The 57,671-nt window shown below is 61.6% G+C and carries 46 protein-coding genes, 1 other RNA gene and 4 pseudogenes (1 of these 51 cut by a window edge); 18 read left to right on the top strand and 33 right to left on the bottom strand.

The window, feature by feature from the left end; all coding sequences use genetic code 11:
- The 3 genes from ligA to ffs form a co-directional block, all read left to right on the top strand.
- Nucleotides 1–1,043 carry the 3' portion of an NAD-dependent DNA ligase LigA gene (gene ligA / locus PSH80_RS18760; RefSeq protein WP_305417892.1) on the top strand. It extends 1,315 nt beyond the left edge of the window, so 1,043 of the gene's 2,358 nt are visible here — the last part of the coding sequence; the start codon falls outside the window, past its left edge; the stop codon is at nt 1,041–1,043.
- Nucleotides 1,044–1,198: 155 nt separating this feature from the next.
- A complete protein-coding gene (locus PSH80_RS18755; RefSeq protein WP_120733837.1) occupies nt 1,199–2,365 on the top strand; it encodes a putative zinc-binding metallopeptidase in 1,167 nt (388 codons plus the stop codon).
- Between the two features lie 144 nt (nt 2,366–2,509).
- Nucleotides 2,510–2,606, top strand: an RNA gene (ffs, locus tag PSH80_RS18750) — signal recognition particle sRNA small type.
- A gap of 147 nt (nt 2,607–2,753) precedes the next feature.
- On the opposite strand, the gene PSH80_RS18745 is transcribed toward ffs, so the two are convergent.
- Nucleotides 2,754–3,656 (bottom strand): DUF2167 domain-containing protein, encoded by a 903-nt coding sequence (locus tag PSH80_RS18745; protein ID WP_057960327.1) that lies wholly within the window; start codon nt 3,654–3,656, stop codon nt 2,754–2,756.
- 191 nt (nt 3,657–3,847) lie between these two features.
- On the bottom strand, nt 3,848–4,162 hold the full coding sequence (locus PSH80_RS18740; RefSeq protein ID WP_029298195.1) for a helix-turn-helix domain-containing protein: 315 nt from the start codon (nt 4,160–4,162) through the stop codon (nt 3,848–3,850).
- Nucleotides 4,163–4,620: 458 nt separating this feature from the next.
- On the opposite strand from PSH80_RS18740, the pseudogene PSH80_RS27435 reads away from it, so the two are divergent.
- From PSH80_RS27435 to PSH80_RS18730, 3 genes and pseudogenes are all read left to right on the top strand, one after another.
- A pseudogene (locus PSH80_RS27435) lies at nt 4,621–4,902 on the top strand (PAS domain-containing protein); the annotation flags it as partial.
- Nucleotides 4,903–5,118: 216 nt separating this feature from the next.
- Nucleotides 5,119–6,186 (top strand): methyl-accepting chemotaxis protein, encoded by a 1,068-nt coding sequence (locus tag PSH80_RS18735; protein WP_370693745.1) that lies wholly within the window; start codon nt 5,119–5,121, stop codon nt 6,184–6,186.
- An 18-nt stretch (nt 6,187–6,204) separates the two neighbouring features.
- Nucleotides 6,205–7,900 (top strand): annotated as a pseudogene (locus PSH80_RS18730) (putative bifunctional diguanylate cyclase/phosphodiesterase).
- On the opposite strand, the pseudogene PSH80_RS18725 reads toward PSH80_RS18730, so the two are convergent.
- Nucleotides 7,879–8,645 (bottom strand): annotated as a pseudogene (locus PSH80_RS18725) (substrate-binding periplasmic protein). The pseudogenes PSH80_RS18730 and PSH80_RS18725 sit on opposite strands and share 22 nt — an antisense overlap.
- 134 nt (nt 8,646–8,779) lie before the next feature.
- Between PSH80_RS18725 and dnaX the strand changes: the two are divergent.
- The 5 genes from dnaX (at nt 8,780) to PSH80_RS18700 (ending at nt 14,401) form a co-directional block, all read left to right on the top strand.
- On the top strand, nt 8,780–10,831 hold the full coding sequence (gene dnaX, locus PSH80_RS18720; protein ID WP_198799607.1) for a DNA polymerase III subunit gamma/tau: 2,052 nt from the start codon (nt 8,780–8,782) through the stop codon (nt 10,829–10,831).
- 66 nt (nt 10,832–10,897) lie between these two features.
- Entirely contained in the window at nt 10,898–11,236 is a 339-nt protein-coding gene (locus PSH80_RS18715; RefSeq protein WP_057439500.1) for a YbaB/EbfC family nucleoid-associated protein, read from the top strand.
- A gap of 141 nt (nt 11,237–11,377) precedes the next feature.
- A complete protein-coding gene (locus PSH80_RS18710) occupies nt 11,378–12,403 on the top strand; it encodes an NADP-dependent oxidoreductase (RefSeq protein ID WP_057439499.1) in 1,026 nt (341 codons plus the stop codon).
- 58 nt (nt 12,404–12,461) lie between these two features.
- Nucleotides 12,462–13,064, top strand: coding sequence for a recombination mediator RecR (gene recR / locus PSH80_RS18705; protein ID WP_057439498.1), 603 nt, complete (start codon nt 12,462–12,464; stop codon nt 13,062–13,064).
- A gap of 188 nt (nt 13,065–13,252) precedes the next feature.
- Entirely contained in the window at nt 13,253–14,401 is a 1,149-nt protein-coding gene (locus PSH80_RS18700) for an acyl-CoA dehydrogenase family protein (RefSeq protein ID WP_057439497.1), read from the top strand.
- A gap of 82 nt (nt 14,402–14,483) precedes the next feature.
- On the opposite strand, the gene PSH80_RS18695 is transcribed toward PSH80_RS18700, so the two are convergent.
- Together PSH80_RS18695 and fnr are read right to left on the bottom strand one after the other, a co-directional pair.
- Nucleotides 14,484–15,032, bottom strand: coding sequence for an adenine phosphoribosyltransferase (locus PSH80_RS18695; protein WP_057439496.1), 549 nt, complete (start codon nt 15,030–15,032; stop codon nt 14,484–14,486).
- Nucleotides 15,033–15,122: 90 nt separating this feature from the next.
- Complete coding sequence (gene fnr / locus PSH80_RS18690; protein WP_032863348.1) at nt 15,123–15,857, bottom strand: fumarate/nitrate reduction transcriptional regulator Fnr; 735 nt, start codon at nt 15,855–15,857, stop codon at nt 15,123–15,125.
- Between the two features lie 154 nt (nt 15,858–16,011).
- On the opposite strand from fnr, the gene PSH80_RS18685 reads away from it, so the two are divergent.
- Nucleotides 16,012–16,482, top strand: coding sequence for a hypothetical protein (locus PSH80_RS18685; protein WP_057960322.1), 471 nt, complete (start codon nt 16,012–16,014; stop codon nt 16,480–16,482).
- A 6-nt stretch (nt 16,483–16,488) separates the two neighbouring features.
- Here PSH80_RS18685 and hemN read toward each other — a convergent pair whose 3' ends face one another.
- The 16 genes and pseudogenes from hemN to ccoN (PSH80_RS18605) form a co-directional block, all read right to left on the bottom strand.
- Nucleotides 16,489–17,871 carry an oxygen-independent coproporphyrinogen III oxidase gene (hemN, locus tag PSH80_RS18680; protein WP_057960321.1) on the bottom strand — a complete coding sequence of 461 codons (1,383 nt, stop codon included), beginning with the start codon at nt 17,869–17,871 and terminating at the stop codon, nt 16,489–16,491.
- Nucleotides 17,872–17,973: 102 nt separating this feature from the next.
- On the bottom strand, nt 17,974–18,657 hold the full coding sequence (locus tag PSH80_RS18675; RefSeq protein ID WP_057439492.1) for a sulfite exporter TauE/SafE family protein: 684 nt from the start codon (nt 18,655–18,657) through the stop codon (nt 17,974–17,976).
- Nucleotides 18,650–18,877 carry a cbb3-type cytochrome oxidase assembly protein CcoS gene (gene ccoS / locus PSH80_RS18670; RefSeq protein ID WP_305417884.1) on the bottom strand — a complete coding sequence of 76 codons (228 nt, stop codon included), beginning with the start codon at nt 18,875–18,877 and terminating at the stop codon, nt 18,650–18,652. Before ccoS ends, PSH80_RS18675 begins: the two co-directional genes overlap by 8 nt.
- Nucleotides 18,878–18,899: 22 nt before the next feature.
- On the bottom strand, nt 18,900–21,350 hold the full coding sequence (locus PSH80_RS18665) for a heavy metal translocating P-type ATPase (protein WP_120733826.1): 2,451 nt from the start codon (nt 21,348–21,350) through the stop codon (nt 18,900–18,902).
- A 96-nt stretch (nt 21,351–21,446) separates the two neighbouring features.
- Nucleotides 21,447–21,986: a FixH family protein gene (locus PSH80_RS18660; RefSeq protein WP_057960318.1), complete on the bottom strand. Its 540-nt coding sequence runs from the start codon at nt 21,984–21,986 to the stop codon at nt 21,447–21,449.
- A gap of 14 nt (nt 21,987–22,000) precedes the next feature.
- Nucleotides 22,001–23,418: pseudogene (gene ccoG / locus PSH80_RS18655) on the bottom strand (cytochrome c oxidase accessory protein CcoG).
- A gap of 207 nt (nt 23,419–23,625) precedes the next feature.
- Complete coding sequence (locus PSH80_RS18650; protein ID WP_057439489.1) at nt 23,626–24,036, bottom strand: type II toxin-antitoxin system VapC family toxin; 411 nt, start codon at nt 24,034–24,036, stop codon at nt 23,626–23,628.
- On the bottom strand, nt 24,036–24,290 hold the full coding sequence (locus tag PSH80_RS18645; protein ID WP_029300038.1) for a type II toxin-antitoxin system Phd/YefM family antitoxin: 255 nt from the start codon (nt 24,288–24,290) through the stop codon (nt 24,036–24,038). The genes PSH80_RS18650 and PSH80_RS18645 overlap by 1 nt, the downstream gene beginning before the upstream one ends.
- 142 nt (nt 24,291–24,432) lie before the next feature.
- On the bottom strand, nt 24,433–25,416 hold the full coding sequence (gene ccoP, locus PSH80_RS18640) for a cytochrome-c oxidase, cbb3-type subunit III (protein ID WP_186625609.1): 984 nt from the start codon (nt 25,414–25,416) through the stop codon (nt 24,433–24,435).
- The gene (locus tag PSH80_RS18635; RefSeq protein ID WP_003175465.1) at nt 25,413–25,598 is read right to left on the bottom strand and encodes a CcoQ/FixQ family Cbb3-type cytochrome c oxidase assembly chaperone; all 186 of its coding nucleotides are present in this window, start codon (nt 25,596–25,598) and stop codon (nt 25,413–25,415) included. The genes ccoP (PSH80_RS18640) and PSH80_RS18635 overlap by 4 nt, the downstream gene beginning before the upstream one ends.
- Before the next feature lie 5 nt (nt 25,599–25,603).
- Nucleotides 25,604–26,212 carry a cytochrome-c oxidase, cbb3-type subunit II gene (ccoO, locus tag PSH80_RS18630; RefSeq protein ID WP_029300047.1) on the bottom strand — a complete coding sequence of 203 codons (609 nt, stop codon included), beginning with the start codon at nt 26,210–26,212 and terminating at the stop codon, nt 25,604–25,606.
- The gene (gene ccoN, locus PSH80_RS18625) at nt 26,212–27,654 is read right to left on the bottom strand and encodes a cytochrome-c oxidase, cbb3-type subunit I (RefSeq protein WP_305417879.1); all 1,443 of its coding nucleotides are present in this window, start codon (nt 27,652–27,654) and stop codon (nt 26,212–26,214) included. The genes ccoO (PSH80_RS18630) and ccoN (PSH80_RS18625) overlap by 1 nt, the downstream gene beginning before the upstream one ends.
- A gap of 526 nt (nt 27,655–28,180) precedes the next feature.
- Nucleotides 28,181–29,104 carry a cytochrome-c oxidase, cbb3-type subunit III gene (ccoP, locus tag PSH80_RS18620; protein ID WP_128592861.1) on the bottom strand — a complete coding sequence of 308 codons (924 nt, stop codon included), beginning with the start codon at nt 29,102–29,104 and terminating at the stop codon, nt 28,181–28,183.
- On the bottom strand, nt 29,101–29,319 hold the full coding sequence (locus PSH80_RS18615; protein ID WP_057439484.1) for a cbb3-type cytochrome c oxidase subunit 3: 219 nt from the start codon (nt 29,317–29,319) through the stop codon (nt 29,101–29,103). Before PSH80_RS18615 ends, ccoP (PSH80_RS18620) begins: the two co-directional genes overlap by 4 nt.
- 3 nt (nt 29,320–29,322) lie before the next feature.
- Nucleotides 29,323–29,931, bottom strand: coding sequence for a cytochrome-c oxidase, cbb3-type subunit II (gene ccoO / locus PSH80_RS18610; protein WP_029300055.1), 609 nt, complete (start codon nt 29,929–29,931; stop codon nt 29,323–29,325).
- 10 nt (nt 29,932–29,941) lie between these two features.
- Nucleotides 29,942–31,366 carry a cytochrome-c oxidase, cbb3-type subunit I gene (gene ccoN, locus PSH80_RS18605; protein WP_070994710.1) on the bottom strand — a complete coding sequence of 475 codons (1,425 nt, stop codon included), beginning with the start codon at nt 31,364–31,366 and terminating at the stop codon, nt 29,942–29,944.
- A gap of 79 nt (nt 31,367–31,445) precedes the next feature.
- On the opposite strand from ccoN (PSH80_RS18605), the gene PSH80_RS18600 reads away from it, so the two are divergent.
- Nucleotides 31,446–32,138, top strand: coding sequence for an alpha/beta family hydrolase (locus PSH80_RS18600; RefSeq protein ID WP_057960313.1), 693 nt, complete (start codon nt 31,446–31,448; stop codon nt 32,136–32,138).
- A 103-nt stretch (nt 32,139–32,241) separates the two neighbouring features.
- Here PSH80_RS18600 and PSH80_RS18595 read toward each other — a convergent pair whose 3' ends face one another.
- From PSH80_RS18595 to acnA, 9 genes are all read right to left on the bottom strand, one after another.
- Entirely contained in the window at nt 32,242–33,807 is a 1,566-nt protein-coding gene (locus PSH80_RS18595) for a PAS domain-containing methyl-accepting chemotaxis protein (RefSeq protein ID WP_057960312.1), read from the bottom strand.
- A gap of 84 nt (nt 33,808–33,891) precedes the next feature.
- Nucleotides 33,892–35,064, bottom strand: a complete 1,173-nt coding sequence (locus tag PSH80_RS18590) for a glycosyltransferase family 4 protein (RefSeq protein ID WP_305417875.1) — start codon at nt 35,062–35,064, stop codon at nt 33,892–33,894.
- Nucleotides 35,061–36,269 carry a glycosyltransferase family 4 protein gene (locus PSH80_RS18585; protein WP_262152995.1) on the bottom strand — a complete coding sequence of 403 codons (1,209 nt, stop codon included), beginning with the start codon at nt 36,267–36,269 and terminating at the stop codon, nt 35,061–35,063. The genes PSH80_RS18590 and PSH80_RS18585 overlap by 4 nt, the downstream gene beginning before the upstream one ends.
- Before the next feature lie 31 nt (nt 36,270–36,300).
- A complete protein-coding gene (locus PSH80_RS18580; protein ID WP_128592863.1) occupies nt 36,301–37,113 on the bottom strand; it encodes a hypothetical protein in 813 nt (270 codons plus the stop codon).
- Complete coding sequence (locus PSH80_RS18575; RefSeq protein WP_305417868.1) at nt 37,037–40,708, bottom strand: glycosyltransferase; 3,672 nt, start codon at nt 40,706–40,708, stop codon at nt 37,037–37,039. The genes PSH80_RS18580 and PSH80_RS18575 overlap by 77 nt, the downstream gene beginning before the upstream one ends.
- A gap of 22 nt (nt 40,709–40,730) precedes the next feature.
- Complete coding sequence (wecC, locus tag PSH80_RS18570) at nt 40,731–41,993, bottom strand: UDP-N-acetyl-D-mannosamine dehydrogenase (RefSeq protein ID WP_305417866.1); 1,263 nt, start codon at nt 41,991–41,993, stop codon at nt 40,731–40,733.
- Nucleotides 41,990–43,129, bottom strand: a complete 1,140-nt coding sequence (wecB, locus tag PSH80_RS18565) for a non-hydrolyzing UDP-N-acetylglucosamine 2-epimerase (RefSeq protein ID WP_057444914.1) — start codon at nt 43,127–43,129, stop codon at nt 41,990–41,992. Before wecB ends, wecC begins: the two co-directional genes overlap by 4 nt.
- 219 nt (nt 43,130–43,348) lie before the next feature.
- Nucleotides 43,349–44,140 (bottom strand): CPBP family intramembrane glutamic endopeptidase, encoded by a 792-nt coding sequence (locus PSH80_RS18560; RefSeq protein WP_271043562.1) that lies wholly within the window; start codon nt 44,138–44,140, stop codon nt 43,349–43,351.
- 149 nt (nt 44,141–44,289) lie between these two features.
- The gene (gene acnA, locus PSH80_RS18555) at nt 44,290–47,031 is read right to left on the bottom strand and encodes an aconitate hydratase AcnA (RefSeq protein ID WP_169989648.1); all 2,742 of its coding nucleotides are present in this window, start codon (nt 47,029–47,031) and stop codon (nt 44,290–44,292) included.
- A 190-nt stretch (nt 47,032–47,221) separates the two neighbouring features.
- Here acnA and rlmM point away from each other — a divergent pair, with 190 nt between their 5' ends.
- Entirely contained in the window at nt 47,222–48,295 is a 1,074-nt protein-coding gene (gene rlmM, locus PSH80_RS18550) for a 23S rRNA (cytidine(2498)-2'-O)-methyltransferase RlmM (RefSeq protein ID WP_057960304.1), read from the top strand.
- Nucleotides 48,296–48,318: 23 nt separating this feature from the next.
- A complete protein-coding gene (gene tusA / locus PSH80_RS18545) occupies nt 48,319–48,570 on the top strand; it encodes a sulfurtransferase TusA (RefSeq protein WP_057438513.1) in 252 nt (83 codons plus the stop codon).
- On the opposite strand, the gene PSH80_RS18540 is transcribed toward tusA, so the two are convergent.
- Nucleotides 48,567–49,952: an MATE family efflux transporter gene (locus PSH80_RS18540; RefSeq protein ID WP_057438638.1), complete on the bottom strand. Its 1,386-nt coding sequence runs from the start codon at nt 49,950–49,952 to the stop codon at nt 48,567–48,569. The genes tusA and PSH80_RS18540 overlap by 4 nt on opposite strands.
- A 142-nt stretch (nt 49,953–50,094) precedes the next feature.
- On the opposite strand from PSH80_RS18540, the gene pdxB reads away from it, so the two are divergent.
- Nucleotides 50,095–51,237 (top strand): 4-phosphoerythronate dehydrogenase PdxB, encoded by a 1,143-nt coding sequence (gene pdxB, locus PSH80_RS18535; RefSeq protein WP_057438514.1) that lies wholly within the window; start codon nt 50,095–50,097, stop codon nt 51,235–51,237.
- A 63-nt stretch (nt 51,238–51,300) separates the two neighbouring features.
- On the opposite strand, the gene PSH80_RS18530 is transcribed toward pdxB, so the two are convergent.
- The gene (locus PSH80_RS18530) at nt 51,301–51,474 is read right to left on the bottom strand and encodes a PA1571 family protein (protein WP_032863322.1); all 174 of its coding nucleotides are present in this window, start codon (nt 51,472–51,474) and stop codon (nt 51,301–51,303) included.
- A gap of 245 nt (nt 51,475–51,719) precedes the next feature.
- Here PSH80_RS18530 and PSH80_RS18525 point away from each other — a divergent pair, with 245 nt between their 5' ends.
- Entirely contained in the window at nt 51,720–53,495 is a 1,776-nt protein-coding gene (locus PSH80_RS18525; RefSeq protein ID WP_289138987.1) for an ABC transporter transmembrane domain-containing protein, read from the top strand.
- A gap of 63 nt (nt 53,496–53,558) precedes the next feature.
- Here the strand turns inward: PSH80_RS18525 and PSH80_RS18520 are convergent, their stop codons facing one another.
- Entirely contained in the window at nt 53,559–55,487 is a 1,929-nt protein-coding gene (locus PSH80_RS18520) for a transglycosylase SLT domain-containing protein (protein ID WP_169989650.1), read from the bottom strand.
- Between the two features lie 212 nt (nt 55,488–55,699).
- Between PSH80_RS18520 and PSH80_RS18515 the strand changes: the two genes are divergently transcribed.
- A complete protein-coding gene (locus tag PSH80_RS18515; RefSeq protein WP_057960300.1) occupies nt 55,700–57,616 on the top strand; it encodes an ATP-binding cassette domain-containing protein in 1,917 nt (638 codons plus the stop codon).
- Nucleotides 57,617–57,671: the final 55 nt, after the last annotated feature.

Below are 57,671 nucleotides of genomic sequence, written 5' to 3'. Positions count from 1 at the left end.
TGTATCGCTGTGTCGGGCGCCTGGCCTGTGGTGCGCAGCTCAAGCAGGCGATTATCCATTTTGTCTCGCGCCGGGCCATGGATATCGACGGCCTGGGCGACAAGACCATCGAGCAGTTGGTCGATGAGAAACTCATCGGCTCGCCGGCGGACCTGTACAAGCTCAAGTACGAACAGATCATCGACCTGGAAGGCTTCGCCGATGTCTCCAGCAAAAAACTGATCGCCGCCATCGAAAACAGCAAGACCCCAACCCTGGCGCGGTTCATCTACGCCCTGGGTATTCCCGATGTGGGCGAGGAAACCGCCAAGGTCCTGGCGCGTTCCCTGGCGTCCCTGGAGCGTGTGCAGCGGGCGTTGCCGGAAGTGCTGACGTACTTGCCGGATGTGGGCCTGGAAGTGGCGCACGAGATCCACAGCTTCTTTGAAGACGGGCACAACCAGCAGGTGATCGGCGCGCTGCTGTCGCCGGACGAGTGCGCGCTGGTCTTGCAGGACCAGGGTGAGCTGAGTGCCGAGTTCGCTGCCAGTACCACCCTGGGCGGCCTGCTCGACAAGTTGCATGTACCTTCCGTGGGGCCGGGAGCCGCGCAGAAACTGGCGGACAAGTTTGGCTCCCTGGAGGGTGTTATCCAGGCCGATTGGCTGGATATGCGCCAGGCGCTGCCGGAGAAGCAGGCCAAGGCCGTGCGTGAGTTCTTCGATAATCCGGACAATGCCCATCATGCGCTGGCCATCGAGCAGCAGCTCAAGGACTTCGGCATGCACTGGCAGAGTGAGAAGAAGGTGGTTGAAGGCTTGCCCGAGGCGGGGCATACCTGGGTGCTGACCGGCTCCCTGGAACTGATGAGTCGCGACGTGGCCAAGGCAAAGCTCGAAAGCCTGGGGGCCAAGGTGGCGGGTTCGGTCTCGGCGAAGACCCATTGCGTGGTCGCCGGGCCGGGTGCCGGCTCGAAACTGGCCAAGGCCAGCGAGCTGGGGCTGAAGGTCCTGGACGAAGAGGCTTTTGTCGCATTCCTGGCCAGCCACAACATTCCCCTCTGATGATCGTTCCCACGCTCTGCGTGGGAATGCATTCCAGCACGTTCCGCGACCCAACAGCGGACGCAGAGGCCCATGGCGTCATTGCCAGGCAGAACGTGGGAACGATCTTGCGCGGTAAATGATCTAGTCTTGGGCACGCCCCTGGAGAGATCGCCATGTACCGCTTCTTCGAACAGCTCAGTTCGCGCATCGCCGCGCCATTCATGGGCGGGGGTTCGCGCAACAGCAAGGTCTGGCAGTGCCGTTGCGGGCAATCCCTGTTTTTTCGCAACAGCCAATGCCTGGCCTGTTCGGCGCTGTTGGGTTACCTGCCCGAGCAAAGCCGGCTGGCGTCCCTGCAACCGGGGCCGGTGGTCGATACCTGGCTGCAGGACGACAACCTCGACGCCGGCGCCTGGCGCCGCTGCGCCAACCTCGATACCCCAGCGGCCTGCAACTGGCTGATCCCGGCCTACAGCACCGCGCCGCTGTGTGTGGCGTGCAGCCTTAATCGCACCATTCCCGACCTGTCGATTCCGGAAAACCCCGAGCGCTGGCGCAAGGTGGAAACCGCCAAACGCCGGCTGGTGGCGCAATTGATCAGCCTGGGGCTGCAGGTGATCCCCAAAACAGTCGACGAGACCAATGGCCTGGCTTTTGACTTCGTGGGTATCGACCTGGCAGGCAAGGCCCCCACCACGGGCCATGCCAATGGCTTGATCACCCTGGATATCAAGGAGGCCGACGACGAGCACCGCGAGAAAATCCGCGTGCAGATGCGCGAGCCGTACCGCACCTTGCTCGGTCACTTCCGCCATGAGGTCGGCCACTACTATTGGGATCGCCTGATCGCCGGCAGTCATTGGTTGCAGCCGTTTCGCAACCTGTTCGGCGACGAACGCGCCAGTTATACCGACGCCCTCGACCAGCACTACCAGAACGGCCCGCGCCCGGACTGGCAGCAAACCTGCGTCAGCGCCTACGCCACCATGCATCCTTGGGAAGACTGGGCAGAAACCTGGGCCCATTACCTGCACATGATGGACGCGGTCGACACCGCCCTGGGGTTTGGCATGAGCGCACGGGAGATGGACCTGGACTACCAGCCATTTCCCCTCACCACCCTCTATGACCCGCAGCACCCTGGCGGCCCGGCGTTCCTGTCGTTCGTCAACGCCTGGATCGAGCTGGCCGGCATGCTCAATGAACTGTCCCGCAGCATGGGGCAGCCGGATTTCTATCCCTTCGTGCTGCCGCCGGCAGTGATTGCCAAGTTGCACTTCATCCACTTGGTGATCCAGGAAGAGGGCGGCCGTGCGGATGAGGTATTGAAAGCCCAATGATCAAAAGATGCGAGGGTGTTCTTGAGGGCTATGGCAAGTACTTGAACCTCTTGGCTTTTTAATCCTGCGCCAACGGTTGTAACTTCCGATGAGATCGGTACAATGGCCCCGCTTGCCGAGAGGCCAGCGTCGTTATGGTGACCCCATCGGTCCCCCCGCAACGATTACCCGTGAACCTGGTCAGATCCGGAAGGAAGCAGCCACAGCGGGAACATTGTGTGCCGGGGTGTGGCTGGTGGGGTTGCCTCCATAACGCCCCCTCGCAACAACCCTCTTGTTTATTCCGCTATCCAATTCATCAGAATTTTTCACTTGCCCAGGCCTGATTGCGCCCGAGGCCAAGCTATTTGTACGCCGCGATTGCTCGCGGCGTTTTCGTGTGTGGCGATCAGCCTTTGTTGCGGTTGAAGAACTTGCGTGCGCCTGCCAGCAACGCCACCACGCCAATCACCAGAAACTTCTTGGCGGCCAGCAGGAAGATGCCGATCTTGGCAAATAGCCCGGCCTTGCCGGCAATCCCGCCAGCGACCAGTGCGGCCAGGCCATAAGAGGCCAGCTTGTCGGTGCTCGGGTTGTAGTCGGTGTAGAGGTTGCCGTCGGTGAAGTTGGTGAAGGCCAGGACCTTGGGCAGTTCCTGCTTGATGGTGGGCAGGTCGGCCATGGCGGCGACGGCGTTGAGTTCCAGCACGCCCTCGCGGCCCAGCACGCGGATGCTGTAGTTGAGGGTGTTCTGCTCGGCGTCGTCGGCTTTCAGTTCCCGGGCCCAGTACATCTTGTGGGACGGTTGATCGTAGTGCGGCGGTTCGGCCCAGCCCAGCAGGTGCAGGCCGGCATAGCCTTGCTTCTGGCGTTCCTTGTTGTCCTCGGCATCGTCTTCCTGCATTTGCTTGAGCAGCTCGGTGTAGTCGATTTTTGCCGCATCTTCGTCGGAAATATGCCCGTCGTCCTTGTAGCTGACAATCACGCCCCAGCCGCGTGCCGACAGTGGGCTGACGGCCTTGGGCACGATCATGCCCAGGGTGTTGAAGCCCGGCGGGTTGCCCCAGCCGTCGGTGAGCAGACGTTCGGTGTCGTTGGGATCCAGATAGTAGAACTCGTCGTTGAGCTTGAGCGTAGCGATGCCGCCGGGCAGGGTGACGGTGCCGGTTTGCTGCTTGAGGGAGGCGAGGAAGTGCTCGGCGGTTTCGGCGGGTGCGCTGGCTTCGACTGGCGCCGGGGCTGCGGTGGCATAGACCGGTGCGGCAGGCAGGCTCAAGGCGGCTGCCGCCACCAGCAGGCGGAGGTAGTTCATGGTAGTCCCTTACATTTTGAAATAACTTCGCGAGAGGATACGCGAATCTGCCTGGGCCGCGCGAGTATGCTGGCAAAAGGCGTGGCCCAGCGCCTGCCAGGAGAGGGGCTGTCCGGTCGGATCATGTCAGTAGGCAAAGAGCAAAGAACAGGCGACGTCAGTGGCCTGCTCTTTTTTATGTCGTACGAGCTCTAAGGCTTGGACAAGGCCTGGTCTACCGCCGCTATCAGCTTTCCCAGATCCTTCGGGGTGGCTTTATGAATGACACCGAACAGATAAGCGCGCTGTTCTTCCTCATCGCCCAGATCGGCAAAAAAGACTTTCAGCTTCACTCCCAAGGCCTCCGCAAACAAGAACAGAGCGTCAACGCTGGGTGTATAGGTGCCGGTTTCGAAGCGGCTAATGGTTTTAGGGTCAAAACCGGTTTTCTCACCTAGTTCAGCCTGAGTAAGCCCCGCTACCTTTCGGTAGCGTCTGATGGCTGGACCCAAACTTGAAATTTGCATCGCTCAATTCCCATTTAGAATCAAGAACTTAACGATAAATATTGGCATTAGACAACGGCACGCACCATCACCTTTTCTTGCAAAATGTGATGTAATTCGTAGAATCGGCGTTTAGGACAAGTATTTGGCGGTGTCGTTTCACAGGGCACCTTTATGAAACAGGAAATCATTGCTTTCTCCTCACTTTCATAAAGGTAGTTGCAAAACAGTTGCTTGGCCGCAGCGCCAAGCTCGCTCTTGCGCGCCCACGCAACCCTCGCCTTTCACACCAGACGCTCGAATTAAAGCCTAGTTGATCTTCGCTAAACCGAAGGTCAGGTGCTGGGCAAAACCTGGTTTGGCTGCCCAATGGCGCCAGCCAGCCCATTGACGGTTTACCCGTCTGGAAATACCCCTCCATCTGCAGGATCTATCCGATCCTGAGCAGGTGGATCGAATGCTGTCCATGGAGCTTTAAAGTGCGCGTCAATTTGCCGGTCACCACAGTTGAACAGACTTTCGGGGAGCAGCAACGGCTCATTTCCGCAACTGACATCAATAGCCACATTACTTACTGCAACGACGAGTTTGCCGCCATGAGCGGCTTCACCCAGGCTGAACTGATAGGCAGTACCCACAATCTGGTGCGCCACCCGGACATGCCGCCCGCGGTCTTTGAGCTGATGTGGCGCTACCTCAAGGCCGGCCAGAGCTGGATGGGCGTGGTCAAGAACCGTTGCAAAAACGGCAACTTCTATTGGGTCAGCGCCTATGTGACGCCGATCCTCGAAGACGGTCGCCTGGTAGGTTATGAGTCGGTGCGGGTCAAGCCGACGCGCGAGCAGGTGCGGCGTGCCGAAGCGCTCTACGCACGTTTGCGTGCCGGGCGTTCGGCGGTTTCGCCGTTGCAGCGCCTGGGCCAGGTCGGCAATGCCCTGGCCGTTCCCGCCCTGGCGGCAGTGCTCGCTGGCGGGGCGATGCAATGGTTGCCGGGCGGGTGGGCGCAGGCCTCTGTCGCGCTGCTGTTTCTTGGCCTCGGCGCCTGGGCGCACCTGCGTCTGGGGCAGCAGCTCAAGCAGATTGTCGAGCACACGCCCAATACCTTTTCCGACCCTATCAGCGCCATGACCTACAGCGATGCGCTGGGCCCGGCTGCGCAACTGGAAATGATCCTGATCAGCGAAGAGGCGCGCTTGAAAACCGCGCTCACGCGTCTGAGCGACCTGGCCACCCAGATGGCCGAGGCTGCTGCTCATTCCAGCATGTTATCGGGCACCACCGAGTCGGCGCTGCTGGAGCAACGCGCGGAAACCGATATGACCGCCGCCGCCATGACCGAAATGGCCGCCTCCATCGCTGAAGTGGCAACCCACGTCCAGCAGACCGCCAGCGAAGCCCGCACCGCCAATGACCTGGCTGAGCAGGGCAGTCATGTTGTCGGCACCACACGCGAGGCGATTCAGCTACTGGCTAGCACTGTCACCCAGATCAACCAGGCGGTGGGCCATCTGGCCGACCAGACCCAGGAAATCCGCGTGGCCGCGAGCATGATCCAGGCCATCGCCGACCAGACCAACCTGCTGGCCCTGAATGCTGCTATCGAAGCGGCGCGGGCCGGCGAGCAAGGCCGTGGCTTTGCTGTGGTGGCCGATGAAGTGCGGGCGCTGGCGGGCAAGACCCGACAGTCGACCGAGCAGATCCAGGGCATCATCCAGAGCTTGCGTGCCGGGGCCGATCAGGCGGTGGACATTGCCAGCACCGGTATTCAAGAGGCCGAGCAAGGCGTGCAGCAGGTACTGCAAGCGCAACAGGCACTGCTGGGCATTCGCCAGGCGGTGGAACGCATTACCGGCATGAGTCAGCAAATGGCTGCAGCCTCACAGGAACAATCCCACGTCGCAGAGGATGTTTCACAACAGATCAATAACGTCGCGGCCACGGTACAAAAGACAGCGGGCAACGCCAACGCTGCAGTCACCCGGGGCCGGGAACTTGAAAGCATCTCTTCCGGGTTGCGTGCCCTGGTCGAGCGGTTCAACCGCTAGCCACCTAGAGCCACATTCATGGATGAGAAATACCGCAGGGCCGTGGATGCCGCCGCCATTTTCTCCGAGACAGACCTCACCGGCCGCATCACCTACGTCAACGACCAATTCTGCGACATGTCCGGCTACAGCCGCGACGAGTTGCTGGGGCGTAACCACCGGATCCTCAGCTCCGGATTGCACCCTGCCGGGTTTTTCCAGGGCATGTGGCGCACCATCACTGAAGGCCGGGTCTGGCGCGGGGAAATCTGTAACCGCGCCAAGGATGGCTCGTTGTACTGGGTCGATAGCACCATGGTGCCGCTGGTCGATCAGCGTACCGGGAAGGTGCAGAAGTACGTGTCGATTCGTTTTGACGTCAGCGAAAAGCGTCAGTTGCTGCAGACCCTGCAATGGCGGGTCGGTCACGATGTGCTGACCGGGCTGCCCAATCGCGCTTACCTCTCCGAATTGCTCGTGCAGTCCCTGGAGTTTTCCCGCAACGAGCAAATCCCCCTGGCGGTGTGCATGCTCGACCTGGATGGCTTCAAGGCCGTCAACGACGGCTATGGGCATGCCAGTGGCGACTTGTTGCTGGTGGAGGTTGCGCGCCGTCTGCGTGAGATTATTCGTGGCGAAGATGTGGTCGCCAGGCTGGCCGGTGACGAGTTTGTACTGATCCTGCGCTACGTGCGCGATGCCGATGAGCTTAACGGCGCGCTGCGGCGGATCCTCACGGCCATCTCCGAGCCGTATTCGATCCAGGGCGCGCAGATCAACGTGTTTGCCAGTATCGGGTGTGACCTTGTTCCCCCTGGACGATGAGGACGCCGATACGTTGCTGCGCCATGCCGACCAGGCCATGTATGTGGCCAAGCAAAGTGGGCGCAACCGCTACCAGCTGTTTGACGTGTCCCTGGAGCAGGAGGTCAAGGCCACCCACCAGACGGTCCAGCAGATTCGCCAGGCCCTGGCGGCGGGGGAGTTGTGCCTGCACTTCCACCCCAAGATCAACCTGCGCCACGGCCAGGTGGTGGGGTTTGAAGCGTTGCTGCGCTGGCAGCATCCGATGCGCGGGTTGGTGGCGCCCAAGGATTTCCTGTCGTTGATCGAGCAGACCGACCTGATCGTGGATGTCGGCGAGTGGGTGATGGATCAGGTGTGCTGGCGCAGATGCGTCAGTGGCAGGAGGCTGGGCACTGCTGGCCGGTCAGCGTGAACATCGCGGCCCGGCATTTCCAGCGTGCGGATTTTGTCGAGCGCCTGCAGCAACTGCTGGCCCAGCATCCCGATGTCGCGCCACACATGCTTGATCTGGAAATTGCCGAATCGGTGGCCATCGACCATATCCAACGGGTCACCGAGCACCTGGCGGCGTGCCAGGCGCTGGGGGTGCGGTTTTCCCTGGATGATTTCGGCACCGGCTATTCCTCCCTCAGCTACCTCAAGCGCCTGCCGACCCAGACCATCAAGATCGACAAGTCGTTTGTGCGTGACATCCTGCACGACAAGGACGACCTGGCCTTTGACCCAGGCGGTGATCGGCCTGGCCCGGGCATTTGGCCGCGAAGTGATCGCCGAGGGCCTGGAAACTCTTGAACATGGCCAGTTGCTGCTGCGCATGGGCTGCGAAGTGGCCCAGGGTTATTACTTCGCCCAGCCCATGCCGGCTGACGAGGTGCCGGCCTGGGCCGCCGGGTTTGACCTGCTCAACTATGGTGCGGGCGACGATTGAGGCGGGCGCTCGCGGTCACCGGTGTAGAGCCTGATGATGCCGTCAATCTCCCCCGACATCTTCATGCGCAGCAATGTGCGCAAAATGTGCTGCACGGGCAGGGCTGGGTCGTTACGCACGTAGCAGCCCAGGCTCTGCTCCTCGATCACGGCCACTACGTGCAGCCTGCGGTCCACGGGTAGCCGCTGATTGAAGCGCTCCAGGGCCCATTCGTTGGTGACGGCATACCTGAAGCGTCCCGCCACCAGCTTGTGCAGCACTTGCTCTTCGCTGCGGGCGTCGTCGCGCTGCAGCTGGCCGTTGGCGAACAGCGGCTCGAGACGGGTAGCTGTAGTTGAGCACGGTGCCGATATTCTGCGCAGCCAGCTTCGCCACATTCACCGACAACGGCGGGGCGTGGACGCTGACCAGCACATTACGCTGCACCAGCAAGGGGATGCTCCAGACATAATCGCCGGACAGGTTGCTCAGCCACGCCTGTGCGACGTAGCAGCGCACATCAATTTCGCCATGCTCCATGGCTGGGGCGATGCGGGCTCGGGCCAATACCTGGAACTGCGCCCGGATGGCCAACCTGGGTGGCCAGGCTTAACATCAGGTCATACAAAATGCCCTGGGTCGGCTGGCCGGCCTCGATCTGCACCAGGGGCATGGCCCAGCTGTCGGAAATGGCGAAGCGCAACGGGGCGGGTGCCGCCAGGCTCAGTGTGGTGATCATCCATAAAGCGCCCAGGACTACGCGCATAAACTCTCCGAGATCAGCCCTTGGGAGGGGAGGCCACTACCAGCTTAGTCAGATTAGGCGAGCGTGCCGGATGCAATTTCGCCCCTGCTCCGCTAGCATTACCGGCTTCCGCTTCCCAGTTGCGACGGTTTTCGATGAGTTATCAGGTTCTTGCACGTAAATGGCGTCCGCGCTCGTTCCGCGAAATGGTCGGCCAGACCCATGTGCTCAAGGCTCTGATCAATGCCTTGGACAGCCAGCGGCTGCACCACGCCTACCTGTTCACCGGCACTCGCGGGGTGGGCAAGACCACCATTGCGCGGATCATTGCCAAGTGCCTGAACTGTGAGACAGGCATCACCTCCACCCCCTGCGGCACCTGCTCGGTGTGCCGGGAGATCGACGAGGGGCGCTTTGTCGACCTGATCGAGATCGACGCCGCGAGCCGCACCAAGGTCGAGGACACCCGCGAACTGCTCGACAACGTGCAGTACGCCCCCAGCCGTGGCCGCTTCAAGGTCTACCTGATCGACGAAGTGCACATGCTTTCCAGCCACTCCTTCAACGCCCTGTTGAAAACCCTGGAGGAGCCGCCGCCCTACGTTAAATTCATCCTGGCCACCACCGACCCGCAGAAACTTCCTGCAACGATTTTGTCGCGGTGCCTGCAGTTCTCCCTGAAGAACATGACCCCCGAGCGGGTGGTCGAGCATTTGACCCACGTGCTGGGGGTGGAGAACGTGCCGTTCGAAGACGACGCGCTGTGGCTGCTGGGCCGCGCCGCCGATGGTTCGATGCGCGACGCCATGAGCCTGACCGACCAGGCCATTGCCTTCGGTGAAGGCAAAGTGATGGCCGCTGATGTGCGCGCCATGCTCGGCACCCTCGATCACGGGCAAGTGTTTGACGTACTGCATGCGTTGATCGAAGGCGATGCCAAGGCGCTGCTCGAAGCCGTGCGCCATTTGTCGGAGCAAGGCCCGGACTGGAATGGCGTGCTCTCGGAAATTCTCAACGTGCTGCACCGCGTCGCTATCGCCCAGGCGCTGCCTGAAGGGGTCGATAACGGCCACGGCGACCGCGACCGCGTGTTGGCCCTGGCCCAGGCGTTGCCGGCCGAAGATGTGCAGTTCTACTACCAGATGGGCCTGATCGGGCGCCGAGACCTGCCCTTGGCCCCGGACCCGCGCGGCGGCTTTGAAATGGTCATGCTGCGCATGCTGGCGTTCCGCCCGGCGGACACCGCCGATGCGCCGAGACAGCCGCTAAAGCCAGTGGGGATCAGCCAGGCCACAGTTGATTCCGCCAAACCAGTGGCTGGCGCGGCGGTCGTCGCGCCAGTGATCGCGCCGGAACCTGTGGCAGTCACTGCCGCCCCGGTCGCGGTTGAGCCGGTGGCGCCTGTAGCGGTGCCGGAGCCGGTTGCCGAGCCTGAGCCCGCGCCTGTGGTCGATCTGCCCTGGAACGACCCGGTAGAGGCCGTGGCCGAGCAGGAGCCTGCAGTCGAGGCCGTGCTGGAAACCACCAGCGAGCAGCCCGAGCTCACGCCCATGCCCACGCCGACCCCCGACAGCGCAGTGCCGGACGCGCCGGAATGGGTCGCCGCCCCCGTGCCCGAGCCGACCATCGCCGAAGTGGACGCCGCTACCCCCGGCATCGACCTGGATGACGAACCGCCGCTGGACGAAGATTACATCGAGCCGGACATGGATTCGGCCTACAGCTACCTGGACGACCTGGCCAGCGAACACACCGCCGAGCCCGCGCCGGAGCCCGAGGCAGAACCTGCCGCGATGCCGGCCACCGGCCTCGCCCTGCAATGGCTGGAGCTGTTCCCGAAATTGCCGATCTCCGGCATGACCGGGAGCATCGCCGCCAACTGCACGCTGATTGCCGTCGATGGCGATCACTGGCTGTTGCACCTGGACCCGGCCCACAGTGCCCTGTTCAACGCGACCCAGCAGCGCCGCCTCAACGACGCCCTGAATCAGTTCCACGAACGCACCCTGACGGTGACCATCGAGCTGATCAAGCCCGAGCAGGAAACCCCGGCCCAGGCCGCCACCCGTCGCCGGCTCAACCGCCAGCGCGAGGCCGAGGAGTCGATCCAGGCCGATCCGCTGATCCAGCAGATGATGGAGCAGTTTGGCGCGGTGGTGCGACACGATACTATTGAACCTGTCGAAGCCCAGGCTGCAGCGGGCTGATAATTGCAGGCGCCGTGCCTTGAGGCTCGGCGCCGTATTGATCCACGTACTTTTGAGGTGATTCCCATGATGAAAGGTGGCATGGCCGGCCTGATGAAGCAGGCGCAGCAGATGCAGGAAAAAATGGCCAAGATGCAGGAAGAACTGGCCAACGCCGAAGTCACCGGTAAAGCCGGTGGCGATATGGTCAGCGTGGTGATGACCGGTCGTCACGACATCAAGCGTGTGAGCATCGACCCAAGCGTATTGCCGGGCATTGGCGAAGACGACCTGGAAATGCTCGAAGCCTTGTTCGCTGCGGCCGTCAACGACGCCGTGCGCAAGATCGAAGCCAACAGCCAGGACAAAATGTCCGGCGTGACCGCGGGCATGCAACTGCCGCCGGGCATGAAGCTGCCGTTCTGATCGACTCGCGCGACTGCAAAAATGCCAGGCATCGTGCCTGGCATTTTTGTTTGTGTCGGGCACAATCGAACGTCAGCCTTGCAATGGCTGTCTGCACTCTATACCGCTGAATTCAATCACCGATATAAAGGAGCCCCGCTGATGACCGAAGCCATGACCCTTAACCAGCGCATCGTCCTGGTATCCCGCCCGCAGGGTGCGCCCGTGCCGGAAAACTTCCGCCTGGAGCGCGTAGCGCTGCCAGACCTCGCAGACGGCCAGGTTCTGCTCAAGACCCTGTTCCTGTCCCTTGACCCCTACATGCGTGGGCGCATGAGTGACGCGCCGTCCTACGCCGCGCCGGTAGAAATCGGCGAGGTGATGACTGGCGGTGCTGTGAGCCGCATCGAGCAGTCGCGCAACCCCAAGTTCGAGGTGGGCGACCTGGTGGTCGGCGCCACCGGCTGGCAAAGCCATAGCATCAGCGACGGACGCAACCTGATGCCGGTGCCCAAGGGCCTGCCGAGCCCGTCCATGGCCCTGGGTGTGCTGGGCATGCCCGGCATGACGGCCTACATGGGCCTGATGGATATCGGCCAACCCAAGGCCGGGGAAACCCTGGTGGTGGCGGCGGCCTCCGGTGCGGTGGGCTCGGTGGTCGGCCAGGTGGCCAAGCTCAAGGGCCTGCGGGTGGTCGGCGTGGCCGGCGGTGCGGACAAGTGCCGTTATGTGGTGGAGGAGCTGGGGTTTGACGCGTGCATCGACCACAAGAGCGCGGACTTTGCCGAAGAGCTGGCCCAGGCCTGCGACAAAGGGGTGGATATCTATTATGAAAACGTCGGCGGCAAGGTCTTCGACGCTGTGCTGCCCTTGCTCAATCCCAAGGCACGGATCCCCCTGTGTGGCCTGATTGCCGGCTACAACGCCCATGAGGCGCCCACCGGCCCTGATCGCCTGCCAGCGCTGCAACGCACCCTGTTGACCAAGCGCGTGCGTATCCAGGGGTTTATCGTGTTCGACGACTATGGCGACCGCCACCCGGAATTTATCAGCGCCATGGCGCCCTGGGTGCGGGACGGCAAGGTCAAGTTCCGCGAAGACGTGGTCGATGGTCTGGAGCAGGCTCCCGAGGCCTTTATCGGCCTGTTGGAAGGGCGCAACTTCGGCAAGTTGGTCGTGCGTATTTGACGCTTATCCGAGGCGCGGGTATAAACCGCGTCTCGTTGTTTTGTCGGACCTTTGCCCCATGAGCTTCAGCCCTCTGATTCGTCAACTGATCGACGCCCTGCGCACCTTGCCGGGCGTGGGCCAGAAAACCGCCCAGCGCATGGCGCTGCAACTGCTGGAGCGTGACCGCAGCGGTGGCTCGCGACTGGCCCAGGCCTTGAGCCAGGCCATGGACGGTGTGGGCCATTGCCGCCAGTGCCGCACCCTCACCGAAGAAGAACTGTGCCCGCAATGCGCCGACCCCCGTCGCGACGATACGCTGCTGTGCGTGGTCGAAGGGCCGATGGACGTCTACGCGGTGGAGCAGACCGGCTATCGCGGGCGCTACTTCGTGCTCAAGGGCCACCTGTCGCCGCTCGACGGCCTGGGGCCGGAGGCCATTGGTATCCCGCAGTTGGTGGCGCGCATTGAAGGGCAGGGCACCTTTACCGAGGTGATTCTGGCCACCAACCCGACGGTGGAAGGGGAAGCCACGGCGCATTACATCGCCCAACTGCTGACCAACAAAGGCTTGATCACCTCGCGCATCGCCCATGGCGTGCCGTTGGGTGGCGAGCTGGAACTGGTGGACGGCGGCACCCTGGCGCACTCGTTTGCCGGGCGTAAACCTATCGCGCTCTAAGCCCAATATCCTCTGGCACGCTGGCTTGTGTGGGAGCTGGCTTGCCTGCGATGGCATCGCCTCGGTCCTCCTGATACACCGCAGTGCCTGCATCGCAGGCAAGCCCGCTCCTACATGGGTTCTGCGTTCGGCTTGATAACCAAGCAAGCGCTTGGTAAGTTCGCTCCATCTCTGCATGGAGCTTGCCGATGTCTGCCTACCAGGAATATTTCGACCCCAGTCACCAATTGGTCCGCGACAGCGTGCGCCGTTTTGTCGAGCGCGAGATTCTGCCGGGCATCGAGCAATGGGAGGAGGCCGAACACTTCCCCCGCGAGCTGTACCTCAAGGCCGGCGCGGCGGGGATTCTCGGCATTGGCTACCCTGAAGCCCTGGGCGGCAGCCATGAGGGCGACCTGTTCGCCAAGGTCGCCGCCAGCGAAGAGCTGATGCGTTGTGGCTCCGGTGGTGTAGTGGCGGGGCTGGGCTCGCTGGATATCGGCCTGCCGCCCGTCGTCAAATGGGCGCGCCCCGCAGTGCGCGAGCGCGTGGCCCCGCAGGTGCTGTCCGGTGAGAAGATCATGGCCCTGGCCGTCACCGAGCCCGGTGGCGGCTCCGACGTGGCCAGCCTGCAAACCCGTGCGGTGCGCGATGGCGATTGTTATCGGGTCAGTGGCAGCAAGACTTTTATCACCAGTGGCGCACGCGCCGACTACTACACCGTCGCCGTGCGTACCGGCGGGCCTGGCTTTGCCGGCATCAGCCTGTTATTGATCGAGAAAGACACGCCTGGCTTCACCGTCGGCCAGCCGCTGAAGAAGATGGGCTGGTGGGCGTCGGACACTGCCGAGCTGTTCTTCGATGATTGCCAGGTGCCGGTGGGTAATCTGATCGGCGGCGAAAACATGGGCTTTGCCTGCATCATGGGCAACTTCCAGAGCGAGCGCCTGGCCCTGGCATTAATGGCCAATATGACCGCGCAGATGGCCCTGGAAGAGAGCCTGAAATGGGCTGCGCAGCGGCAGGCCTTTGGCAAGCCGATTGGCAAGTTCCAGGTGCTCAAGCACCGCCTGGCGGAGATGGCCACGGCGGTCGAGGTTTCCCGTGAGTTCACTTACCGCCAGGCGGCGAAGATGGCGGCGGGCAAGAGCGTGATCAAGGAGATCTCCATGGCCAAGAACCTGGCCACCGACACCGCCGACCGCGTGACGTATGACGCGGTGCAGATCCTGGGTGGCCTGGGCTATATGCGCGGCAGCCTGGTGGAGCGGCTATACCGCGACAATCGGATTTTGTCGATTGGCGGCGGGACCCGGGAGGTGATGAATGAAATCATCAGTAAGCAGATGGGCTTGTGATTGAGGGGGCTCCCACCTTTGAATGGGTTCGCAAATCAAAATGTGGGCTTGCCCGCGATGAAGCCCACAAGACCCGCGCAAATTACCGCTCAGTCAACCCAAACTGCGTCAAACAGAACGTAGGGATCCCCATATCCTCCAGACGCTGCGAGCCGCCCAACTCCGGCAGGTCAATAATCGCCGCCGCCTCAAAAATCCGCGCGCCCATGCGCCGCGTCAGGTTCGCTGCAGCAATCAAGGTGCCACCGGTGGCGATCAAGTCATCGAACATCAACACCGAATCCCCTTCACACAGGCTGTCGGCGTGCACTTCGAGGAAGGCTTCGCCGTATTCGGTCTGATAGCCCTCGGACAGCACGTCCGCTGGCAGCTTGCCTTGCTTGCGGAAGAGGATCAGCGGCTTGTTCAGTTGGTAGGCAATCACCGAACCGATCAAAAAGCCCCGGGCGTCCATCGCGCCGATATGGCTGAACTCGGCTTCGACGTAGCGGTGGATAAAGGTGTCGGCCACCAGGCGCATGGCCTTGGGCGACTGGAACAGCGGCGTGATATCACGAAAGATCACCCCAGGCTTGGGGAAGTCGATGACGGGGCGAATCAGGGATTTGATGTCGAAGGCGTCGAAAGTCATCGTCGGGAGTCCTGGGCGCAAAGACCCAGCAGTATACCTGCGGCCTCGCCGGTTGGCTTGGCCACAAGTGTCGCGCCCCTCGTGCGCCGATCAGCCGTCGAGGGAGCCGCCGGCCAGCGCGCAGAGCTGGATCGGGTCGAGGATGTGCACTTCCTTGCCCTCGGCGGCAATCAGTTCGTTCTGCTGGAAGCGCGTGAACACCCGGGACACGGTTTCTACCGCCAGGCCCAGGTAATTGCCGATTTCGTTGCGCGACATGCTCAGGCGGAACTGATTGGCCGAGAAACCACGGGCGCGGAAGCGCGCCGACAGGTTGACCAGGAAGGTGGCAATCCGTTCGTCGGCGGTTTTCTTCGACAGCAACAGCATCATTTGCTGGTCGTCCCGGATTTCCCGGCTCATCACTCGCATCAACTGGCGGCGCAACTGCGGCAATTGCAGGGCCAGTTCATCCAGGCGTTCGAAGGGAATCTCGCACACCGACGTGGTTTCCAGGGCCTGGGCCGACACCGGGTGGATCTCGGTGTCCATGCCCGATAGGCCGACCAGCTCGCTGGGCAGGTGGAAACCGGTGATTTGCTCTTCGCCACTATCGCTCAGGCTGAACGTCTTCAAGGCGCCCGAGCGTACTGCATAGACGGAATCGAACTTGTCGCCCTGGCGAAACAGAAACTCGCCTTTCTTCAGTGGGCGACCACGTTTAACGATTTCGTCCAGCGCATCCATGTCTTCCAGATTCAGCGAAAGTGGCAAGCAGAGGGGAGCCAGGCTGCAATCCTTGCAGTGAGCCTGGCTATGAGCGCGCAGTTTAACTGGCTCGGACATTTCTTAAATCCTTGTGGGAAAACACACATAAGACGTAAGGGTACCGCACTGAGGGACTATCAAGCCAGCCTGTACAAAAAACCGGCAGAGATATAAAGATTTTTACCCGGTGGCCGATGAACTGCTAACGACCAAGAGCTTGGAGGCTCACGATATGCTTTCCATCGACGGCAATCTTCCGTCCCGCACCACTGTGCCGACGCTGCTTGAACCGAAAAAAACCAGCACCGTGGGCGCCGGTACCGAATCAACGGCGCTGGGTGAAACCCAGCCTGCCGAAGGCGTGAGCGTGACCTTTTCCGGTGCGTCGCTGAAGGCTGCCAGCGCCGAGAAGACGGCCAACGATGATATCGAAGAAAGCGGGCTGGACGAGAACGTGCAGAAACTGCTGAAAATGATTCGCCAGTTGAAGCAGCAGATCGCGGAAAAGATGGCAGAGATGTCGGCGATCATGTCCGACAAGCGCCTCAGCCCGGAGCAGGTCCTGGCGAAACTGAGCGGCGTGCAATCGGCGCTGGGCGGCTTGCAAGCCTCGCTGACCGGCGCCTATGCGTCGTTGAGCGAAGCGATGAAGAACCTGAGCGCCGAAGACGCGGTGAAGGCCGCCTCGTTGATGGCCAAGTAACCCGGCTCAGATCACCCGTGAAAAGCGCTGCCTATTCTGTTGCTCCAGATAGGCATCGAACACCATGCACACCGAGCGCACCAACAGGCGCCCGGCTGGCAGCACCCGGATTCCCTTGGCGTTGAGTTCGATCAGGCCGTCTCCGGCCATTACTTCGAGTTGCGGCCAGAGCTCGGCGAAATAACCGCGAAAATCCACGGTGAAGGCCTGCTCGATGCTGTCGAAGTCCAGGCTGAAGTGACAGATCAGCTGTTGGATCACCGCCCCTCGTAAACGATCGTCCGCCTTGCACAGCAGGCCGCGACTGGTGGCCAGTTGCGCGCCGGCCAGGGCATTCTGGTAATGACTCAGGTCGCTGCTGTTCTGGCAGTACAAGTCACCAATCTGACTGATGGCCGAAACGCCGAGCCCGATCAAATCGCAATGACCGTGGGTGGTGTAGCCCTGGAAATTGCGTTGCAGGGTGCCCTCTTCCTGGGCGATGGCCAGTTCGTCGTCGGGCAGGGCGAAGTGGTCCATGCCGATGTAGGTGTAGCCGGCGGCTGTCAGCTGCTCGATGGTTTCCTGCAGCATCTGCAACTTGACGGCGGGAGCCGGCAGGTCTTCGCTGTTGATCCGTCGCTGGGGCAGGAAGCGTTCCGGCAGGTGGGCATAGTTGAATACGGACAGGCGGTCGGGTTGCAGGCTGATGACTTCGGCCACCGTGTGGGCGAAATGCTCGGGGGTCTGCTTGGGCAGGCCGTAGATCAGGTCAATGTTGATCGAGCGAAACTGCAGGGTGCGCGCGGCGTCAATCACCGCGCGGGTCTCTTCCAGGCTTTGCAGGCGATTGACCGCCCGTTGCACCTCGGGGTCCAGGTCCTGCACGCCGATGCTCACACGGTTAAAGCCCAGTTCACGCAACAGGCCCATGGTGGCCCAGTCGGCTTCCCGTGGGTCGATCTCAATGCCGTAGTCGCCGGAATCGTCATCCAGCAGGTTGAAGTGTTGGCGCAGTTGCGCCATCAGTTGGCGCAATTCGTCGTGGCTGAGAAAGGTCGGGGTGCCGCCGCCAAAATGCAGCTGTTGCACCTGTTGGTGGGGGTCCAGGTGGCAGGCCACCAGTTGAATCTCTTGCTCCAGGCGCTGCAGGTAGGCCTGGGCGCGACCACGGTCCTTGGTAATGACTTTGTTGCAGGCGCAGTAGTAGCAGATGTTCGCGCAGAACGGCACGTGCACATACAGCGACAGCGGGCGCACGGCCTTGCGGCTGTCGCGCAGGGCGTGCAGCAGGTCAAAGGTGCCGACCTGGCTGGTGAATTGTACGGCGGTGGGGTAGGAGGTGTAGCGCGGTCCTGCCAGGTCGTAGCGATGAATCAGATCAGTGTCCCAACGAATGGCGTCGAGCATGCGGGCGTTCCCCGGATTGGCTAGTGGGCCGAGTCTAGGGGCATGGCTGGGCGGTCATCTTGATTTGTATCAACGGGGAGCGGCGCTATGCCACATGGCCTTTTAGTGGCCCATCAGCCAGTGCTGATGGGGCCCGGGTAGGGTCCAGATACCGAACACAATCACCAGCAGGCCGCCGGCCATGCGCACACTGCGCTTGCGTAACAGCGCGGTGACGCGCTCCGCCGCCAGCCCGGTGGCGAGCAGTACCGGCCAGGTGCCGAGGCCAAAAGCGAGCATCAGCAACCCGCTGTCCACGGCGTTGCCCTGGCTGGCCGCCCACAACAAGGTGCTGTAGACCAGGCCGCACGGCAACCAGCCCCACAGCGCGCCCAGCAGCAGGGCGCGGGGCAGGCTGGACACCGGTAGCAAACGGTTGGCAAACGGCTGGATATGCCGCCACAGGCCGCGCCCGAGGCTTTCGATACGGGTCAGGCCGCTCCACCAGCCGGCCAGGTACAAGCCCATGCTGATCAGTAGCAGGCCGGCCAGGATGCGCATGAACATCGCCGCCGGGCTGTTGGCCACGGCCCAGCCGGCCAGGCCGATCAATACGCCGGCGGCGGCATAGCTGAGGATGCGTCCCAGGTTGTACGCCAGCAGCAGGCGAAACCGCCGGCTGCGCTGTTCCGGGGGGATGGCCAGGGTCAATGCGCCCATCAGGCCACCGCACATCCCCAGGCAATGGCCGCCGCCCAGCAGGCCGAGGATCAGCGCGGAAACCAGCAGCGGCGCGAGGTCAAGCATGGGGCGGCACCGGCTCGTCAGGCTTGGCCGGTGGCTGCGGGTGGCTGCTGGCCTCGTCGACAGCGGCCAGGTGCTTGGGATCCTGGTCGTCGAACAGCACGCTGTGGGCCGGCCCGTCGAGGTCGTCATACTGGCCGCTGTCCACCGCCCAGAAGAAGATGTAGATGGCGATGGCGACGATCAGCAGCGCCGCAGGAATCATTACGTAAAGAGCTGGCATCGCTACTCCATGCCCGCGCGGCTCAAGCCGGCAGCGGACGGGGCTGTGGGGTGGTGCTCGCGGCACTGGCGCGCGGCAGGCGCGTCAGGCGCAGGGCGTTGAGCACCACGGTCAACGAACTGAGGGACATGCCGATCGCGGCCCAGATCGGCGTGATCCAACCGAGGGCGGCGAACGGCAACATCAGGCCATTGTACAGCCCGGCCCACAGCAGGTTTTCAATGATTACCCGGCGCGTACGCCGCGCCAGGCTGAACGCTTGCACCAGGGCATCCAGGCGGTTGGACAGCAGCACCGCGTCGGCGCTGGTTTTTGCCAGGTCAGTGGCCGAGCCCATGGCCACGCTGATATCCGCCGCGGCCAATACCGGCACGTCATTCACGCCGTCACCGAGCATCAACACCTTGCGGCCTTCCTTGTGCAACTGTTGCAGCACTTGCAGCTTGTCATCCGGGCGCAGGCCGCCACGGGCTTCATCAATCCCCAATTCGGCGGCGACGCTGGCGACCATCGGCGAGCTGTCGCCCGATAGCAGCAAGGTGCGCCAGCCCCGCGCCTTGCACGCGGCCAGCAGTGCCGGCGCATCGCTGCGCAGGCGATCATCCAGGACAAACCAGGCCAGGGCGCCGCCAGTATCGCCCAGCAGCAGCCATTGGCCAGCGTCTTGCGGCGAATCGGGTATCGCGCAGCCGCTTAATTCACAGACGAAACCGGGCTGGCCGATCCGCAGCAGGCGTTCACCGACCCGACCTTCGAGCCCCAGGCCGGGGGTGCTGAGCACTTCATCAGCCGCCAGCGGGGCGCGGCCGAAGGCCCGGGCAATCGGGTGTTCGGAGCGGTTTTCGAGGGCGGCGGCCAGGGCCAGGGCCAAGTCGCTGCTTATGCTGCCCAGTGGCCGGATGGCGCGCAGGGCCAGGCGGCCCTCGGTGAGGGTGCCGGTCTTGTCGAAAATCACTGTGTCGATCTGGTTCAAGCCTTCCAGCACATGGCCTCGGGTCAGCAACAGGCCGAGTTTGTGCAGGGTGCCGGTGGCGGCAGTCAAGGCGGTGGGGGTTGCCAGGGACAAGGCGCATGGGCAAGTCGCCACCAGCATTGCCAGGACAATCCAGAACGCCCGCGAGGGGTCCAGTTCCCACCACAGCAGGCCAATCACGGCGGCGGCGATCAGCGAGCAAAGCAGGAACCATTGCGCGGCGCGGTCGGCGATCTCGGCCAGGCGTGGCTTTTCGGCCTGGGCCCGCTCCAGCAGGCGCACGATGGCCGACAAGCGGGTGTCATGGCCCAGGGCGCGCACTTCCACGGTCAGCGCGCCTTCGACGTTGAGAGTGCCGGCGGTGACGCTATCGCCGGCTTGTCGCGGTTGTGGCAGGTATTCGCCGGTGAGCAGGGATTCATCAATGCTCGACTGGCCCTCCAGGATCACCCCGTCAGCCGGCAGGATCGCACCCGGATGCACCAGCACCCGGTCGCCCAGGGCCAATTCGGTGAGCAGGATGCGTTCGCTCTGGCCATCGCCTTTGAGGCGCAGGCACGAGGCCGGCAGCAGGTTGACCAGTTGGGCAGTGGCGGCGGCGGTGCGTTCTCGGGCGCGGCGCTCCAGGTAGCGCCCGGCCAGCAGGAACAGGGCGAACATGCCTACGGCATCGAAATACAACTCGCCCACCCCCGTGATGGCGGTCCAGATGCCCGCCAGGTAAGCGCCGCCAATGGCCAATGACACCGAGACATCCATGGTCAGGTGGCGGGTGCGCAGGTCGCGCATGGCGCCCTTGAAAAACGGTGCGCAGCTGTAGAACACAATGGGGGTGGTCAGAAACAGCGCGACCCAGCGCAGGATCACGTGCAGCTCGGGGCTCAGGTCGATATTGAATTCCGGCCAGGTGGCCATGGTCGCCATCATCGCCTGGAACCACAGCAAGCCGGCGACCCCGAGTTGGCGCAGGGCCAGGCGGTTTTCGCTGGCCAGTTGTTCGGCGGCGCGGTCGGCCTGATACGGGTGAGCGGCGTAGCCAATCTGGCGCAGCTCGCTGAGCACCTGGCTCAACGGCAATTGCGCGTCGGCCCAGCGCACATGCAGGCGATGGTTGGACAGGTTCAGCCGCGCCTCGGCCACGGCCGGCAGGCTGCGCAGGTGTTTTTCGATCAGCCAGCCACAGGCGGCGCAACTGATGCCTTCCATCAACAGGGTGGCTTCGGCCAGGTCGCCGTCGTGGCGCACGAAGGGCTTTTGCACATCGGCGCGGTCGTACAGCGCCAATTCGTCGACCAGTTGCACCGGCAAGGCTTCGGGGTTGGCCGAGGCTTCACTGCGGTGCTGGTAGTAGCTTTCCAGCCCGCCCGCGACAATTGCCTCGGCCACCGCCTGGCAACCCGGGCAGCAGAGCTCGCGGGGCTCGCCGAGGATCACCGCGGTGAAGCGGCTGCCGGGCGGGACGGGGAGGGCGCAGTGGTAGCAGGGGGTTGGGGTGGTCATGGCTTTGGATCTGTGTGGGCAGGGAGGGCCTCATCGCGGGCAAGCCTGCTCCATCTGTAGGAGCAGGCTTGTCCGCGATGCGCGAAGAGCAGGTTTTCAGTTCTTCAGGTCTTCAGCACCCTGCAACGGCTCGTCACCCAACTTCAAGTCGGTGCCATGGCTGACTTCTTCCTCTTCAAACATACGCCAGGTACGGTCGCCTTCGACCCCCAGCAGTTCGACGAAGCGGCGGCCTTCGACCTTGTCAGTCACCTGGCCGATATAACGCCCCGGCTCGCTCTGGCTGCGGGTGAGCACGACCTTGCGGTCTTTCTCCGGCTGGGTCGGCGAAATCAGGTTCAGTTCCAGAGTGGTCGGCCCGCTGTTGCCCGTGAGAAACAGCTCCACTTCCCCGGTCAGTTCATCCAGGTGCAGGGTGGCGCGCATTTGCAGGGTCTGGGCCAGCAATTCGCGGTCCAGGGAGCGGTTGATGCCTTTGCCGGCCTCGTAGTAGTTGTCGTTGACCAGGTTGTCCGGGTTGTTCACCGCGATGGTCACCATGGACAAGGTCAACGTCACCGAGCAGGCCAGGATGGCAATGATGATCCAGGGCCAGAGGTGCTTGTACCAGGGGCTTGCGGCAGTTGCTACGGGCATTGTTCTGCTCTCTTTTAACGAATTTGTGGGCCGATGAATCGGCTCTTGGCTTCAACGTGGACGCTGTCATCGTCAGCATCCTTGAGGATGAATTTCACCTCGTTGGTGCTCGATGGCATTTGTTCCGGCGCGCTCGACAGCTCCACCGGCATGGTGAAGATTTCCCCGGCGGCGACCTTGATTTCGCGCTTGCCTTGTAGCTTGAGGTCCGGCAGGCCGCTGGCGTCCAGCACGTAGGTGTGATCGCGCTGGTCCTTGTTCATGATTTTTCAGGCTGTAGACGTTCTCGATCCGCCCTTCGGCGTTTTCGCGGTACAGCACGCGGTCCTTGCTGACGTCGAAACCCACCAGCGAACGCATGAAGAACGCCGTGGCCAGCAGGGTGATCATCGCCCAGCAGCACCAGCGCATAGCCGATCAGGCGCGGACGCAACTTGTGGGTCTTTTGCCCCGACAGGTTATGTTCGGTGGTGTAGCTGATCAACCCACGAGGGTAGTCCATCTTGTCCATGATGGTGTCGCAAGCGTCGATACAGGCCGCGCAGCCAATGCACTCAATCTGCAGGCCGTCACGGATGTCGATCCCGGTGGGGCAGACCTGTACGCACATGGTGCAGTCGATGCAATCCCCCAGGCCCAGGGCCTTGTAGTCCACGCCTTTCTTGCGCGGGCCTCGGGCTTCGCCGCGACGCGGGTCATAGGAAACGATCAGGGTGTCTTTGTCGAACATCACGCTCTGGAAGCGCGCATACGGACACATGTAGATGCACACTTGCTCACGCAGCCAGCCGGCGTTGCCGTAAGTGGCGAGGGTGAAGAAGCCAACCCAGAAGTACGACCAGCCATCGGCCTGGCCGGTGAAGAACTCGAAGACCAGTTCGCGAATCGGCGAGAAGTAGCCGACAAAGGTCATGCCGGTGACAAAACCGATCAGCAGCCACAGCGTGTGCTTGCTGAGTTTACGCAGGAACTTGTTGGCGCTCATCGGCGCCTTGTCCAGCTTGATCCGCTGGTTGCGGTCGCCTTCGGTGACCTTTTCGCACCACATGTAGATCCAGGTCCACACGCTTTGCGGGCAGGTGTAGCCGCACCAGATACGCCCGGCGTACACGGTGATAAAGAACAGGCCGAACGCCGAGATGATCAGGATGCCCGACAGCAGGATGAAGTCCTGGGGCCAGAATGTCGCACCGAAAATGAAGAACTTGCGCTCTGGCAGGTTCCACCAGACGGCCTGGTGTCCGCCCCAGTTCAGCCATACCGTACCGAAGTACAGCAGGAACAGGCCGGCACCGCCGAGCATCCGCAGATTGCGGAACATCCCGGTGAAGGCTCGAGTGTAGATTTTCTCCCGCGAGGCGTAGAGATCGACAGTGTTGCTGGTTTTTTTGGCAGGCGGGGTAACGTCGTGTACCGGAATCTGATCGCTCATCATTGCATCCCACGGCAGTGGAGATTTGCCTCGGCCAGTACGTGCCAACCGGGGTCAAAATAGGGGTCTAGCAGTGGCGCAATGATACGCCTGTAGTACGGGTGAACGGGTGCGACCTTTGGTCGCGTTGGGGGAAATCAATTGATGGTGTACGTGACTTGAATCAATTGACAGGAGGAGTATGGACGGTTTTTCAGGGCTCGAAGGTCATTGGTCCCACGGGTTGATCAGTTTCACGCCGCTGCTTTGGAAGTCGGCGACATTGCGGGTGACCACGGTCAGGCCATGAACCAGAGCGGTTGCGGCGATCAGCGCATCACCTTCGTTAGCGCGATCTGGCACATGCAGGCTGGCGCAGCGCAAGGCCACGGCAGCGTCAATTGGCAGGATCCTGGCATCGAAGGCCGGCATGACATGGCGTTTGAGCCAGGTGCGCAAGACCTTGCCCTGCGCGGGGTCACGGCGTTCCATTCGCAGCACCCCAGTCTCCAGTTCCTTCAAGGTAATCGCCGAAATATACAGGCGTGGCGCAGCGACGGTTTTGGCCCACGCCACCACATTTTTGTCGGCTTGGGGTTTGCGTAACTCGGAAATGACATTGGTATCGAGCAGATACATCAAGAGAGGTCCACGGGTCGATGGATAATTACGGCACGTTCGGTTTCAAACTCGATATCCGCCGCTTCGGGCATCACCAACAGGTCAACAATATCGGCGTTGATGCCTGTCAATTTTTGGTAGTCCTCAATACTTAGCAGCACATGAGCAGGCTTGCCTCGGTCGGTAATAAAAACCGGTCCTTGGCGCGCGGCTTTTTTGGCACCGCTTGTGTCTTGGTTGAATTCGCGGCTGGAGATTGTCGTGATAGTCATGGGGCGCCTCCCAGCGGGATGGGGGAATGTAGTTACGTTACTACGGCGCAGTTGCAAGCTACAAGCAGTCGATGCGCTTCACTGGAAACAAAAAAGCCCCGTCAGCATGCGCTATACGGGGCTTTCTCTTGCGGCTTGCAGCTTACTTCTGTTCTTGCTGCTCTTGCTGCTCTTTGTGCGACAGGCTGTAAACATACGCCGCCAGCAAGTGCACCTTGTCGTTACCTTGCAGTTGCTCCTGCGCAGGCATCTGGCCCTGGCGGCCGTAACGGATGGTCTGCTGCAGTTGGGCGAAGCTGGAACCGTAGATGAACGCGCCCGGGTGGGTCAGGTCAGGTGCGCCCATCGCTGGCGTACCTTTACCGGCCGGGCCGTGGCAGGCCACGCAGTTGGCGGCGAAGAGTTTCTCGCCGTTGGCCACGTCGGCCTTGGCGCCTTCCGGCAGCTTGCGGCCATCGAGGTTGGTCAGCACAAAGCCGGCCACGTCGGCCACGCCTTGTTCGCCGATGACTTCAGACCAGCCCGGCATCACCGCATGGCGGCCGGCCATGATGCTGGCCTTGATGGTCTCCGGCTCGCCGCCCCAGCGCCAGTCGGCGTCGGTCAGGTTGGGGAAGCCGTAGGCACCCTTGGCGTCGGAGCCGTGGCAGACCGAGCAGTTGGAGGCGAACAGGCGGCCCCCCATCTTCAGGGCTTGCGGGTCCTTGGCTACTTCCTCAATGGGCATGGCCGCAAATTTGGCGAAGATCGGCCCAAACTTGGCGTCCGAGCGTGCCATTTCCTTTTCCCACTCGTGCACGCCGGTCCAGCCGGTCTGGCCGTTGGCGAATGGGGTTTGCTTGTCATTATCGAGGTAGGCATAGCCCGGCAGCAGGCCTTTCCAGTTGCCCAGGCCCGGGTACAGCACCAGGTAACCCAGGGCAAACACGATGGTGCCGACGAACAGCATGAACCACCACTTTGGCAGTGGGTTGTCGTATTCCTCGATGCCATCGAACGAGTGACCAACTGTCTCGTCCGTTTGCTCGGCGCGCTGGCCCTTGCGGGTCGACAGCAGCAGCCAGGTCAGGGCAAAAATGGTACCCAGACTGAGGACTGTGACGTACAGACTCCAGAACGTAGTCATTCTTTGTTACTCCTAGAAGCTTGCTCGACGTGCTTGATGGCTTCGGGATCATCCGCAAAAGGCAGCAAGGTCGCGTCTTCAAACTCTGACTTGCGCTTGGGGCTGAATACCCACAACGCCAGACCGATAAAGGCCACCATCACGACAACGGTGCCCAGGCCTCGAATCATCCCGATATCCATTCAGATCACCGTTTGCTTTTGATGATGGTGCCCAGGCCTTGCAGGTAGGCCACCAGCGCGTCCATTTCGGTCTTGCCCTTGACGGCTGCCTGGGCACCGGCGATGTCTTCGTCGGTGTAGGGCACGCCGAGGGTGCGCAAGACTTCCATTTTCTTGGCGGTGTCTTTGCCGTCGAGCTTGTTTTCCACGAGGAACGGGTACGCCGGCATTTTCGATTCGGGCACTACGTTGCGCGGGTTGTACAAGTGCGCACGCTGCCAGTCATCGGAGTAACGACCGCCAACACGGGCCAGGTCCGGACCAGTACGCTTGGAACCCCACAGGAACGGGTGGTCCCACACGCTTTCACCGGCGACCGAGTAGTGGCCGTAGCGTTCGGTTTCGGCACGGAACGGGCGGATCATCTGCGAGTGGCAGCCGACGCAGCCGTTGGCGATGTAGACATCGCGGCCTTCCAGTTCAAGGGCGGTACGCGGCTTCATGCCTTCGACCGGCTTGTTGGTCACGTCCTGGAAAAACAGCGGAACGATCTGGGTCAGGCCGCCGATACTCACGGCGATGACCATGAAGAAGGCCAGCAGGCCGATATTCTTCTCGACTACTTCGTGCTTCATCAGTGAGCTCCCACGACGGCGATCTTGGTGGCGGCTTCAGCCTCTACAGGGTTGGAAGCACGCACGGTGCGCCATACGTTGTAGGCCATGAACAGCATGCCGCTGGCAAAGAACGCACCACCGAGGGCGCGGACGATGAAACCAGGATGGCTGGCTTGCAGCGCTTCGACGAAGGAATAGGTGAGGGTGCCGTCGTCGTTGATCGCACGCCACATCAGGCCCTGGGTGATGCCGTTGACCCACATCGAGGCGATGTAGAGCACGGTGCCGATAGTGGCCAGCCAGAAGTGGGTGTTGATCAGGCTGGTGCTGTGCATCTGCGCCCGGCCATACAGCTTGGGAATCATGTGGTATAGCGCGCCGATGGAAATCATCGCTACCCAGCCGAGAGCGCCGGCGTGTACGTGGCCGATGGTCCAATCGGTGTAGTGAGACAGCGAGTTGACGGTCTTGATGGCCATCATCGGGCCTTCGAAGGTCGACATGCCGTAGAACGCCAGCGACACCACCAGAAAGCGCAGGATCGGGTCGGTGCGCAGCTTATGCCAGGCGCCCGACAGGGTCATCATGCCGTTGATCATGCCGCCCCAGCTCGGAGCCAGCAGGATGATCGACATGGCCATGCCCAGGGACTGTGCCCAATCCGGCAGTGCGGTGTAGTGCAGGTGGTGCGGGCCGGCCCAGATATACAGGGTGATCAGTGCCCAGAAGTGCACGATGGACAGGCGATAGGAGTAGATCGGACGCTCGGCCTGTTTCGGCACGAAGTAGTACATCATCCCCAGAAAGCCCGTGGTCAGGAAGAACCCTACGGCGTTGTGGCCGTACCACCACTGGATCATCGCATCGGTCGCACCGGCGTAGGCCGAGTAGGACTTGAAGAAACTCACCGGCAACGAGGCGTGGTTGACGATGTGCAGCATCGCCGTCACGACGATGAATGCGCCGTAGAACCAGTTGCCAACGTAGATGTGCTTGGTCTTGCGCTTGACGATGGTGCCAAAGAACACGATGCCGTAGGTCGCCCAGACGATCGCCAGAAGGATGGCAAGGGGCCATTCCAATTCCGCGTATTCCTTGGTGGTGGTGAAGCCCATTGGCAGGGTGATGATGGCGCCCACGATAACCGCTTGCCAGCCCCAGAAGGTGAAGGCGGCGAGACCGTCGGAAATCAGTCGCGTCTGGCAGGTTCGCTGCACGACATAGTAGGAAGTGGCAAACAGTGCACATCCGCCGAAGGCGAAGATCACCAGGTTGGTGTGCAGCGGGCGTAGGCGTCCAAACGTCGTCCATGGCAGGTCGAAGTTCAACTCCGGCCAGACCAGTTGCGAGGCGATGAAGACACCGAGCCCCATGCCAAGGATCCCCCAGACCACCGTCATGATGGCGAACTGGCGGACTACCTTATAGTTATAAGCAGTCGGACTGATTGCTGTGCTCATTCTAAGGTTCCACGGTTTAGGTGTTTTATTAGGATAAAAATCGGTCGCAAGTATGGAGAAAGCGGGGTGCCATTGCAACGTAACGCTGACCTGCGTCAATGCTTTACAAACCAGATTCTGCGCCCTTTCCATGTTTGGCGTAAGGACAAAATCAAAAATGAAAAGCTGACGGGTTGGACAGGAATTTTGCAGGGGTGCAGGCACTTGCGCGCAGGTCTGGGCAAACAAGCTGGCGCAGTGACGAATGGTCAATGGCGTGACAGCCGGTAACTGTCAGCCTTTGCGCCTGTCACCTTGCTTGAATGTCAGACTCATCGCGTGCAAGTCGGTCTGCGACCGCTCAACACCGGTCTACTGTCGGAACAAGCGTAGACCCGAATGGCGGGAGGGGAAAGGTGTGCTTTAGAAGGGTGCGACAATGGGGCGCAGGGGAGCAGCGGTGAGTGGCAAGTCTGGAGCGGGAAAGGGGGGGAGGGCTGCAAGAGCCGAGTTGAGAACTCTTCTCTTGCAGCTTGTAGCGTGAAGCTTACTTCTGCTCTTTTTGCGACAGGCTGTAGACGTAGGCCGCCAGCAGGTGGACCTTGTCGTTGCCTTGCAGTGCTTCCTGCGCCGGCATCTGGCCTTGGCGACCGTGACGGATGGTCTGTTGCAACTGCGCCAGGCTGGTGCCGTAGATGAAGCCGGCAGGTTGCGTCAGGTTCGGCGCGCCCATGGCTTCTACACCGTGGCCCTCTGGGCCGTGGCAGGCCACGCAAGTGGTGCTGAACGCTTGCTGGCCGGCGACCAGGTCAACCTTGCTGTCAGCCGGCAGCGGCAACTTGGCCAGGTCGTGGCGTACATAGGCAGCGACGTTTTTCACACCGTCTTCGCCCAGCACTTCACCCCAGGCCGGCATTGCAGCGTGGCGACCGTTCATGATGGTCAGCTTGATTGCGTCCGCCGAACCACCCCAGCGCCAGTTGTCGTCCGCCAGGTTCGGGAAGCCATAGGCGCCCTTGGCATCGGAGCCGTGGCACACCGCGCAGTTGGAGGCAAACAGGCGACCGCCCATTTTCAGCGCTTGTGGGTCTTTGGCGACCTCTTCCACGGGCATGGCTGCGAATTTGGCGAAGATCGGCCCGAACTTGGCGTCGGCCCTGGCCATTTCCTTGTCCCATTCCTTGGTCTGGGTCCAGCCGTCTTCATAGCCCGGCAAGACACCTTTCCAGTTGCCCAGGCCCGGATAGAGGATCAGGTAGCCGACGGCAAATACCAGGGTGCCGGCGAACAACATGAACCACCATTGGGGCAGAGGGTTGTCGTACTCCTCAATCCCGTCGAAGGCGTGGCCCATGGTCTGGTCGACGCTGCCCTTGGTCTCGCCCTTGCGGGTGCCGAACAACAGCCAGGTCAGGCCGATCAGGCTGCCGAGGGTCAGTACACAGATCCATGTACTCCAAAAGGTAGTCATGGCCGAATGCTCCTTGTTACAGGCTCTTCTTGAGCGTCGGATGGGGTGCCGGTGGCGTCAGGCTTAGGCTCATCGGCAAATGGCAGCAGGCAGGCCTCGGCGAACTCCGGGTTGCGCTTGGAGTTGAACACCCACAGCGACAGGCCGATGAAGGCAATTGCCACCACCAGCGTGCCGAGGCCGCGGATCATTCCGGTATCCAGTTCAAAACCCATGGTTCACCTCTTGCTCTTGATTGCAGTGCCGAGCACTTGCAGGTAGGAGACCAGAGCGTCCATTTCGGTCTTGCCCTTGAGGCTGTCCACGGCGGCGGTGATGTCCGCGTCGGTGTACGGCACGCCGAGGGTGCGCATGACCTTGAGCTTGGTTTCGGTGTGGCTGCTGTCGACCTGGGCGGTGACCAGCCATGGATAGGCCGGCATCTTCGACTCAGGCACGACGTTGCGCGGGTTGTACAAGTGCGCGCGGTGCCAGTCGTCGGAGTAGCGTGCACCTACCCGGGCCAGGTCCGGACCGGTACGCTTGGAGCCCCACAGGAACGGGTGGTCCCACACGCTTTCGCCGGCGACCGAGTAGTGGCCGTAGCGTTCGGTTTCGGCGCGGAACGGCCGGATCATTTGCGAGTGGCACTGTACGCAGCCTTCGCGGATGTAGATGTCACGGCCTTCCAGTTGCAGCGCGGTGTAGGGCTTCATGCCTTCGACCGGCTTGTTGGTGACGTCCTGGAAGAACAGCGGGACGATCTGCGTCAGGCCACCGATACTCACGGCGAGCACCATCAGCAGCATCAGCAGGCCGACGTTCTTTTCAATCGTTTCGTGTTTCATCATCGACTCCTCAGGCCATCCGCGCCGCAGCGGCTACTTCGGCAGGTTGTGCCGAACGCACGGTGCGCCAAGTGTTGTAAGCCATCAGGAACATGCCGCTGAGGAAGATCGCACCACCCACCAACCGCACGATGAAGCCTGGGTGGCTGGCCACCAGGGTTTCGACGAAGGAGTAGGTCAAGGTGCCGTCTTCGTTGACTGCACGCCACATCAGGCCCTGGGCAATGCCGTTGACCCACATCGAAGCGATGTAGAGCACGGTGCCGATAGTGGCCAGCCAGAAGTGCGCGTTGATCAGGCCGAGGCTGTACATCTGCTCGCGACCGAAGACTTTCGGGATCATGTGGTACAGCGCGCCGATGGAAATCATCGCCACCCAACCCAGAGCGCCGGCGTGTACGTGGCCGATGGTCCAGTCGGTGTAGTGGGACAGGGCGTTGACCGTCTTGATCGCCATCATCGGACCTTCAAAGGTCGACATGCCGTAGAACGCCAGCGATACAACGAGGAAGCGCAGGATCGGGTCGCTGCGCAGCTTATGCCAGGCGCCCGAGAGGGTCATCATGCCGTTGATCATGCCGCCCCAGCTTGGCGCCAGCAGAACCAGCGACATCACCATGCCCAGGGACTGTGCCCAGTCCGGCAGCGCGGTGTAGTGCAAGTGGTGAGGGCCGGCCCAGATGTACAGGGTGATCAGTGCCCAGAAGTGCACGATGGACAAGCGATAGGAGTAAACCGGACGCTCGGCCTGTTTCGGCACGAAGTAGTACATCATCCCCAGGAAGCCTGCGGTGAGGAAGAAACCTACGGCGTTATGGCCGTACCACCACTGCACCATGGCATCCGTCGCACCGCCGTACAGCGAGTAGGACTTGGTCAGGCTGACCGGGATTTCCAGGTTGTTGACGATATGCAGGATCGCTACGGTGATGATGAACGCACCGAAGAACCAGTTACCGACGTAGATATGCTTGGTGTTGCGCTTGGCCACGGTGCCGAAGAACACGATGGCATAGGCGACCCAGACAATGGTGATCAGGATGTCGATCGGCCATTCCAGCTCGGCGTATTCCTTGGAACTGGTATAGCCCAGTGGCAAGCTGATTGCCGCCAGCAGGATCACCAATTGCCAGCCCCAGAAGCAGAACGCGGCGACTTTCGGCGCGAACAGCTGGGTCTGGCAGGTGCGTTGCACCGCGTAGAAGGAGCTGGCAAACAGCGCGCAGCCACCAAACGCGAAAATCACCGCGTTGGTGTGCAGTGGGCGCAATCGACCGAAACTGGTCCAAGGCAGGTTGAAGTTGAGTTCGGGCCATACCAACTGGGCGGCGAGAAAAACCCCGAGCCCCATGCCGACGATGCCCCACACCACCGTCATAATGGCGAATTGGCGGACCACCTTGTAGTTATAGGCGGTACTTAAAGTAGTGTTCATGGTTCCCCATCCACGGTTCAACCCAAGCAGATGCAGCACTTGGGCTGGAGTTATAGGCAGACTAAAAAGCGAGGCAAGCATGGGCAAAGAGCACAAGGCCAGTATTGACGGGGATCAATGGGCGCAGTGTGTGGGGGAATACGGTTGGTTGTGGAATGCAGCCACGCGCGAGGGCGCTGGCCCATCACCCACGCTGATCCTGGCCCACGGTGCTGGCGCGCCGATGGACTCCGGCTTTATGGACGACATGGCTGCACGCCTTGCCGGGCATGGCGTGAACGTATTGCGCTTCGAGTTTCCCTACATGGCCCAGCGCCGTGTGGACGGGGGCAGGCGCCCACCGAATCCGGCTCCAAAGCTGCTGGAATGCTGGCGCGAGGTATATGCCCAGGTGCGACGTCATGTCGCTGGGCCTTTGGCTATTGGCGGCAAGTCCATGGGCGGGCGGATGGCCAGTTTATTGGCCGATGAATTGGCGGCTGATGCACTGGTGTGCCTGGGGTATCCGTTCTATGCGGTGGGCAAGCCAGAAAAGCCACGGGTCGAGCATCTGGCCGGGCTGAAGACCCCGACCTTGATAGTGCAGGGCGAGCGCGATGCGCTGGGTAATCGGGCGGCGGTGGAGGGGTATGTGCTGTCGCCGAGCATCGAGGTGAAGTGGCTGGTGGCGGGGGATCATGATTTGAAGCCGTTGAAGGCTTCGGGGTTTAGTCATGCGCAGCATTTGGAGGCAGCGGCGGGGAAGGTGGCAGGGTTTCTCGGCGCCTGTTAGGGCCTCATCGCGAGCAAGCTCGCTCCTACATTTTGAATGTATTCACAAATCAAAGTGTGGGAGCGAGCTTGCTCGCGATAGCGCTAGATCAGGCAGTCAATCCCTAGCGGTTAAACCGCTCCACCAGCGAATACTGCGTATTCGCCGTATGCGTCAGCTCTTCACTCAACTGCGCCGAGTTCAACGCCTGCTCCGACGTCTGGTCCGCCAACAGCGCAATGGTGCTGATATTGCGGCTGATCTCTTCGGCCACCGAGCTTTGTTCCTCGGTCGCGGCGGCGATCTGGGTGGTCATGTCGGTAATATGGGCCACCGCCTCACTGATCCCCACCAGCGCCGCGTCAGCCTCCATCACCCGTGCCACGCCTTCTTCAGCCTGGCGATGCCCGGCATCCATGGTCTGCACGGCGGTGCTGGCGGTCTGTTGCAGCTTGGCGATCAGGGCATGGATCTGCCCGGTGGATTCGCTGGTGCGTTGCGCCAGCTGCCGCACTTCATCGGCCACCACCGCAAACCCACGGCCCATCTCACCGGCACGCGCCGCTTCGATGGCGGCGTTGAGGGCCAGCAGGTTGGTCTGGTCGGCAATGCCTTTGATCACATCCACCACGCCGCCGATTTCGTCGCTGTCCTTGGCCAGTTGGGTCACGGTTGTCCCGGTCTCTCCAACCACCACCGACAGGCGCTGGATGGCTTCGCGGGTTTCCCCGGCAATGTCCCGGCCACGGCTGGTCAGGCGATTGGCTTCCTGGGTCGCATCGGCCGTGCGCTGTACATGGCTGGCGACTTCCTGGGTGGTGGCGGCCATCTGATTGACGGCGGTGGCCACCTGCTCGGTCTCGACGCGCTGGCGTTCCAGGCCGGTTGAGCTGTTGTGGGCCAGGGTGTTGGACTGGCGCGCCTGGTCGTTGAGGTGCTCGGCGGTGTCCTGCAAACGGGTCAGGCAGGTCTTCAGGCGGGCTTCCTGGCTGAGGATCGACATCTCCAGTCGCGCCTGCGCGCCACGGCTGTCGGTGTACATCTGCGCAATCAGCGGGTCGGAGGTGGTCTGTTCGGCCAGGCGCAGCAGGCGCTTGAGGCCGCGCTGCTGCCAGCTCAGGCCGAGCAGACCCAGGGGCACCGACAAGGCGGCGGCCAGGGCAAACCCCCAGTGGGAGTCGAACCAGACGCCGATCAGGAAGCTCAATTGGCTGACCAGGATAAACGGCAGCCAGTCCTGCAGTACCGGCAACCATTTATCGCTGCGCGGGATGGCCGACTTGCCCTGGTTGATTCGTTGGTACAGCGCTTCGGCACGGCGGATCTGCTCGGCGGTCGGCTTGACCCGCACCGATTCGTAGCCGATCACCTGTTCGCCGTCGAATACCGGGGTCACATAGGCGTTGACCCAGTAGTGATCGCCGGTCTTGCAGCGGTTTTTAACGATGCCCATCCATGGCAAGCCTTGTTTGAGCGTCGTCCACATATGCGCGAACACGGCCGCCGGCACATCCGGGTGGCGAACCAGGTTGTGCGGGGCGCGCATCAGTTCATCCCGGGAAAACCCACTGATCTCGACAAACGCATCGTTGCAGTAAGTGATCACGCCTTTGGCATCGGTCGTGGAGATCAACCGTTGTTGAGCGGGGAAGGTACGTTCGCGCTGGGTAACGGGTTGGTTATTACGCATGATTGATCAATCCGCAAGGCTTTGATAGGTTGTCGGCCCCGGCGGGCTTTTATTTAACTTATTTTTGCAATAATCAGCGGGTTTCTATCGGGTGCCCAGGATGTCCATCGCCATGCGCTGGTGGATGGTGGTCCGTGCGTAATCGCGAACGAATGCCGAGCGGTCGGTGGGCTCGAGCTTGAGTCGAGCCAGTGCGGCGATGGCGGACTCCACATCTGCCGGGGCAAACACCGAAGCGTTGGCGATATGGGTGGTGGCGAAGTGTTTTGAGTAGCCTTCCAGGCCTGCCAGGATCGGCTTGCCGGTGGCGGCGTATTCGAACAACTTGGAAGGAATGACCTTGAGGAACGCCTTGAATGTATTGAGGTGCAAAAAAAGCACATCAGCCTGGTCATAGTGAGTGATGAGTTGGGCGCGGGGTGTCGGTGCAATCAGTTCGACATTCGTGATCTGCCGGCTTTGCAGTTCATCCCGCAACTTTTGTAGCGTGCCGCCATGGCCGATCACGAAGAAGCGCGCCCTGTCAGCCAAGCGTTCAGCCAACTGCGGGATGATTTTTTCCAGGCCCTGGCCTGCGCCGATATTGCCGGCATAGACAATTTTCAGGCGATCGGCAGGTGCCCAGGGGGTGTCCTGTGGGAGTGCTGGCTGGCAGAAGAGGGCGTCAATGCCATTGGTGAAGGTGGAAAACGTCTTATGCGGGTAGCGCTCGACGAAGTAACTGAGAAACCCCGGTGACACCAGGTTGATCCGCGATGCCTGGTTTATCGTAAGCCGTTCGACCACGCAAAACAGCCGGGCCAGGCACTTGCCCATAACGCCGGGGAACAAGTCGGGCAATACATCGACGAAAATATCGCGGATATCCAGATAGAGCGGCGTCTTGCGTGCGCTGGCGATAGACGCCGCCAGGGCGGCGGTCATCAGCCGCGAGGAGGAGGCGAGGATCAAGTCGTACTCTTTGCCCTTTATCGCTTTGCGCACCCCATGGGCATAGGCAACAAACCCCCAGGCCTGATCGCGGAAGTTCCTGGGGTGCTTGGGCAGGGCTATGCGCGTAATACAAAGCCCTGGCCGCTGTTGGGCATCGCTGTCTACCGTGCAAGAAGTGGCATAGCGGTTGGGATGAGTGGTGAGCAAGTCGATCTGCACCTCGTCGCCCGGGTGCGCCAGCAGGGCCTCAACCATCGCTTCGACTCGGAATGCCGCCAGGTCAGGCGGGTAATAGAAGCTCAGTAGCAGAATTCGTATGGTCATGGATGGCCCTGGTCCTTGCCTGCCAACCGGTGGTACAGCCCCACCAGTTCGGCTTCTTGCTGTTCCCAGTTCAAATATCTGGCGGCAATCAGGGTATTGCCGGCATACCTGCGGCGTAACGCGGGATCACCCAGCAGGCGGGTGAGGGCTGTTTGCAGTTGCACGTCGTCACCCGCCGGTACCAGCAGCCCGATGTCATGGGCTCTGACAATCCGGCGAATTTCCGGGAAGTCCGTGGCGATCACCGGCAGCCCGGCGATCACGTACTCGAACAATTTGTTGGAGTCGGTGGTGAAGTGGTTCAGGCAGGTGTTTTCGATGGGTTGCACACCAATGTCGGCCGACGCGGTGTAGCTGGGCAAATCCGCCAGGGGCACCACCGGGATAAAATGCACCCGTTCGGCCAGGCCCAGTTCATTGCATAACGTCATTAACGGCACGCAGAGCTTGCCGCCGCCGATCAGCACGAAATAGGCATCCGGTACCCTTGCCGCTACCCGCAATAGCCGTTCCAGCCCGCGTCCCTGCTGCAATCCTCCCTGATAAACGATGATCGGCCAGGGCTGCAACAGCCCCAGTTCGTTGCGGATCCGTTGCGTCGGCGGACTGTTGCTGAACCGGGGGCGATTCTGCAGCACCTGCGGGCGGGCAATGGCGTATGCCCGGGCAAAGAACTTCGCCCGCGTCTCGGTGGTGGTGATGTTGCCGTCAGTCCTGGGCATCAGCGTGCGCTCGATCAGCGCTACCCACTTGCGGTAGCGCCCGTAACCTTCGCGGCTGGTGCTGAGCTCATGGGCGTCGTACACCAGCTTGGCGCCACTGAGCCGGGCGGCGAGCCAGGCGCTGGGCAGGGTATTGACGTCATGGGCGTGGATCACCGTGGCGCGGTGCCCGGCAATGCGCGCTATCAGGCCGATATGGGTCCACAGCCGGGCAACTACGCGCAGGACGGTCATTGGGTTGCCAGCAGCCGACGCGCTCGGCGATTGTTGCGCTTTGACACGGCGCCATCGCCATAACGGACGTCGTGCGACCCGAACTACCCGGGTGCCATCCATGAGGGTTTCCTTACTACGGGTCACGCCGGGGGTATGCAGCGCGAATACCGTGACTAGATAGCCAGCCGACTGAAGGGTCTGGGCTTGTTTCAATACCCGGGCGTCATTGCGGAATTCGTTCCATACGAGCATGGCAATACGAGTCACGGGAACCCTCTCCTGTTCGGCTAGTTGAGAATCAATGGGCGAAGAACAGGGCATTGATTTTCTGCTGATGGTTTTTCAGATAAATAGCGTCCTCAATCATCGACTTGAGCCGGGCAAGACTTTGCCGGACCAGAATCAACGAGATAAGGGCGATATAGATGGGGGTAGGGGTCATGTACAGAAAGTCCATGACCATAAAGGCAAATGTTCCCAGGAAACCCAGGGAGGACAGGGCATTGAGCAGCGCATGATGGTGGCGCTGCACAATTGAACGGATGCGGTCTTTGCGGTTGTATAAAACGATGATCAGTGTCGTGACGACCGCAATGTAAGTAAGGGCGATGGTCAGTAACGCGGGGTAGATGTAAAGGAGTGCGCCGAGGGTAATTGTCACGAAGCTGGCCGCTGACAAACCTCGGGTGAACCTGGAAAACGCCAGTACCGCCAACGGTCGCTGATGACTCAAGCTGTGGGACTTTTGGTTGTGCTTCATCAGTTGGTAGGCGCCCGTTCTGGAATAGCGCGACGCAATCAGCTCGGACAGTAAGTACAAGCCATAAAACAGAGCGGTCAATAAACTAAGGCCGATAATCAGCCAGGGCTTGCTGAATGACTTGAGGGCCGGGGGTAAATACTCGGGTATCGACTCGGAGCCCAACAGGATGAGTATTTTGATCGGCAACAGGAAGGTCACGATCAATAGGCCTTGCGCGCAGAAGTGGGCGGTATGGGCGGTGAAGGTGGCGGTCGGAGTGACCCGCATGAATTTACGAGCCAATGACATGCACCAGCCCAGAGTCGATAGCAGGGTGATCTGTAATGTCGACGCTTTCTCGATGGTCATTTGAGTCTCGTATGAGGTTGAGTTCAGCCTGTGATATCTGCAGCGTGTCGCTTTGCATAACCACCCGTTGTCTGGCGCGCAGGGACTTTTCCTGGAACGTGCGGGGGTTCAGGAACAGGGTTTCAATGGCGTCGCTCAGCTCGATGAAGCTCTCTGGGGCCGCGAGAAAACCACATTCATCATCGACAAACTCCGGTATTGCGCCGACTCGATTAGTAATAGGTACTAAGCCCGAGGCCATTGCCTCGTCGCGAGAAACACCCTGGGTGTCCATGCGACTGGGGCACAGGAACACCCCATAGTCTTTATGTAGTTCGGCGATTTCGGATTGCTTCAAGTAACCCTTGTCAATCCGCACATTCGCGTATTGGCGCAGGGGGGCCAACGTTTCCTCAAATAAAGGCCCGTCCCCGATCAGGCGAAATTGCAGTTCACTGAACCAGGGTTTTTGCGCCAGCAACTGGATGGCCTTGACACTCAGGTCATTGGCATAAGTGCGCGATACATAGGGGCGGATCGAGAGGATTTTCTTGCGTTGTTCAGGCGGTTTTTCCTGATAGGAAAACAACTGGGTATTAATCGGGTTGTGAATGATCCGGTACTGGTTTTTGGGTAAGCGAAAACCCAGGTCTTCCATGACTTCCTCGGCAAAGTGATGGGAGACGAACACCAGTTGCAAATGGGCCGGCATGGGGTTCAACAGGTTGCGCCAGAAACCCAAGCGCCGCTCGCTTTCAAGTGTGCCCAGTTGCTGTTGTTCTGCGCTGAGGTAGTTGTGCGCCCGCCGCCACCATGGCTGGATTTCGGAGCCATGGACCCAGACAATTGTGGGGAGGGCGTGCTTGCGCAACACCTCCCACATCTGCGGATCCAGGAAGTGCACCAGCACCGATTGGTATGACCCCGACCCGAGCATGTTTGCCAGGGCTGCCTGGGAGCCGGTGATGACATCGACGTTTTCAAACTCTTGGTAACTGACCGGCTCATTTGGCCGCAGGCGGAACACATCCACCGCTAGCCCTTGCGCTTGATACGCGCTCACACGGGTATGCAAAAAGCCGTTCCGGTACAGGTCGTCATAGGCCGGGTAATGGTTGCTCAGCAGCAAGTGCCCGGCTTTGCCGAGCAGGGTCGATGGCTGCGTATCGCGATGGCCCAGGACCAGCGCCTTGATTGTTGTGCTGCCACTTGCGTAAGCGCGGATCCCCAGGCGCACGCAGGCCGTTTCGGGGGGGACATCACAGCTCAGGTTGCAATTAGCCGTGTGCAGCTGATGGCTGATGCGTTGTTTCTGCGCATCTAGAAACAGGATGACCAACTGAATATTCAGGCCTGGGGTGGCATCGAGGAACAGCTTCAGGGGAGCGCTGCTAGCCAGTTGGTCCACGGGCAGTTCCTGCCGGGCATAGTGGTATTCGTGCCGACCGTCCGCGAGGGTTGAACTGATGTGCCAGGTACCTGCGTCGACCTCGGCTTGCAGCAACCTACTGCCTAGTGGGGCAAACAGCTTTGCCAAGGCTTCGCCGCTGATGTACGGCGTGCTGACACTCACTTGCAGCGGGGGGATGGTTTCTGCGTGACGTTGCAGTGTGTCGAGGGTGATACCGCTAGCCACCTCAACATCATCCACCACGGCGCTGACGTGCTGTGGGTTGGCGCCAGCCGCATTTTTACAGTAGTTGAAGGCATCGGTTGCCAGGGCCAGAGGGTTTCGGTACTCGAGGGAGGGCAGGGCGTGGAGCCAGGCGCAGGCAGTTTGCCCGGCCAGCGACGAGGGTTTGATCAGTGCGCAACGGGCGGCGATGGCACTGCTGCAACGGTAGTCTTGCCCTGCGTTCTGTAGATGGATGCCATGCTCGTCGGCTGCGTAGTGCGCCACCTTGCCGATCACGCTGGTCTGGCTGTAGCGCGTGGCCAGGGCCAGGTCGAGCAAGTAGTGGGGGCCGTAATAGTCCTCGGCGAGCATCCCGCCCACCCAGGCTGCGCCGTTGGCCAGTTCAGCCACGGTAATGGCGTTCAATTGCTTGCGGCTGATCAGGCGCAAGCGTGGGTCCGTAGCGGTTGCCCCCGAGTGCACCACTACCGTCATGAGGATATTGCTGTAGCGCTGGCGCTGCAGGTGCCGGGTCAGTGCCAGCAGCTCGGCGTTGTTGACCGCGTTGGCGATGATGCAGATCGTGGGCAAGGGATCGTCTTGAGGCGTGCCGGTGACTTTGGCCATGACATACCGCAAGCGATGAGCGTAGGTGTGTTCCTGCATCACCTTGCGCAAGCCGGCCAGGCGCAGTTTGGCGCTGTATTGCGGGTTGTCCGCCAGTGTCTTGAGCTGGTTGAGCATGTGCGAACTGTTGTCGGTGGCGATAACCAGATCTCCCAACAGCACGCGCAGGCCGCGGGAGAAATTGCTGACAGTCAGGGTGTTGGAGCCCAGCAGCTCGAAGACGCGTCGCGCAAACATCGATTGGGATTGCTTGACCGAGTTGAGATTGATCCCGTAGCGATAGCCTTTGTAGGCCAGGGCCATTTGATCGGCTCTCAAGGTCCCTACGATGTAAGGTTGATACTCCACAGGGAACTGATAGTTGGAGTCTTGTTTGCCGAGGTTGCGGTCGTAGATCTCCAAGGGGCGCAAACGTGACAGTTCACTGATGAGGTTGACGAGGTCGCGGATCCGATCGGGATAACGGACGTAGTAGGAACCGGCAAAGCAGAACCCGTCCTTGCGTTCATACAGCTCAATCGGGTTGTGCACCGCCGGCTGGCAGGCAAAGGGCAGCAGGTAGACGCGGTCGTGTCCCAGTGCGCCTTTATAGCGGTGAATGCAGTCGATATCGGTGGTGAATACAAAGTCGAATTGCTTGGCCGTATTCAGGAAGGTGTCGTAGTGCACGGGGTCTTCCTTGTTCCAGAACACCGTAGGCACGTGGTGTTCCCTGCACCACTGCACGACGCCCCGCAGCTCTTCGCAATTGTGCCCCACTTTGTTGCGCCACACGTCATCCTGGCCGCGCCATGCCGACTCGATAAACAGCAGTTCGGGTTGGAACGCTTCGAGTTCCGCCAGGTAGTGGGTCGGGGTCAGTTGCAGCAACTGGCATTCATGGCGGTAGGCATCGTAGGTAAATGCGTCCATCACGCAGGCCATTCTTAATGGCTTGGCATTCTCCTGGGCACCTGGCAACAGATGGCGGTGGACATGTTCGGCCTCTGCCAGCGGGCGGGGCGCGGGGGTCGCGATAACCGGCGCGGTGGCAGGCAGCGACTGCCGTACATGCTCAACCTTTGTGGGGGTGCAAATCGGACGGTTCCTGCGGGCTTGCCGGTACAGCCTGAACAAGATCGCCGGCAGGCGCAGCAATGCGCTCAGCGAACGGGTGCCGGTCTTCAACTGGTAGCCCAATTGATAGGTGAGGCTGGCGCGAGTCTTGATCAGCCGCTGTTCTGCCAGGTGGCGCTTGGCATTGGCACTGTTCAGGCTGTCGTCAAGCGTGGCGATCTGCTCAAGAGCGCGGGTGAGGGCCGCCTGCAATTGTTCGCTGTTCGCGCGTTGCTCCTCAAGGTCCTGGCGCAGTTGCTTGTGTAAGGCGCGTTCCATCGCATTCATCCTTGATTCGTTCTCAAGCCGCCAGCACGCCGGCAGCATCAATCACCAGAAGGCCATCGCGCAGGGCGGGCATCGACATGAATTCGCGATGCCTGACCAGCACGACATGAATCTGCGCCCGCTCGAGGGCGTCGGTGGTATCGGTCAGCGCGTGCATCGCCATGTCGGCGGGCAGCCCCTCGATGTTCGGTTCTACCAGCAGCAGTTTTACCCCCAGCTCCTTGCCCAGTTGCCGGGCGATACCCAGGGCGGGGCTTTCACGCAGGTCGTCGATATCGGCCTTGAACGCCAGGCCATAGCAGGCGATCCGTACGCTGCCTGCCTGCAGGTCGGTACGCTTGAGCAGCAGCGTGGCCAACGCCAGCTTGACCTGTTGGATCACCCACTGCGGCTTATACTCATTGACCTCGCGGGCCGTACGGATCAGGCGCGCCAGTTCCGGGGTCTGGCTGACGATGAACCACGGATCGACGGCAATGCAGTGCCCGCCCACACCCGGACCTGGCTGGAGGATGTTCACCCGCGGGTGATGGTTGGCCAGGCGAATCAGCTCCCAAGGGTTGATCCTCAACTGTGCGCAGATCATTGACAGCTCATTGGCGAAGGCAATATTGACGTCGCGAAAGCTGTTTTCCGTGAGCTTGCACATTTCTGCCGTACGCGCGTCGGTCACAAGGCACTGGCCTTCGACGAACGTCTGGTACAACTGCGCTGCGGCGGCCGAACAGGCCGGCGTCAGGCCGCCGATGATCCGATCATTGCTCACCAGTTCGCGTAGTACATGGCCCGGCAACACACGCTCCGGGCAGTGGGCGATGCGGATATCGCTGGCTTCGCCGTGGGTTGCCGGGAAGGTCAGATCGGGGCGCGCCCGGGCAAGCCACTGGGCCATGCGCTCGGTGGTGCCCACCGGGGAAGTGGACTCGAGGATGACCAGGTCGCGTTTTTTCAGCGCCGGGGCCAGGGTTTCGACCGCTGCCCGGATATAGCTCAGGTCGGGTTCATGCTTGTCCTTGAATGGCGTGGGGACGGCGATCAGGAACGCCTGCGCAGGTTCCACCGTGGTGGTTGCCCGCAGGTAGCCTTGGGTGATCACCGCGTGAACCAGCAGCTCCAGCCCGGGCTCGACAATATGCACGGCCCCGCGATTGATGATGTCCACGATGCGCGGGTTGATATCCACGCCGACCACCTGTTTTTTGCGCGAGGCAAAAATGGCTGCGGTTGGCAGGCCGATGTAGCCCAGGCCGATGACGCAAATCTTCTCGACACTCATGCGGCGGCCTCGTTTTTTTGTGGAAGGTCCAGTAGCGCTGCCCGAATACGCAGGCAAGCGTTACCGTCGCCATAAGGGTTATGGGCGATGCTCATTTGCCGATACTCGGCCTCGTTCTCCAGCAATTGGTTGAGGTGATGGGTGATGCAACCGATGTCGGTGCCTACCAGCCTGACGGTGCCTGCCGCGACCGCTTCGGGGCGCTCTGTGGTCTCGCGCATCACCAGCACCGGCTTGCCCAGGGCGGGTGCTTCTTCCTGGATGCCGCCCGAATCGGTCAGGATCAGGTGGGCGCGGGTCATCAGGTACACGAAGGGCAAGTAATCCTGGGGGGCGATCAGGTACACGTTGTCGATCCCCGCCAGCAGACGTTTCACCGGCTGCTGTACGTTGGGGTTCAGGTGCACGGGGTAAACAAAGGCCACGTCCGGAAAGCACCGGGCGCTGTGAGCCAGGGCCTGGCAGATACGCTCCAGACCTTCGCCAAAGTTCTCGCGGCGATGACCCGTCACCAGCACCATGCGTTGCCCCAGGGGCAGGAAGGCAAACTGCCGATCAAGCCTGGCGCGGATCGGCACCAGTTTCTCCACCGTACTGAGCAGCGCATCAATCACGGTGTTGCCCGTGACATGGATGCTGTCCGGGGCTACGCCTTCATTGAGCAGGTTTTGCCGGGATGTTTGCGTGGGCGCAAAGTGGATCGTCGCCAGGCTGCCGGTCAGGCGTCGATTGCCTTCTTCCGGCCAGGGCGAATACAGATCGTTGGTGCGCAGCCCAGCCTCGATGTGGGCAATCGGGATCTGCCGGTAATAGGCCGCCAGGCTGGCGGCGAAGGTGGTGGCGGTGTCGCCGTGAACCAGGATCACATCCGGTTTGAAGTCATCCAGCACCGCCTGCAGTCCCTGGATGATGGCCGTGGTCACATCCGTCAGGTTTTGGCCTGCCTTCATGATGTTCAGGTCGTAATCAGGCACCAGCTCAAACAGCTCAAGCACTTGGTCCAGCATCTCGCGATGCTGCGCTGTGACACAGATTCTTGCGTCGAAATCGGCATCAGCTGCCAGTTGGATCGCCAGCGGCGCCATTTTTATGGCCTCCGGACGAGTGCCGAAGATGGACAGGGTCTTGAGAGTCATGGGCGTGGGTTCTTATTGGGTACCTGACACACAGGCGTGGGTTCCCTCATCGCAGTCCCGGCAATTGAAAGCTCTGCTGGTTGGGTGAGTACGAAAGCTCCTAGGCATTCTGCCGAACGGGGGTAGGTGCGACCACTGACCGTACGGCTAGGTTTTATCGAACCCCGAACACACAAAAGCCGCCCGAAGGCGGCTTTGTGTTCAGTGCAGAGTGGCGGCTCAGCCCGCCAGCATCGGGTAGGTAAACAGCCCGAAATGCAGCAGGTTCAAGCCAAAGTGTGTGGCAATCGCTGCGCCCAGGCCGCCGAAGCGGTAGGCCAGGCCGTACCCCGCGCCGGCGATACTGGCCAGCAGCACCCATTGCCAACCCGCGCCCACATGCACCAGGCCAAACAGCAGCGAGGCCAGCAGCAAGGCGAGGTTTTCGCCATAAGGCAGTTGCTTGAAGCGCCGGCTCAGGCCGCCCTGGATATAGCCGCGAAACAGTGCCTCCTCAACCAGGGTCACCAGTAACAGGTTGTTCAACACCCAGAGCCAGGCCTGGTCCGGCCATTTGGGCGCCCAACTGATAATGCCCAGAAGCACCGCCCCGCCGAGGGCGGCGATGGTGGTCAGGGTCAAGGCCAGGGCCGTGGCATAGATCGACAGGCGCAACGGGCGGCGAGCGACGATCCACGGGCAGACCAGCAGCAGCCAGAAACCGATCAGCGGTTTGTCCTGGTTCAGGTACATCGAGAAGGGCACGGCATCGGCGCTGAAGCGCTGCGGGTCGATGCCGCGACCGTTGTAGAAACCGGGCAGCCAGTGCATCGCCAGGCCGAGGGCCAATACAATGAACAGGCCATGGCCAAGGTAGCGCGCCCATGGGACGTGTTGTTGGCGCACGGCGTAACCTGCCACCAGCAATAGGCCGATGGACACCAGGGCCAGTAAACCCAGTTGCCCGTAGGCCAGGGCCAGTGCATAGCCGATGGATAGAAGTGCCAGGTACAGCCAGGGTAAAGCGGGCATTGAAAATCCTTGTGACGTTAAAAATGACGCAATTGCTTTTGCAGGAACCGGCAAGCCGGTTCTTGCAACGGGTGCGTATTATAGCGGCGGTACCTGGAGGCAAAAATGAAAACACCGCCCGAAGGCGGTGTTTTGTATGGCTTGACGCGTTATGAAGCGATCAGCTGACGCAATACATAGTGCAGAATCCCTCCCGCCTTGAAGTACTCAACTTCATTGAGGGTGTCGATCCGGCACAGCACCTCGACCTTCTCGCTACGGCCATCTTCGCGGGTAATCACCAGCGTCAGGTTCATACGTGGCTCGATCTCGGCATGGGTCAGGCCGAGGATGTCGATCTTCTCCTTGCCGGTCAGTTGCAGGGCCTTGCGGTTCTGGTCCAGCTTGAACTGCAATGGCAGCACGCCCATGCCCACCAGGTTGGAACGGTGGATACGCTCGAAGCTCTCGGCGATCACCGCCTTGACCCCCAGCAAGTTGGTGCCCTTGGCGGCCCAGTCGCGGCTGGAGCCGGTGCCGTACTCCTGGCCGGCGATCACCACCAATGGCGTGCCGGATGCCTGGTATTTCATGGCCGCATCGTAGATCGGCATCTTCTCGCCGGTAGGAATGTAGAGGGTGTTGCCCCCTTCTTCGCCGCCGAGCATTTCGTTGCGGATGCGGATGTTGGCGAAGGTGCCGCGCATCATCACTTCATGGTTGCCGCGGCGCGAGCCGTAGGAGTTGAAGTCCCGCGGTTCCACACCCTGTTCGCGCAGGTAGCGTCCGGCAGGACTGTCGGCCTTGATATTGCCGGCAGGGGAGATGTGGTCGGTGGTCACCGAGTCGCCAAGCAGCGCCAGGATATTGGCGCCCTGCACATCCTTGATCACCGGCAGCGGACCGGCGATGTCATCGAAAAACGGTGGATGCTGGATATAGGTGGAGTCTTCTTGCCACACATAGGTTGCGGCCTGCGGCACTTCAATGGCTTGCCACTGTGCGTCACCGGCAAACACCTCGGCGTATTCCTTGTGGAACATGCCGGTGCTGACCTGGGCCACCGCGTCGGCGATCTCCTGGCTGCTGGGCCAGATATCGCGCAGGTAGACCGGCTGGCCATCCTTGCCGGTACCCAGGGGCTCGCTGCTGATATCAATGCGCACGGTCCCGGCCAGGGCATAGGCCACCACCAGCGGTGGCGAGGCCAGCCAGTTGGTTTTCACCAGCGGGTGCACGCGGCCTTCGAAGTTTCGGTTGCCGGACAGCACCGACGCTACCGTCAGGTCGGCTTGCTGAATGGCTTTCTCGATAGGCTCAGGCAGCGGCCCGGAGTTGCCGATGCAGGTAGTGCAGCCATAGCCCACCAGGTCGAAGCCCAGTTGGTCCAGGTAGGGGGTCAGGCCGGCGGCATTGTAGTAATCGGTGACCACCTTGGAGCCGGGCGCCAGCGAGCTCTTTACCCAGGGCTTGCGGCTCAGGCCCTTTTCCACGGCTTTTTTCGCGACCAGGCCGGCGGCCATCATCACGCTCGGGTTGGAGGTGTTGGTGCACGAAGTAATTGCCGCAATCACCACCGCGCCGTTTTTCAGGCGATAGGTCTGGCCTTCGAAGTCGTAGTCGGCTTCACCCACCAGGTCGGCATTGCCCACCGCAACACCGCCACCGCCTTCACTTTCCAGGCGACCTTCTTCCTTGCTGGCAGGCTTGAACTGCAAGTCGAGGAAGTCGCTGAAGGCCTGGCTCACATCCGGCAGCGAGACCCGGTCCTGCGGGCGTTTCGGCCCGGCCAGGCTGGCCTCGACAGTGCCCATGTCGAGGGCCAGGCTGTCGGTGAACACCGGCTCTTCGCCGGCGTTGCGCCACAGGCCCTGGGCCTTGGTATAGGCCTCGACCAGCTTGACGGTGGCGGCAGGCCGGCCCGACAGGCGCAGGTAGTCCAGGGTCACGTCATCCACTGGGAAAAAGCCGCAGGTGGCGCCGTATTCCGGGGCCATGTTGGCGATGGTGGCGCGGTCGGCCAGGGGCAGATCGGCGAGGCCGTCGCCATAGAACTCGACGAACTTGCCCACTACGCCTTTTTTACGCAGCATCTGCGTGACCGTCAGTACCAGGTCGGTGGCGGTGATGCCTTCTTTCAATTTGCCGGTGAGCTTGAAGCCGATCACTTCCGGGATCAGCATCGACACCGGCTGGCCGAGCATCGCCGCTTCTGCCTCGATACCGCCCACGCCCCAGCCCAGCACGCCGAGACCGTTGATCATGGTGGTGTGGGAGTCGGTGCCCACCAGGGTGTCGGGGAAGGCGTAGGTGCGGCCATCTTCGTCCTTGGTCCACACGGTGCGGCCCAGGTATTCCAGGTTGACCTGGTGACAGATGCCGGTACCCGGCGGCACGACGCTGAAATTATCAAAGGCGCTCTGGCCCCAGCGCAGGAACGCATAACGTTCGCCGTTGCGCTGCATTTCGATATCGACGTTTTGCTCGAAGGCGTCGGCATTGCCGAACTTGTCGACCATCACCGAGTGGTCAATCACCAGGTCCACCGGCGACAGCGGGTTGATGCGCTGCGGATCGCCACCGGCCTTGGCCACGGCGGCGCGCATGGCGGCCAGGTCGACCACGGCGGGTACGCCGGTAAAGTCCTGCATCAATACCCGGGCCGGGCGGTACTGTATTTCGCGATCGGAGCGGCGCTCCTTGAGCCAGGCGGCAAGGGCCTTGAGGTCGGCGCCGGTGACGGTTTTGTCGTCCTCCCAGCGCAGCAGGTTTTCCAGCAGCACCTTGAGGGACATCGGCAACTTGTCCAGGTCTCCCAGGCTCTTGGCGGCTTCGGGCAGGCTGAAGTAGTGGTAGGTCTTGCTGTCGATCTGCAGGGTCTTAAGGGTTCTCAGGCTATCAACGGATGACATTACATGACTCCTTATGGTCCGCACGGCTACGGACCTGACGGGACGAACAGAGCTTATAAGCTAGCCCGGTTTTCAGTAGCAGGCTAATTACTGGACTCTATGGGCAAGTCCAAGGTTCCGAACTCAGCTATCATGCGCGCGTTTTCATGACAGGCATTGCGATAGAGCAAGCCAGTTGCCAGGAGATTCAATGAACACCCTTTTTATGCACTGCCGCCCGGGTTTTGAAGGCGAAGTCTGTTCCGAGATCGCGGAACACGCCGCGCGCCTGAACGTTTCCGGCTATGCCAAGGCCAAGACCGGCAGCGCCTGCGCCGAATTTGTCTGCACCGAAGAAGACGGCGCCCAGCGCCTGATGCGCGGCCAACGCTTTGCCGAGCTGATCTTCCCAAGGCAGTGGGCGCGCGGGGTGTTCATCGACTTGCCGGAAACCGACCGCATCAGCGTGATCCTCGCGCACCTGCGGGATTTCCCGGTGTGCGGCAGCCTGTGGCTGGAGATGGTCGATACCAACGACGGCAAGGAACTGTCGAACTTCTGCAAGAAATTCGAAGTGCATCTGCGCAAGGCCCTGCTGGCCGCCGACAAACTGGTCGAAGACCCGAGCAAGCCGCGCCTGCTGCTGACCTTCAAGAGCGGTCGCGAAGTGTTTATGGGCCTGGCCGAGTCAAACAACTCGGCGATGTGGCCGATGGGCATCCCGCGCCTGAAGTTCCCTCGTGACGCGCCCAGCCGCTCGACCTTGAAGCTGGAGGAGGCCTGGCACCACTTTATCCCCCGCGACCAGTGGGACGAGCGCCTGCACGGCGACATGACCGGCGTAGACCTCGGCGCAGCACCAGGCGGCTGGACCTGGCAGTTGGTCAATCGCGGCATGCTGGTGACGGCGATTGATAACGGCCCCATGGCCGAAAGCCTGATGGACACCGGCCTGGTGCAACACTTGATGGCGGATGGTTTTACCTTCACCCCCAAGCAGCCGGTGGACTGGATGGTCTGCGATATCGTCGAGAAACCGGCGCGTAACGCGGCCCTGCTGGAAACCTGGATTGGCGAGGGGCATTGCCGCGAAGCGGTGGTCAACCTCAAGTTGCCGATGAAACAGCGCTACGCCGAAGTAAAACGCCTGCTGGAGCGCATCGAAGAAGGCTTCAAGGCGCGGGGCATCCGGGTAGAAATCGGTTGCAAGCAGCTGTACCACGACCGTGAGGAAGTGACCTGCCACCTGCGCCGCCTGGACGTAAAGAAACCCAAGGCCCGCTAAAGACGACCTTGTAGGAGTGAGTGATGAGCGACATTTTTGACCCTGCCGTCGACGGCACCCTCGACGCCACCGGCCTCAACTGCCCGGAGCCGGTAATGATGCTGCACCAGCACATCCGCGACCTGGCGCCCGGCGGCCTGCTCAAGGTGATCGCGACCGATCCCTCGACCCGCCGCGATATCCCCAAGTTCTGTGTGTTCCTGGACCATGAACTGGTGGAACAGCGCGAAGAGGCGGGGACTTACCTGTACTGGATCCGCAAGAAGCTCGCTTAAACCGCCGTGCGGATGCGCTTGCGCGCACTGCGTGCCAGGCGCACCACCAGCATCGCCGCCGCGCAACTGAGGCCGACGATCAGGCCCTGCCACAAGCCGCTCGGGCCGCTGGGCTGGCCCAGCCAGTCGGTCAGCCCCAGCAAGTAACCCACCGGCAGGCCCAAGCCCCAATAGGCGAACAGGGTCAGGACCATGGTCACCCGGGTGTCCTGGTAGCCACGCAACGCGCCGGCGGCCGTCACCTGGATCGCATCCGAGAACTGGAACAGCGCCGCAAACACAATCAGCATCGCCGCCACCTGGACCACCTGCGGGTCGGCGGTGTAGATCGTGGCGATCTGCTCGCGAAACAACAGCATCAGGCTGCACGATAGGCAGGCATAGGCCAGTGCGGTGCCCATCCCCACGCCAGCGGCGAAGCGCGCTTCACGGGGTTCGCCACGGCCCAGGGCCTGGCCGACCCGCACGGTCACGGCCATGCTCAGGGAGTAGGGGATCATGAACACCAGGGAACTGAAGTTCAGGGCGATCTGATGCCCGGCGACCACGGTTGCGCCCAGGCTGCCGATCAGCAGGGCGATCACCGCAAAGATGCTCGACTCGGCAAATACGGCGATGCCAATCGGCAGGCCGATGCTCAGGATACGCTTGATCACCGACCATTTCGGCCAGTCGAAGCGTTTGAACAGCTCGCTGGCGTGATAGGCCGGGGCCCAGCGGGTCCACCCGACGAAGCCCAGCATCATTGCCCACATCACAATCCCGGTGGCCCAGCCGCAGCCCACGCCGCCCATGGCCGGCACACCGAAATGGCCATAGATGAACACGTAGTTCAACGGAATATTCAACGCCAGCCCGCCCAGGCCGAGGAGCATGCTTGGGCGCGTGCGGCCCAGGCCGTCACTGAAGCAGCGCAGCACGTAGTACAGCGCCACCGCCGGCATGCCCGCCGCGATGCCGTGCAGGTAGCCCATGCAGGGGGCGATCAGCTCGGGATCGACGTTCATCGCATGCAGGATCGGTTCGGCACTGATCAGCAGCAATGACGCGGTGCCTCCCACCACCAGCGCCAACCACAACGCCTGGCGCACCAGCGGGCCGATCTCGGCGTGGCTGCCGGCGCCAAAGCGCTGCGCGACTTTGGGGGTGGTGGCCAGCAAGGTGCCGGTCATCAACAGATACACCGGAATCCAGATGGAGTTGCCCAGGGCCACTGCCGCCAGGTCTCGCGCACTGACGCGCCCGGCCATCACCGCATCGACAAAACCCATGGCGGTGGTTGCCAGTTGCCCGATCATGATCGGCAGGGCCAGCGCCAGCAGGCTGTGGACTTCCCGGCGAACGCGGGCAGGGCGGGAGAGGGTTGTGGTGGCAGTGTTCACGTACAGATGTCCGATAAGGGAGAACTCAGGACGGCGCATTCTACGCCTTGACGGATGGGTCAGGAAAATACCTGTGTAGCGGATTTGTAAACGCGCCACAGGCTGGTGCCTGTACACTGCGGGTCCGCCAAAGGAGCCTGCCATGCTGATTGTTGCCGACGAAAATATCCCGCTGCTCGATGCGTTCTTCGAAGGGTTTGGCGAGATCCGCCGCGTGCCCGGTCGGGCCATTGACCGCGCCGCCATTGAACAGGCCGATGTGCTGCTGGTGCGCTCGGTGACCAACGTCAACCGCGCGCTGCTGGAAGGCACGCCGGTACGGTTCGTCGGCACCTGCACCATCGGCACCGATCACCTGGACCTCGATTACTTTCAGCGGGCCGGTATCCAATGGTCCAGCGCGCCGGGTTGCAACGCCCGGGGGGTGGTGGATTATGTGCTGGGGAGCCTGTTGACCCTGGCTGAAATCGAGGGCGCAGACCTGAACCAGCGGACGTATGGCATCGTCGGTGCCGGTGAAGTGGGCGGGCGCCTGGTCAAGGTGCTCAAGGGCCTGGGTTGGAAAGTGCTGGTCTGCGATCCGCCACGCCAGGTCGCCGAAGACGGTGATTACGTCAGCCTGGAACAGATCATCGAGCAATGTGATGTGATCAGCCTGCATACCCCGCTGAAAAAATCCGGCAGTGGCTCGACCTGGCACCTGCTGGATCGCCAGCGCCTGGAGCAGTTGCAGCCGGGTACCTGGCTGATCAACGCCAGCCGCGGCCCGGTGGTGGATAATGCGGCGCTGCGCGAGGTGTTGCTGGACCGCGAAGACCTGCAGGCGGTGCTGGATGTGTGGGAAGGCGAGCCCGAAGTGGATGTCGAGCTGGCCGAGTTGTGCGTGCTGGCGACCCCGCATATCGCCGGCTACAGCCTGGACGGCAAGCAGCGCGGCACGGCGCAGATCTACCAGGCGCTGTGCGCGCACCTTGGGCAGCCGGCGAGCATTCAGTTGAGTGACTTGCTGCCTGAGCCTTGGCTGGCGGAGGTTAACCTCAATGCCAGCACCGACCCGGCCTGGGCCCTGGCGACGCTTTGCCGCAGCGTCTACGACCCGCGGCGCGATGATGCAGATTTCCGCCGCAGCCTCGTGGGCACTGTGGAGGAGCAGCGCAAGGCGTTCGACCTGCTGCGCAAGCACTACCCGGACCGCCGCGAGATTGACGGCTTGAAGGTGCGGATCAGCGGTGAGTCGGCAGCCTTGCAGACCCTCGTCACCAGCTTGGGCGCAAGCCTTTGCTGATCGACATAGCGCAGGCATAAAAAACCCGGCCACCTGGGCCGGGTCTGAAAGAGCTGGGGCGTATCAGCCTTGCTGGGCAGGCTTGACCAGTTTCTGCTCCAGTTCGGCGCAGGCGCCCTGGATCATCTCTTCGGTAATCTGCACTTCACGGCCTTGTGCATCGATGTACGAGCAAGGCAACTGCTGTGGCTGGCGGATTACTTCAACTTTGTCAGTGCTGCTGGTTTGCAAGGACATGGCCTGTCTCCTCATCAGGTTGTGTACCTACTCTAATTCCCCCGCGTGACCGAGCTGTTACAACTCCATGGCCCGTCGACGGATCGAATGCCCACTCCAGCAGAAATCACGCTGGATTTCCAGCCGGAGTTTAGACCGATAGCCTCTAGGGCCTAGTCTTGCCGAGCATAATTAACCTGACTCATTGTGATTTGCCCAAGTTCAATCCGATTGCAGTGTAGGCTTGGGGTTGTCTTCCTCAGGTGATGCTTTCCATGCTTTCAGCCCGTCAACGCCGCGCCATTCGCCTGGCCACCCGCTTTATTGCCCCCTATCGCTGGCAGGCCGTCGGCGCCTTGCTCGCGCTGATCGTTACCGCAGGCATTACCTTATCCATGGGCCAGGGCATTCGGCTGTTGGTGGACCAGGGCTTTATGACCCAATCGCCGCACCTGCTTAACCAGTCCATCGGCCTGTTCATGATCCTCGTGCTGGGCCTGGCGGTGGGCACGTTTGCGCGCTTTTACCTGGTGTCGTGGATCGGCGAGCGGGTGGTGGCGGACATTCGTCGGCTGGTGTTCAACCACCTGATCTACCTGCATCCGGGGTTCTACGAGCACAACCGCAGCTCGGAAATCCAGTCGCGCTTGACCGCCGACACTACATTGCTGCAATCGGTGATCGGCTCATCCTTGTCGCTGTTCCTGCGCAACGCGTTGATGGTGATCGGCGGGATTGTGTTGCTGTTTATCACCAACCCCAAGCTCACCAGCATTGTGGTGGTGGCGCTGCCGCTGGTGCTGGCGCCGATCCTGATCTTCGGTCGCCGCGTGCGCAGCTTGTCGCGCCAGAGCCAGGACCGGATTGCCGACGTCGGCAGCTACGTGTCCGAGACCCTGGGCCAGATCAAGACCGTGCAGGCCTACAACCATCAGGTGCAGGATGAGCAGCGCTTCGCGCGGACGGTGGAGGAGGCGTTCACCACGGCGCGCAAACGCATCGTCCAGCGTGCCTGGCTGATCACCCTGGTGATTGTGCTAGTGCTGGGTGCCGTCGGCGTGATGCTGTGGGTGGGCGGCATGGATGTGATTGCCGGGCGCATCTCCGGCGGTGAGCTGGCGGCCTTTGTGTTCTACAGCCTGATCGTCGGCAGCGCCTTTGGCACCTTGAGCGAAGTGATCGGCGAGTTGCAACGGGCTGCCGGGGCGGCAGAGCGGATCGCCGAGCTGTTGCAGTCGAGCAATGACATCCAGGCGCCGGCGACTGGTGCGATCAAGTTGCCGCAACGGGTCAGTGGCCGTCTGGAGCTGCAAGACCTGTATTTCTCCTACCCCTCGCGTCCCGATCGCTATGCCATCGAAGGCCTGAACCTGAGCGTCAAGGCTGGCGAAACCCTGGCCCTGGTCGGCCCGTCCGGGGCGGGCAAGTCCACCCTGTTCGACTTGCTGTTGCGTTTCTATGACCCGCAGCAGGGGCAGGTGCTGCTCGAAGGCCAGCCGCTGACCCATCTCGACCCGCTGGACCTGCGCCGCTGCTTTGCCTTGGTGTCCCAGAGCCCGGCGCTGTTTTTTGGCAGCGTCGAAGACAACATCCGCTACGGCAACCCGCAGGCCAGTTTTGCCCAGGTCGAAGAAGCGGCGCGCATTGCCCATGCCCACGATTTCATCCTGCAAATGCCTGACGGATACCAGACCCATCTGGGGGATGGCGGCCTGGGCCTTTCCGGCGGTCAGCGCCAACGTCTGGCCATTGCCCGGGCCTTGCTGGTGGATGCGCCCATTCTGTTGCTGGACGAGGCCACCAGCGCCCTGGACGCGCAGAGCGAGCATCTGATCCAGCAGGCGTTGCCGCAACTGATGCAGGGGCGTACCACCCTGGTGATCGCCCACCGCCTGGCCACGGTAAAAAACGCCGACCGGATTGCGGTGATGGATCAAGGGAAATTGGTCGCAGTGGGCACCCATCAGCAGCTGATTGCCAGCAACCCGCTGTATGCGCGGCTGGCGGCCCTGCAATTCAGCGATGGCCACGACGAACCCTAAAAAAATGCCCGCGTCTCACAACGCGGGCACTTGCAGCTTCAAGCGGGCAGCATTGACCGGCTGTTACTGGTCATCAAAATAACGTTCGTGCCAGTCCACCAGCGGCTGTGGCGAGTTGAGCTTCTGCCCGTAGATCACCGAATAAGACAGCACGTTCTGCACATACTGGCGGGTTTCGTCGAACGGGATGCTTTCCACCCACACGTCGAAACTCAGGTGGTCGGCACCGCGCAGCCATTGGCGTACGCGGCCAGGGCCGGCGTTGTAGGCCGCGGAGGCGAGCACGCGGTTGCCGTTGAACTGGCTGTGCACCTGGCTCAGGTAGGCGGCGCCGAGTTGGATATTCTTGTCCGGGTCCAGCACCTGCTGCGGTGACGCCAGCGGGATGCTGAACTTGCGCGCGGTTTCCTTGGCGGTGGCGGGCATCAGTTGCATCAGGCCGCTGGCGCCGACGCCGGAGCGGGCGTCATCCATAAACGCGCTTTCCTGACGGGTGATGGCGAACACCCAGCTCGAATGCAGGCCACGGACCTTGGCTTCACGCACCAGAGTGTCGCGGTGGGCCATGGGGAAGCGGATATCCAGGTCGTCCCAGTACTTGGCCTGGCTGATGGTGCGGATCGCTGGGAAGTACCACTTCATGTCGTAGGCGAGCTTGGCCTGGGCAACCATTTCGTCACGGTTGAAGTGGCGGCTGACGTGATACCACTCGCGGCGGCCGTCGACGATCTGGCCACGGGCATAAAATTCCAGGGCGCGGCGTACACCCGGGGTATTGCGCACCTTGTTGATCAGCGCCTGGCTCATGACCAGCGGCTGATTATTGAGTTGATACGGGGCCTGGGAGCGATCCGCGGCAAGGAAGCCATAAAAATCCCGCTCCTTTGCCAGGCCCTTGTACAGCACCAGTGCATGGGGGTTCTTCGGCTCGGCCAGTTCCAGGGCGCGGGCCTGCCAGTAGCGCCAGCGGTTGGTGGTGGCCAGGTCCTGGGGCAGCTTGCGGGTCAACTGGTAGGCATCTTCCCAGCGGGCCAGGCGCAGCAGCAGGCGCAGGCGCCATTCGGAGACGGTGTTGTCACGCAGTTCCGGGTCGTATTTGGTCATCACATCCAGGGCGCGCGGGTCGTAGCGGCGCGCCAGGGTCAGGCCGATTTCCCGGGCGATGGAGACTTTTTCGTCACGGGAGAAGTGCATGCTGCTGGCATACCCATCCAGCAGGGCCATGGCTTGTTCCGGATTCTGGCGCGCCAGGCGGCGCAAGCCCAGGCCGACGGCGTCGGACATGGCCGCGGTGGCCGGCAGGAAGCGTGATGGGTCGCTGAGCATGGCGGGCTTTTGCGCCACATCCACCATCAAGCGGCCCTGGGCGCCCAGGGTGGGCAAGGTTTTCACCAGGCTGTTGGCCAGCGCATAGTTACGGGCTTCGGCGGCCAGCTTGGTGCGGTCCCAGATTTTCTGTTCGGTCAATTGCCCGGCGGCGGCCCATTGGCCAAAGGTGGCATCGCAGGCGGCGGGTTGGGATTTACCGGTCATCCACAGGGCTTCGGCGGTCTTGTAGCCTTCGGCCTTGAGGTTGTGGCTCAACTGGTATTGGCCGTGGAGGCAGTCCAGTTCGGTGAAATTGAGCTTGGCGTCGTAGTACTTTTCAAAGGTCTGCCAATCGCCACGCTCGGCCAGCCAGCGCAACCAGCGCAGTTTCATCCAGTTGGCCTGGGGCAGGTCGCCATGTTTGGCCAGGAACTGTTCGATTTCCTGGTTGCTCGCGGACTTCAGGCGGGCGGTCAGTTCGTCATAGGCCAGGTAAGGCGTCAGTGGATAGTCGGCCAGGGCCTGGCTGTATTGCATGTACGGCCCGGTGTCACCTTTGGCCAGGGCGCGCTTGGCTTGGTCGTAATATTGGCGTTGGGTGGTCAGGTCCACGGCCTGGGCGGTCTGGACGGCGGTGGAGGAAAGAAGCAGGCAAGATAAAAAGCTGAAAAGGCGACTGCGCATGAGACGTCCGTGCAAAGAAATCAGGACTAGTGCCGGCGCCGCCGACACTGATTACCCCTAGCTTAGCCTTTTGCCTACAGCCGGTGAAAGCTTTGCTGGCTGCTTCGCTGAAGTTCTCAAGAAATGTCCTACAGAACGTGTCGGGCACGAAAATGCCGGCCGCTTCACCCCCCAACTCAGGTAGAATGCGCGCCCGGTTTTTGGAGAAGCGTATGACCCTGCTCAAATTCAGCGATGTGTCCCTTGCTTTCGGCGCTATGCCGTTGTTGGACAAGGTGTCCTGGCAGATCGCCCGTGGTGAGCGGGTGTGCATCATCGGCCGCAACGGCACCGGCAAGTCCAGCATGATGAAGCTGGTAAAAGGCGACCAGAAGCCCGATGACGGCTCCGTGTGGCGCGCCCCGGGCCTGAAGATCGGCGAATTGCCGCAAGAATTGCCGGTGGCCGACGAACGGACCGTGTTCGACGTGGTTGCCGAAGGCCTCGACGGTGTGGGCGCATTGCTTGCCGAATACCATCACCTGGCGCAGAACTGCGTCACCGATGCCGACCTGGACAAACTGATGCACGTCCAGCAAGACCTCGAAGCCCGTGATGGCTGGCGCTTGCAGCAATTGGTCGACAGCACCCTGAGCCGCCTGCAACTGCCGGCCGACAAGACCCTCGCCGAGTTGTCCGGCGGCTGGCGTCGCCGTGTGCTGCTGGCCCAGGCTCTGGTTTCCGAGCCGGATCTGCTGCTGCTCGACGAACCAACCAACCACCTGGATATCGGCGCGATTGCCTGGCTTGAAGAGGCCCTCAAAGACTTCCAGGGCGCCGTGCTGTTCATCACGCACGACCGTTCTTTCCTGCAGAACCTCGCCACGCGCATCCTCGAGCTGGATCGCGGCGGCCTGATCGACTGGAACGGCGACTACGCCAGCTTCCTGGTGCACAAGGAAGCCACCCTGGCCGCTGAAGAAACCGCCAACGCGCTGTTCGACAAGAAACTGGCCCAGGAAGAAGTGTGGATCCGCCAGGGCATCAAGGCCCGCCGCACCCGTAACGAAGGCCGTGTACGGGCCCTGAAAGCCTTGCGTGTGGAGCGCAGCGAACGTCGCGAGCGCACTGGCAAGGCCAATATCCAGCTCGATACCGCCGACAAGTCGGGCAAGCAGGTGATGGTCCTGGAGAACGTCAGCTTCCATCACCCGGATGGCCCGTTCCTGATCAAAGACTTCTCCATGGTCCTGCAGCGCGGCGACCGCATCGGCCTGCTGGGTGCCAACGGTACCGGCAAGACCACCCTGCTCAAGCTGATGCTCAGCGGTCTGCAACCGACCAGCGGCACTGTGGAAGAGGGGACGCGCATCGACGTGGCCTACTTCGACCAGTTGCGCCACCAGTTGGACCTGGAAAAGACCGTGATCGACAACGTCGCCGAAGGCCGCGACTTTATCGACATCGACGGCCAGAGCCGCCACGTGTTGAGCTACCTGGGCGACTTCCTGTTCAGCCCGCAACGTGCGCGCACGCCGGTCAAGGCGTTGTCTGGCGGCGAGCGTGCGCGTCTGCTGCTGGCCAAGTTGTTCAGCAAACCGGCCAACCTGCTGGTGCTCGACGAACCGACCAACGACCTCGACGTGGAAACGCTGGAGTTGCTGGAAGAGGTCCTGCTGACCTTCAACGGCACCGTACTGATGGTCAGCCACGACCGGGCATTCCTCGACAACGTGGTCACCAGCACCCTGGTCTTCGAAGGTGAAGGCAAGGTGCGCGAATACGTCGGTGGTTACCAGGACTGGCTGCGCCAGGGCGGCTCGCCGCGCCTGCTGGGCGTGACCGAGAGCAAGTCTGGCAAGGCCGACTTGAACTCTGCTGTGGTTGCACCGGCTGCTGTTGCGCCGGTTCAGGAAGCCGCGCCGGCTGCCAAGAAGAAGCTCAGCTACAAGCTGCAGCGTGAGCTCGAAGCCCTGCCGGGTGAGATCGAAGCCAAGGAAAAGCAGATTGCTGCAGTGGAGGCCGACATGGCTGACGCGGGCTTCTACCTGCGTCCGGCGGCAGAAACGGCCAAGGTCATCGAGTCCCTGGAGAAGCTGAACCAGGAGCTGGAAGTCTTGGTTGAGCGTTGGGCCGAGCTGGATGCCTGATTGATTCAGCGGCAATAAAAAACCGGTGCTCTTACGAGTACCGGTTTTTTTATAT

This window comes from Pseudomonas sp. FP818, assembly GCF_030687335.1.
Classification (GTDB): domain Bacteria; phylum Pseudomonadota; class Gammaproteobacteria; order Pseudomonadales; family Pseudomonadaceae; genus Aquipseudomonas; species Aquipseudomonas shahriarae.
The sequence above is the reverse complement of the archived record's forward strand: the minus strand, read 5'-3'. Positions and strand labels throughout refer to the sequence as shown.

Coding starts and splice junctions, on each gene's coding strand:
- rlmM (WP_057960304.1), top strand. CDS start 47,222: ATGAACACCCTTTTTATGCACTGCCGCCCGGGTTTTGAAGGCGAAGTC.
- pdxB (WP_057438514.1), top strand. CDS start 50,095: ATGCTGATTGTTGCCGACGAAAATATCCCGCTGCTCGATGCGTTCTTC.
- ccoP (WP_186625609.1), bottom strand. CDS start 25,416: ATGACTACGTTCTGGAGTCTGTACGTCACAGTCCTCAGTCTGGGTACC.
- PSH80_RS18580 (WP_128592863.1), bottom strand. CDS start 37,113: ATGACCATCGAGAAAGCGTCGACATTACAGATCACCCTGCTATCGACT.
- ccoN (WP_070994710.1), bottom strand. CDS start 31,366: ATGAACACTACTTTAAGTACCGCCTATAACTACAAGGTGGTCCGCCAA.
- PSH80_RS18735 (WP_370693745.1), top strand. CDS start 5,119: ATGCAATGGTTGCCGGGCGGGTGGGCGCAGGCCTCTGTCGCGCTGCTG.
- PSH80_RS18520 (WP_169989650.1), bottom strand. CDS start 55,487: ATGCGCAGTCGCCTTTTCAGCTTTTTATCTTGCCTGCTTCTTTCCTCC.
- PSH80_RS18700 (WP_057439497.1), top strand. CDS start 13,253: ATGTCTGCCTACCAGGAATATTTCGACCCCAGTCACCAATTGGTCCGC.
- PSH80_RS18710 (WP_057439499.1), top strand. CDS start 11,378: ATGACCGAAGCCATGACCCTTAACCAGCGCATCGTCCTGGTATCCCGC.
- ccoO (WP_029300055.1), bottom strand. CDS start 29,931: ATGAAACACGAAACGATTGAAAAGAACGTCGGCCTGCTGATGCTGCTG.
- wecC (WP_305417866.1), bottom strand. CDS start 41,993: ATGAGTGTCGAGAAGATTTGCGTCATCGGCCTGGGCTACATCGGCCTG.
- fnr (WP_032863348.1), bottom strand. CDS start 15,857: ATGTCCGAGCCAGTTAAACTGCGCGCTCATAGCCAGGCTCACTGCAAG.
- acnA (WP_169989648.1), bottom strand. CDS start 47,031: ATGTCATCCGTTGATAGCCTGAGAACCCTTAAGACCCTGCAGATCGAC.
- PSH80_RS18600 (WP_057960313.1), top strand. CDS start 31,446: ATGGGCAAAGAGCACAAGGCCAGTATTGACGGGGATCAATGGGCGCAG.
- PSH80_RS18715 (WP_057439500.1), top strand. CDS start 10,898: ATGATGAAAGGTGGCATGGCCGGCCTGATGAAGCAGGCGCAGCAGATG.
- PSH80_RS18685 (WP_057960322.1), top strand. CDS start 16,012: ATGCTTTCCATCGACGGCAATCTTCCGTCCCGCACCACTGTGCCGACG.
- hemN (WP_057960321.1), bottom strand. CDS start 17,871: ATGCTCGACGCCATTCGTTGGGACACTGATCTGATTCATCGCTACGAC.
- PSH80_RS18590 (WP_305417875.1), bottom strand. CDS start 35,064: ATGACCATACGAATTCTGCTACTGAGCTTCTATTACCCGCCTGACCTG.
- PSH80_RS18650 (WP_057439489.1), bottom strand. CDS start 24,036: ATGTATCTGCTCGATACCAATGTCATTTCCGAGTTACGCAAACCCCAA.
- PSH80_RS18755 (WP_120733837.1), top strand. CDS start 1,199: ATGTACCGCTTCTTCGAACAGCTCAGTTCGCGCATCGCCGCGCCATTC.
- PSH80_RS18665 (WP_120733826.1), bottom strand. CDS start 21,350: ATGACCACCCCAACCCCCTGCTACCACTGCGCCCTCCCCGTCCCGCCC.
- PSH80_RS18515 (WP_057960300.1), top strand. CDS start 55,700: ATGACCCTGCTCAAATTCAGCGATGTGTCCCTTGCTTTCGGCGCTATG.
- PSH80_RS18635 (WP_003175465.1), bottom strand. CDS start 25,598: ATGGATATCGGGATGATTCGAGGCCTGGGCACCGTTGTCGTGATGGTG.
- PSH80_RS18595 (WP_057960312.1), bottom strand. CDS start 33,807: ATGCGTAATAACCAACCCGTTACCCAGCGCGAACGTACCTTCCCCGCT.
- PSH80_RS18695 (WP_057439496.1), bottom strand. CDS start 15,032: ATGACTTTCGACGCCTTCGACATCAAATCCCTGATTCGCCCCGTCATC.
- PSH80_RS18740 (WP_029298195.1), bottom strand. CDS start 4,162: ATGCAAATTTCAAGTTTGGGTCCAGCCATCAGACGCTACCGAAAGGTA.
- tusA (WP_057438513.1), top strand. CDS start 48,319: ATGAGCGACATTTTTGACCCTGCCGTCGACGGCACCCTCGACGCCACC.
- PSH80_RS18560 (WP_271043562.1), bottom strand. CDS start 44,140: ATGCCCGCTTTACCCTGGCTGTACCTGGCACTTCTATCCATCGGCTAT.
- PSH80_RS18530 (WP_032863322.1), bottom strand. CDS start 51,474: ATGTCCTTGCAAACCAGCAGCACTGACAAAGTTGAAGTAATCCGCCAG.
- PSH80_RS18575 (WP_305417868.1), bottom strand. CDS start 40,708: ATGGAACGCGCCTTACACAAGCAACTGCGCCAGGACCTTGAGGAGCAA.
- ccoS (WP_305417884.1), bottom strand. CDS start 18,877: ATGCCAGCTCTTTACGTAATGATTCCTGCGGCGCTGCTGATCGTCGCC.
- dnaX (WP_198799607.1), top strand. CDS start 8,780: ATGAGTTATCAGGTTCTTGCACGTAAATGGCGTCCGCGCTCGTTCCGC.
- PSH80_RS18675 (WP_057439492.1), bottom strand. CDS start 18,657: ATGCTTGACCTCGCGCCGCTGCTGGTTTCCGCGCTGATCCTCGGCCTG.
- ccoN (WP_305417879.1), bottom strand. CDS start 27,654: ATGAGCACAGCAATCAGTCCGACTGCTTATAACTATAAGGTAGTCCGC.
- PSH80_RS18645 (WP_029300038.1), bottom strand. CDS start 24,290: ATGACTATCACGACAATCTCCAGCCGCGAATTCAACCAAGACACAAGC.
- PSH80_RS18615 (WP_057439484.1), bottom strand. CDS start 29,319: ATGGGTTTTGAACTGGATACCGGAATGATCCGCGGCCTCGGCACGCTG.
- PSH80_RS18745 (WP_057960327.1), bottom strand. CDS start 3,656: ATGAACTACCTCCGCCTGCTGGTGGCGGCAGCCGCCTTGAGCCTGCCT.
- ccoO (WP_029300047.1), bottom strand. CDS start 26,212: ATGAAGCACGAAGTAGTCGAGAAGAATATCGGCCTGCTGGCCTTCTTC.
- ccoP (WP_128592861.1), bottom strand. CDS start 29,104: ATGACTACCTTTTGGAGTACATGGATCTGTGTACTGACCCTCGGCAGC.
- wecB (WP_057444914.1), bottom strand. CDS start 43,129: ATGACTCTCAAGACCCTGTCCATCTTCGGCACTCGTCCGGAGGCCATA.
- recR (WP_057439498.1), top strand. CDS start 12,462: ATGAGCTTCAGCCCTCTGATTCGTCAACTGATCGACGCCCTGCGCACC.
- PSH80_RS18525 (WP_289138987.1), top strand. CDS start 51,720: ATGCTTTCCATGCTTTCAGCCCGTCAACGCCGCGCCATTCGCCTGGCC.
- PSH80_RS18660 (WP_057960318.1), bottom strand. CDS start 21,986: ATGCCCGTAGCAACTGCCGCAAGCCCCTGGTACAAGCACCTCTGGCCC.